Annotated in this window: 58 protein-coding genes (1 of these 58 running past the window's edge); 46 read left to right on the top strand and 12 right to left on the bottom strand. The window is 46.2% G+C overall.

Annotation, left to right across the window (positions count from 1 at the left end):
* Nucleotides 1-584: 584 nt before the first annotated feature.
* A complete protein-coding gene (locus AC58UW_RS26905) occupies nucleotides 585-1,304 on the bottom strand; it encodes a 3-ketoacyl-ACP reductase (RefSeq protein ID WP_497423634.1) in 720 nt (239 codons plus the stop codon).
* A gap of 282 nt (nucleotides 1,305-1,586) precedes the next feature.
* On the opposite strand from AC58UW_RS26905, the gene AC58UW_RS26910 reads away from it, so the two are divergent.
* From AC58UW_RS26910 to AC58UW_RS27040, 27 genes are all read left to right on the top strand, one after another.
* A complete protein-coding gene (locus AC58UW_RS26910; RefSeq protein WP_497423635.1) occupies nucleotides 1,587-2,906 on the top strand; it encodes an extracellular solute-binding protein in 1,320 nt (439 codons plus the stop codon).
* Between the two features lie 50 nt (nucleotides 2,907-2,956).
* Nucleotides 2,957-3,754, top strand: a complete 798-nt coding sequence (locus AC58UW_RS26915) for a sugar phosphate isomerase/epimerase family protein (protein ID WP_497423636.1) — start codon at nucleotides 2,957-2,959, stop codon at nucleotides 3,752-3,754.
* Nucleotides 3,755-3,774: 20 nt separating this feature from the next.
* The gene (locus AC58UW_RS26920) at nucleotides 3,775-4,908 is read left to right on the top strand and encodes a Gfo/Idh/MocA family protein (RefSeq protein WP_497423637.1); all 1,134 of its coding nucleotides are present in this window, start codon (nucleotides 3,775-3,777) and stop codon (nucleotides 4,906-4,908) included.
* A gap of 106 nt (nucleotides 4,909-5,014) precedes the next feature.
* Nucleotides 5,015-5,887, top strand: coding sequence for a carbohydrate ABC transporter permease (locus tag AC58UW_RS26925; RefSeq protein ID WP_497423638.1), 873 nt, complete (start codon nucleotides 5,015-5,017; stop codon nucleotides 5,885-5,887).
* Nucleotides 5,888-5,914: 27 nt separating this feature from the next.
* Nucleotides 5,915-6,742, top strand: a complete 828-nt coding sequence (locus AC58UW_RS26930; protein ID WP_497423639.1) for a carbohydrate ABC transporter permease — start codon at nucleotides 5,915-5,917, stop codon at nucleotides 6,740-6,742.
* Between the two features lie 117 nt (nucleotides 6,743-6,859).
* On the top strand, nucleotides 6,860-8,653 hold the full coding sequence (locus AC58UW_RS26935) for a cache domain-containing sensor histidine kinase (protein ID WP_497423640.1): 1,794 nt from the start codon (nucleotides 6,860-6,862) through the stop codon (nucleotides 8,651-8,653).
* Nucleotides 8,650-10,224, top strand: a complete 1,575-nt coding sequence (locus tag AC58UW_RS26940; protein WP_497423641.1) for a response regulator transcription factor — start codon at nucleotides 8,650-8,652, stop codon at nucleotides 10,222-10,224. Before AC58UW_RS26935 ends, AC58UW_RS26940 begins: the two co-directional genes overlap by 4 nt.
* Nucleotides 10,225-10,251: 27 nt before the next feature.
* Nucleotides 10,252-11,484: an MFS transporter gene (locus tag AC58UW_RS26945; protein ID WP_497423642.1), complete on the top strand. Its 1,233-nt coding sequence runs from the start codon at nucleotides 10,252-10,254 to the stop codon at nucleotides 11,482-11,484.
* A 51-nt stretch (nucleotides 11,485-11,535) separates the two neighbouring features.
* The gene (locus AC58UW_RS26950; RefSeq protein ID WP_497423643.1) at nucleotides 11,536-12,687 is read left to right on the top strand and encodes a serine hydrolase domain-containing protein; all 1,152 of its coding nucleotides are present in this window, start codon (nucleotides 11,536-11,538) and stop codon (nucleotides 12,685-12,687) included.
* Nucleotides 12,688-12,866: 179 nt separating this feature from the next.
* Nucleotides 12,867-13,220, top strand: a complete 354-nt coding sequence (locus AC58UW_RS26955; protein WP_497423644.1) for a DUF3870 domain-containing protein — start codon at nucleotides 12,867-12,869, stop codon at nucleotides 13,218-13,220.
* Between the two features lie 124 nt (nucleotides 13,221-13,344).
* Entirely contained in the window at nucleotides 13,345-14,169 is an 825-nt protein-coding gene (dppA, locus tag AC58UW_RS26960) for a D-aminopeptidase DppA (RefSeq protein WP_497423645.1), read from the top strand.
* Nucleotides 14,170-14,190: 21 nt separating this feature from the next.
* Nucleotides 14,191-15,123: an ABC transporter permease gene (locus AC58UW_RS26965; protein ID WP_497423646.1), complete on the top strand. Its 933-nt coding sequence runs from the start codon at nucleotides 14,191-14,193 to the stop codon at nucleotides 15,121-15,123.
* 32 nt (nucleotides 15,124-15,155) lie between these two features.
* Complete coding sequence (locus AC58UW_RS26970) at nucleotides 15,156-16,043, top strand: ABC transporter permease (RefSeq protein WP_497423726.1); 888 nt, start codon at nucleotides 15,156-15,158, stop codon at nucleotides 16,041-16,043.
* 5 nt (nucleotides 16,044-16,048) lie between these two features.
* Entirely contained in the window at nucleotides 16,049-17,095 is a 1,047-nt protein-coding gene (locus AC58UW_RS26975; RefSeq protein ID WP_497423647.1) for an ABC transporter ATP-binding protein, read from the top strand.
* A gap of 31 nt (nucleotides 17,096-17,126) precedes the next feature.
* A complete protein-coding gene (locus tag AC58UW_RS26980; RefSeq protein ID WP_497423648.1) occupies nucleotides 17,127-18,770 on the top strand; it encodes a peptide ABC transporter substrate-binding protein in 1,644 nt (547 codons plus the stop codon).
* Nucleotides 18,771-18,845: 75 nt separating this feature from the next.
* Nucleotides 18,846-19,778 carry a S66 peptidase family protein gene (locus tag AC58UW_RS26985; protein WP_497423649.1) on the top strand — a complete coding sequence of 311 codons (933 nt, stop codon included), beginning with the start codon at nucleotides 18,846-18,848 and terminating at the stop codon, nucleotides 19,776-19,778.
* Nucleotides 19,779-19,790: 12 nt separating this feature from the next.
* Nucleotides 19,791-20,894: a dipeptide epimerase gene (locus tag AC58UW_RS26990; RefSeq protein ID WP_497423650.1), complete on the top strand. Its 1,104-nt coding sequence runs from the start codon at nucleotides 19,791-19,793 to the stop codon at nucleotides 20,892-20,894.
* A gap of 2 nt (nucleotides 20,895-20,896) precedes the next feature.
* On the top strand, nucleotides 20,897-21,826 hold the full coding sequence (locus AC58UW_RS26995; RefSeq protein WP_497423651.1) for a C40 family peptidase: 930 nt from the start codon (nucleotides 20,897-20,899) through the stop codon (nucleotides 21,824-21,826).
* Between the two features lie 805 nt (nucleotides 21,827-22,631).
* On the top strand, nucleotides 22,632-23,846 hold the full coding sequence (locus tag AC58UW_RS27000) for a branched-chain amino acid ABC transporter substrate-binding protein (RefSeq protein WP_497423652.1): 1,215 nt from the start codon (nucleotides 22,632-22,634) through the stop codon (nucleotides 23,844-23,846).
* A gap of 93 nt (nucleotides 23,847-23,939) precedes the next feature.
* Nucleotides 23,940-24,926 (top strand): branched-chain amino acid ABC transporter permease, encoded by a 987-nt coding sequence (locus AC58UW_RS27005; protein WP_497423653.1) that lies wholly within the window; start codon nucleotides 23,940-23,942, stop codon nucleotides 24,924-24,926.
* Between the two features lie 49 nt (nucleotides 24,927-24,975).
* Nucleotides 24,976-26,223, top strand: coding sequence for a branched-chain amino acid ABC transporter permease (locus AC58UW_RS27010; RefSeq protein WP_497423727.1), 1,248 nt, complete (start codon nucleotides 24,976-24,978; stop codon nucleotides 26,221-26,223).
* Entirely contained in the window at nucleotides 26,220-27,005 is a 786-nt protein-coding gene (locus AC58UW_RS27015) for an ABC transporter ATP-binding protein (RefSeq protein WP_497423654.1), read from the top strand. The genes AC58UW_RS27010 and AC58UW_RS27015 overlap by 4 nt, the downstream gene beginning before the upstream one ends.
* Nucleotides 27,002-27,709, top strand: coding sequence for an ABC transporter ATP-binding protein (locus tag AC58UW_RS27020; protein ID WP_497423655.1), 708 nt, complete (start codon nucleotides 27,002-27,004; stop codon nucleotides 27,707-27,709). The genes AC58UW_RS27015 and AC58UW_RS27020 overlap by 4 nt, the downstream gene beginning before the upstream one ends.
* Nucleotides 27,710-27,883: 174 nt before the next feature.
* Nucleotides 27,884-28,042, top strand: coding sequence for a DUF3934 domain-containing protein (locus AC58UW_RS27025; RefSeq protein WP_497423656.1), 159 nt, complete (start codon nucleotides 27,884-27,886; stop codon nucleotides 28,040-28,042).
* Between the two features lie 122 nt (nucleotides 28,043-28,164).
* Nucleotides 28,165-28,701, top strand: a complete 537-nt coding sequence (locus tag AC58UW_RS27030; RefSeq protein WP_497423657.1) for a hypothetical protein — start codon at nucleotides 28,165-28,167, stop codon at nucleotides 28,699-28,701.
* Between the two features lie 55 nt (nucleotides 28,702-28,756).
* A complete protein-coding gene (locus tag AC58UW_RS27035) occupies nucleotides 28,757-28,966 on the top strand; it encodes an alpha/beta-type small acid-soluble spore protein (protein WP_497423658.1) in 210 nt (69 codons plus the stop codon).
* Nucleotides 28,967-29,142: 176 nt separating this feature from the next.
* Complete coding sequence (locus AC58UW_RS27040) at nucleotides 29,143-29,442, top strand: iron-sulfur cluster assembly accessory protein (protein WP_497423659.1); 300 nt, start codon at nucleotides 29,143-29,145, stop codon at nucleotides 29,440-29,442.
* 19 nt (nucleotides 29,443-29,461) lie between these two features.
* Here the strand turns inward: AC58UW_RS27040 and AC58UW_RS27045 are convergent, their stop codons facing one another.
* Nucleotides 29,462-29,860 carry an S-Ena type endospore appendage gene (locus AC58UW_RS27045; protein WP_497423660.1) on the bottom strand — a complete coding sequence of 133 codons (399 nt, stop codon included), beginning with the start codon at nucleotides 29,858-29,860 and terminating at the stop codon, nucleotides 29,462-29,464.
* A 65-nt stretch (nucleotides 29,861-29,925) separates the two neighbouring features.
* Between AC58UW_RS27045 and AC58UW_RS27050 the strand changes: the two genes are divergently transcribed.
* Entirely contained in the window at nucleotides 29,926-30,120 is a 195-nt protein-coding gene (locus AC58UW_RS27050) for an S-Ena type endospore appendage (protein ID WP_497423661.1), read from the top strand.
* Between the two features lie 65 nt (nucleotides 30,121-30,185).
* Here the strand turns inward: AC58UW_RS27050 and AC58UW_RS27055 are convergent, their stop codons facing one another.
* A complete protein-coding gene (locus AC58UW_RS27055; protein ID WP_497423662.1) occupies nucleotides 30,186-30,899 on the bottom strand; it encodes a GntR family transcriptional regulator in 714 nt (237 codons plus the stop codon).
* Nucleotides 30,900-31,213: 314 nt separating this feature from the next.
* Here AC58UW_RS27055 and AC58UW_RS27060 point away from each other — a divergent pair, with 314 nt between their 5' ends.
* The 8 genes from AC58UW_RS27060 to AC58UW_RS27095 all read left to right on the top strand — a co-directional run bounded on the left by AC58UW_RS27060 (nucleotide 31,214) and on the right by AC58UW_RS27095 (nucleotide 39,712).
* Nucleotides 31,214-32,548, top strand: a complete 1,335-nt coding sequence (locus tag AC58UW_RS27060) for a hypothetical protein (protein ID WP_497423663.1) — start codon at nucleotides 31,214-31,216, stop codon at nucleotides 32,546-32,548.
* Nucleotides 32,549-32,589: 41 nt separating this feature from the next.
* A complete protein-coding gene (locus AC58UW_RS27065; RefSeq protein ID WP_497423664.1) occupies nucleotides 32,590-33,702 on the top strand; it encodes an ABC transporter substrate-binding protein in 1,113 nt (370 codons plus the stop codon).
* Nucleotides 33,703-33,865: 163 nt separating this feature from the next.
* The gene (locus AC58UW_RS27070; protein WP_497423665.1) at nucleotides 33,866-35,437 is read left to right on the top strand and encodes an ABC transporter permease; all 1,572 of its coding nucleotides are present in this window, start codon (nucleotides 33,866-33,868) and stop codon (nucleotides 35,435-35,437) included.
* A 12-nt stretch (nucleotides 35,438-35,449) separates the two neighbouring features.
* Complete coding sequence (locus AC58UW_RS27075; RefSeq protein WP_497423666.1) at nucleotides 35,450-36,547, top strand: ABC transporter ATP-binding protein; 1,098 nt, start codon at nucleotides 35,450-35,452, stop codon at nucleotides 36,545-36,547.
* Nucleotides 36,548-36,566: 19 nt separating this feature from the next.
* On the top strand, nucleotides 36,567-37,508 hold the full coding sequence (locus tag AC58UW_RS27080) for a ComEC/Rec2 family competence protein (protein ID WP_497423667.1): 942 nt from the start codon (nucleotides 36,567-36,569) through the stop codon (nucleotides 37,506-37,508).
* A gap of 18 nt (nucleotides 37,509-37,526) precedes the next feature.
* Entirely contained in the window at nucleotides 37,527-37,970 is a 444-nt protein-coding gene (locus AC58UW_RS27085) for a DMT family transporter (protein WP_497423668.1), read from the top strand.
* 33 nt (nucleotides 37,971-38,003) lie between these two features.
* Complete coding sequence (locus AC58UW_RS27090) at nucleotides 38,004-38,822, top strand: inositol monophosphatase family protein (RefSeq protein WP_497423669.1); 819 nt, start codon at nucleotides 38,004-38,006, stop codon at nucleotides 38,820-38,822.
* Nucleotides 38,823-38,950: 128 nt separating this feature from the next.
* Nucleotides 38,951-39,712 (top strand): arylamine N-acetyltransferase family protein, encoded by a 762-nt coding sequence (locus AC58UW_RS27095; RefSeq protein ID WP_497423670.1) that lies wholly within the window; start codon nucleotides 38,951-38,953, stop codon nucleotides 39,710-39,712.
* 417 nt (nucleotides 39,713-40,129) lie between these two features.
* On the opposite strand, the gene AC58UW_RS27100 is transcribed toward AC58UW_RS27095, so the two are convergent.
* The 8 genes from AC58UW_RS27100 to AC58UW_RS27135 form a co-directional block, all read right to left on the bottom strand.
* A complete protein-coding gene (locus tag AC58UW_RS27100; protein WP_497423671.1) occupies nucleotides 40,130-41,242 on the bottom strand; it encodes an NADH:flavin oxidoreductase in 1,113 nt (370 codons plus the stop codon).
* 104 nt (nucleotides 41,243-41,346) lie between these two features.
* Nucleotides 41,347-41,664 carry an ArsR/SmtB family transcription factor gene (locus AC58UW_RS27105; protein WP_497423728.1) on the bottom strand — a complete coding sequence of 106 codons (318 nt, stop codon included), beginning with the start codon at nucleotides 41,662-41,664 and terminating at the stop codon, nucleotides 41,347-41,349.
* Between the two features lie 179 nt (nucleotides 41,665-41,843).
* Nucleotides 41,844-42,908, bottom strand: a complete 1,065-nt coding sequence (locus AC58UW_RS27110; protein ID WP_497423672.1) for an LLM class flavin-dependent oxidoreductase — start codon at nucleotides 42,906-42,908, stop codon at nucleotides 41,844-41,846.
* Between the two features lie 378 nt (nucleotides 42,909-43,286).
* On the bottom strand, nucleotides 43,287-43,907 hold the full coding sequence (locus AC58UW_RS27115; protein ID WP_497423673.1) for a cysteine hydrolase family protein: 621 nt from the start codon (nucleotides 43,905-43,907) through the stop codon (nucleotides 43,287-43,289).
* Between the two features lie 152 nt (nucleotides 43,908-44,059).
* Nucleotides 44,060-44,845 (bottom strand): class I SAM-dependent methyltransferase, encoded by a 786-nt coding sequence (locus AC58UW_RS27120; RefSeq protein ID WP_497423674.1) that lies wholly within the window; start codon nucleotides 44,843-44,845, stop codon nucleotides 44,060-44,062.
* Between the two features lie 126 nt (nucleotides 44,846-44,971).
* Complete coding sequence (locus tag AC58UW_RS27125; RefSeq protein ID WP_497423675.1) at nucleotides 44,972-46,159, bottom strand: Ger(x)C family spore germination protein; 1,188 nt, start codon at nucleotides 46,157-46,159, stop codon at nucleotides 44,972-44,974.
* Entirely contained in the window at nucleotides 46,152-47,243 is a 1,092-nt protein-coding gene (locus tag AC58UW_RS27130) for a GerAB/ArcD/ProY family transporter (RefSeq protein WP_497423676.1), read from the bottom strand. Before AC58UW_RS27130 ends, AC58UW_RS27125 begins: the two co-directional genes overlap by 8 nt.
* A complete protein-coding gene (locus AC58UW_RS27135) occupies nucleotides 47,227-48,969 on the bottom strand; it encodes a spore germination protein (RefSeq protein WP_497423677.1) in 1,743 nt (580 codons plus the stop codon). Before AC58UW_RS27135 ends, AC58UW_RS27130 begins: the two co-directional genes overlap by 17 nt.
* Before the next feature lie 115 nt (nucleotides 48,970-49,084).
* Here AC58UW_RS27135 and AC58UW_RS27140 point away from each other — a divergent pair, with 115 nt between their 5' ends.
* The 4 genes from AC58UW_RS27140 (at nucleotide 49,085) to AC58UW_RS27155 (ending at nucleotide 51,410) form a co-directional block, all read left to right on the top strand.
* On the top strand, nucleotides 49,085-49,891 hold the full coding sequence (locus AC58UW_RS27140; protein WP_497423678.1) for a uroporphyrinogen-III synthase: 807 nt from the start codon (nucleotides 49,085-49,087) through the stop codon (nucleotides 49,889-49,891).
* A gap of 38 nt (nucleotides 49,892-49,929) precedes the next feature.
* Nucleotides 49,930-50,382 carry a GNAT family N-acetyltransferase gene (locus AC58UW_RS27145; protein ID WP_497423679.1) on the top strand — a complete coding sequence of 151 codons (453 nt, stop codon included), beginning with the start codon at nucleotides 49,930-49,932 and terminating at the stop codon, nucleotides 50,380-50,382.
* 134 nt (nucleotides 50,383-50,516) lie between these two features.
* Nucleotides 50,517-50,843 carry an ArsR/SmtB family transcription factor gene (locus AC58UW_RS27150; RefSeq protein ID WP_497423729.1) on the top strand — a complete coding sequence of 109 codons (327 nt, stop codon included), beginning with the start codon at nucleotides 50,517-50,519 and terminating at the stop codon, nucleotides 50,841-50,843.
* 54 nt (nucleotides 50,844-50,897) lie between these two features.
* Complete coding sequence (locus tag AC58UW_RS27155) at nucleotides 50,898-51,410, top strand: SRPBCC family protein (RefSeq protein ID WP_497423680.1); 513 nt, start codon at nucleotides 50,898-50,900, stop codon at nucleotides 51,408-51,410.
* A gap of 83 nt (nucleotides 51,411-51,493) precedes the next feature.
* Here AC58UW_RS27155 and AC58UW_RS27160 read toward each other — a convergent pair whose 3' ends face one another.
* Nucleotides 51,494-52,264 (bottom strand): SDR family NAD(P)-dependent oxidoreductase, encoded by a 771-nt coding sequence (locus AC58UW_RS27160; protein ID WP_497423681.1) that lies wholly within the window; start codon nucleotides 52,262-52,264, stop codon nucleotides 51,494-51,496.
* Nucleotides 52,265-52,408: 144 nt separating this feature from the next.
* Here AC58UW_RS27160 and AC58UW_RS27165 point away from each other — a divergent pair, with 144 nt between their 5' ends.
* From AC58UW_RS27165 to gucD, 6 genes are all read left to right on the top strand, one after another.
* The gene (locus AC58UW_RS27165; protein ID WP_497423682.1) at nucleotides 52,409-52,990 is read left to right on the top strand and encodes a TetR family transcriptional regulator; all 582 of its coding nucleotides are present in this window, start codon (nucleotides 52,409-52,411) and stop codon (nucleotides 52,988-52,990) included.
* Nucleotides 52,991-53,586: 596 nt separating this feature from the next.
* Entirely contained in the window at nucleotides 53,587-54,216 is a 630-nt protein-coding gene (locus AC58UW_RS27170) for a LysE family translocator (RefSeq protein WP_497423683.1), read from the top strand.
* A 105-nt stretch (nucleotides 54,217-54,321) separates the two neighbouring features.
* Entirely contained in the window at nucleotides 54,322-55,575 is a 1,254-nt protein-coding gene (locus AC58UW_RS27175; protein WP_497423684.1) for an FAD-binding protein, read from the top strand.
* A gap of 82 nt (nucleotides 55,576-55,657) precedes the next feature.
* A complete protein-coding gene (locus AC58UW_RS27180; RefSeq protein WP_497423730.1) occupies nucleotides 55,658-56,422 on the top strand; it encodes an IclR family transcriptional regulator in 765 nt (254 codons plus the stop codon).
* A gap of 86 nt (nucleotides 56,423-56,508) precedes the next feature.
* Nucleotides 56,509-57,390, top strand: a complete 882-nt coding sequence (locus AC58UW_RS27185; protein WP_497423685.1) for a fumarylacetoacetate hydrolase family protein — start codon at nucleotides 56,509-56,511, stop codon at nucleotides 57,388-57,390.
* Between the two features lie 40 nt (nucleotides 57,391-57,430).
* A protein-coding gene (gene gucD / locus AC58UW_RS27190) for an alpha-ketoglutaric semialdehyde dehydrogenase GucD (RefSeq protein ID WP_497423686.1) crosses the window boundary here: on the top strand, nucleotides 57,431-57,671 show its 5' end (the start). Its footprint extends 1,229 nt past the window's final position; the window shows 241 of its 1,470 coding nt (coding positions 1-241); the start codon lies at nucleotides 57,431-57,433; its stop codon lies off the right edge, out of view.

Below are 57,671 nucleotides of genomic sequence, written 5' to 3' on the forward strand. Positions count from 1 at the left end.
TGAATTCTTCATTATAACGTTTCCGTTGTTCACCCATGGGAACACCTCCTGATATATTCATTATCGAATTCTCTTATTGAGGTGTCCACTCTTTATTCTAGCTGCATTTCTACCGATATTTCATTCCCAGCCCCAATTTGGCGCAGATTAACGGTAGTTTTTCCATCTATTCCAGCTGAGGCGAGGTGACGATTGCCTCTAGGAGCTGGACATCGGGATGAGCGGATGCCTCATTAGATGTAACTTTGCAATTAACGCCGATTCCTCCAGCTAATTTCGGCATCTGATCCATTTTTGCCTAATTAACTGGAAATTCTACCGCTATTTTCGCCGGATATAGCAGATCTTGCCCAGCTACTACCGAAATAGATGGAGTTTCTACCGTTATTCCATTCCCTGCCACAATTTGGCGCAGATTAACGGTAGTTTTTCCATCTATTCCAGTTGAGGCGTCGCTCCTGATGGAAACTGGACAACGGGGTTGAGAGCCTGAATGGAATTCCCTAGCTTCCGCCCTACACCCTAGGAAGCGAAAAAAAAGACCGATAAAAGCCCTATTCCACGGGCCTTTATCGGTCTTCTTGCTATTGCGGGTTCGTCGTCCAAATCCCCGCCGTCTTTAGGAATACACGCTGCGGCAATTTCAAGGCTGCCAAGATGAGCTCAGCCACATCCTCCGGCTGCATCATACGGTCCTCGTCGCCTATCGGCAGGCCTGCTTTGACAGACAACTCTGTATTCACGGTGGATGGCGTGAGCGCAGTAACACGGATGTTCGATTTGCGAACCTCTTGCATAAGCGCTTCTGTCATTCCGATGACAGCGAACTTCGAGGCGCAGTAGGCTGAACCGGTGGCAAAGCCTCGCTCCCCTGCGGTTGAAGCAATGTTAATGATGCTTCCGCCATTTTGACTCAGCATGGTTGGAAGGGCTGCGCGAGTCACATGATACGTGCCCATCAGATTGGTTTGAATAATTTGCTCCCATTGATCTGGATCCATATCGACCAACGTGCCGAACTGAGCTGTTCCGGCATTATTGAGCAGGATATCCAGGGAACCCAATTCCCCAATTAGTAAATCCACGGCACGTACCGCCTCTGCTCGCTTGGAAATGTCCGCTGTAGCAATGCTCACTTTGACGCCGTATGTACTTGTCAATTCTTGTTGAAGGGATACGAGGTCGGCACGGCTGCGAGCCAGTAATCCAAGATTAACGCCCTCTTTGGCCAAGGAAATGGCGGCAGCTTTACCGATCCCTTTTCCTGCTCCCGTAATGATGGCCGTTTGATTGTGTAAGGTCATGAGAAATCTCCTTTTTATTCTGTGAATTAGGTATTAATATTATGAAAAGTATGGCCCCATTTTATGCCATTTGGCGGACGGCGTCAATTATAGTGGTTAGCTCATTTTTCTATGCCCAATGAGGTTGGTCATCTTATATGTTAGATTATATTACATTAAAAATTCAGACAATATGATAAATTGGTGGGATACAAACCTGGTAAACGGTATCATATAATAAAGGCGTAAGATGGATGTTAAAAATAATAACATAAAGTGAGGGGTTCATGGATGATTCATGGAGTGATTAGAAAATCGGTGTTAGCTGCTGCTTCAGCTGCTTTACTGACAATTACAGCCTGCAGTAATGGAGCTGAGCCGGCAAAAGAAGTAGGAAAAACTCAAACATCAACGCAGCCCGCCTCGAAACAACAAGTTACACTCACTTTGGAGGAAAACTGGTCCACCCCGAACGTAGATAACCAACTGTACAAAGAAAGAATTCAGAAATTTCAACAGTTGAACCCAGATATTAAGATTGAAATGCAGGATATCCCGTCGGCCCAATATCGGACTAAGCTCCGTACGGAAGCAGCTGGCAACAGCATGCCGGATATGTTCATTCTCTATCCAGGTGTTGATATGGATCCGTTCATCGATGCCGGCGTACTTATGCCGCTAGATGAAATTATGGATACTTGGAAAGATATTTTGCCGCCACAGTCATTAGGTGGATATAAAGTAAACGGTAAGCAATATGCCGTTCCAACGAAGATGACTTTTGTCGATATTATCTACTACCACAAGGATATGTTAGCTAAAGTAGGCTACAATGAATTTCCTAAAACATATGCCGATTTCCTCGATCTGGTGAAAAAGCTCAAAGCTTCAGGGGTTACGCCGATGGGGATTGGCAATAAGAACCGTTGGCCGCTTCAATCCACGGTGATGTCCGCTGTCGAGGATCGTATCGCTGGAACGGATTTCTTAACCAAGGTGAAACAAGGACAAGCTAAATTTACGGATGCTGACTATGTGAAAGCACTTGGCATTTTCGATGAATTGACGAAGCTTGATGCCTTTAATGCTGATTTGAACACCATGGATGAAGTGCAAGTGCAAGATTACTTCTTGCAGAAGAAAGCGGCTATGACCATGACCAGCTCGACCATTGATACGAAATTCCGTGTCAGTAACACAGAGGGCGGCGCTAATATTGGTATCGCATTGTTCCCATCCGTAGACGGTGGTAAAGGAACAGCTGGCAAAAGTGCAGGGGTTATCCAATACGGTATTGGATTAAGCAAGGAATTAACAGGAGCCAAGAAAGAGGCGGCGTTTAAATTCCTGAAATATTTCTACTCCCCTGAGCTGTACCAGAACTTGATGAGTAAAGGGATCGTCGTGCCGGCGAAAGTTGAAATGCCTGCGGACACTAGTAAATATTTGAAAGAAATGCTGGAGTTGACGAAATCGGGCGACGCGCTTGTATTTGACAGTGTGATGCCGGCGGCAGTCAAAGATTCAATCGAGAATGGGCTGCAAGCCATTACGATGAAACAGAAAACGCCAGAACAAATTGCCAAAGAAATGCAAGATGTCATGGATAAAGTGAAAAAATAATCGGCTAGCTAGTGAAAGCTCGAAGCTAACGATTTGAAAGGGTGACGGAGATGAAAGCTTCCATTGGCGCATTTTCCTTCTATCAGCTTTTAAGTCAAAACGAAATGACTATTTACGGCTATCTGGAGACGGTGAAATACCGGTATCGATTGGATGCCGTAGATCTCTGGAACGGCTTTTTCGTAAACCGCGAGGTTCCCATCTGGGAGCTTCCGGATAACGATGAGTTGATGAAGATCAAACGGAACCTGGATGATAGACAATTAACGGTTGCTAATATAGCGGTGGACCGCGCTCACTTATGGGATGCTGATCCGGATACCAGGCAGCAGTTGTACCGGAATGCGCAAGCTCATTTGAAGGCGGCGAGATTGCTTGGCGCTCAGACGGTTCGAATTGATGCCAATCGAGGCCCCGGCGAAGTGACGGAGGAGCAGTTCGAATACACGGTTCGTACTTATCAGGAATTTGCTCAGCAAGCTGCGGATTACGGATTTACAGTAGGGCCAGAGAATCATACAGGTATTTCGCTGGACCCCCATTGGATGAAGCGCTTAGCTGAAGCAGTGGATCATCCAGGATACGGTATTTTACTGCATATCGATCGCTGGATAGAGGGTAATCAAGGCAATGAGATTGTTGCTCCCTGGGTGAATCACGTGCATTTGGACAAACGAGCCATTTGTTCCGAGAATACGGAAGCAACGGTCAAGTTCCTTGGTGAGTTTGGTTATCGAGGGTATTGGGCAATCGAATATAATGCTTTGTCCAATCCTTACATTGAGGTAGAGTGGGCGCTAGCAGCTATGAAACGAATACTTGCAACTGCTTGCCCGAACAATGGATAGGTGATCTGGAGGCGTGCATGATGGAATATGCCAAGATTAGAATTGGTATTATCGGAACAGGAATTATCGGGAAAGCTCACTTGGATCAGTATGCAGAAATAGAGGGCGCCGAGGTCGTGGCTCTGTGTGATATTAATGAACAGGAAGCCCGCCGGGTTGCCGACAAATATGGAGTTGCTCATGTCTATACCGACTATAAGGACCTATTGGCGCGAGAAGATATCGATGCGGTGGATGTATGTCTACATAATAACTTTCATGCGCCACTCACGATTGCTGCTCTGCAGGCGGGTAAACATGTCTACTGCGAGAAACCGATCGCAGGCTCCTATTATGACGGCAAAGCTATGGTTGACGCAGCCAAAGAGTATGGCAAGAAACTTCACATTCAACTTAGCACGCTTTATAAAAAGGAAACAAAGGCTGCCAAAGCGCTGATTGATGGCGGTCAACTGGGCAAATTGTTCCACGCTCGGTCGAATGGCTTCAGGCGGCGCGGTAGACCATTCGTCGATGGATTTGGTACCGCTTATTTCACGAAAAAAGCAAGTGCAGGCGGCGGAGCTTTACTGGATATGGGCGTCTATCATATCGCGCAAATGCTCTACTTGCTTGGTGAAACTGAGGTGGAACGCGTAACTGGGAAGCTCATTCAAGAAATGGAGATGGATGAGGGCAGGCGTGCCGAAAGTGGATTCGATGTGGAAGAGTTGGCGCTTGGATTCGTTACCCTTCGTAATGGACTCTCGCTAGACATCTTTGAAGCATGGGCCGTTAATCTTGGAGGCGTTGAGGGGAGCAGCATTATTGGATCCAAAGGCGGTATTCGGCTCCCATCCTACCATTCCGGAGAGATGACTTCCGATATCAGCTTTCACACGACTGTAGCCGACATCGATCTGGACAGCAAGATTGATCTTAACCGCATGGATGTTCGCTTTCACAGAATGAGAGAGAACGAAGATGCTTATGATTCATCGCAAAATCACTGGATCGCTGCGCTACAGGGACGCGTAGAACTTATGCCGACTGCTGAAATTGCACTTGCGACTATGTTGATTAGCGAAGGTTTATATTTATCCGATTCGCTCGGGCGGGAAACGACGGCTGCCGAGATTGTGGCTGCCTCGCGCTCACTGTCGATTCCTTTGTAAGAGGGGCAACAAGCCGTTCTTCGGCTGCCAAAGTGGCGGAGCCTGCCCAGTCTCCGTCTTCTTGGCATCTCTCAATTTATCATCTAGCGCATAAGGAGGGCCATTTATGCATGTAACGAGGCGGATGGGATTGGCAATTTTTATCGGCATGCTGCCAGCCTTGATCATTTATATCGGGATCGCGATGATTCCGATTCTCATGTCATTCTACTACTCATTTTTCGATTGGAACGGTCTTTCGCACATGTCTTTTGTAGGGTTGGACAACTATATCTCCGTCTTGAAGGACGGGATCTTCTGGAAGGGTGTACAGAACAACCTGTTTATGATGGTTAGCGGGATTGTGGGACAGCTGCCAGTAGGTTTGTTCTTTGCCTTGCTATTGAACCGATCGATTCGCGGGCTTAAAGTTTACCGTTCCGTGCTTTTTCTGCCCGTCATTATCTCAGCGGTTATCGTCTCTCTCATCTGGAATATGGTCTACGGTACGGAATCAGGCCTGATGAACAACATGCTCGGACTCTTCGGTTTGGAGAGCTTGAAACAGAATTGGCTTGGCTCCCCGCGTTGGGGCATGCTGTCGGTAAGCATCACGTATCTTTGGCAGAATTATGGTTTCTATATGGTTGTTTTCTTAGCTGGTTTGCAAAATATATCCGAAGAAGTAAGAGAAGCGGCCGTCATGGACGGCGCTACAGGTTGGAGACGATTCTGGTTCATCACGCTTCCGATGTTGAAAGAAACGATCTGGGTAACGCTGATCTTCTCCATTAGCAACAGCTTCCGGGTTTTCGATTTAATCTATGTGATGACAGCTGGAGGACCAGCTCACAATACAGAAGTGATGACCATCTACATGTACACCCAAGCGTTCAACAACAGTGCCTTCGGACTTGGGAGCGCAGTTTCTATTCTTATTCTGCTTTTCAGCCTATTAGCCATATATGCAGCCAAATTAGTCACTCGAAGAAATGGCTAATTGATGCATGTAGAGAAAGGAGGAGCTATGCAAACATCTTTAGGGAAAAAAACGATCATTCATATTATTCTAGCCGTTCTAAGTGTTATTAATATCATCCCGATTGTATGGATGGTTGTCAGTTCATTTAAGTCAGAGGAAGATTATGCAACGAATCCGCTAGGATTGCCCAAGCTTTGGCAAGTTAGCAATTATACGAGTGCTTGGAAAGTTGCACACTTAGGTACGTACTTCTGGAACAGTGTCATTGTGACCGTTGGTGCAATCGTATTAACGGTGCTGCTTGGTGCGTTGACCTCTTACTTTCTTTCCAGATTTCAGTTTCGGTTACGCGGATGGCTTTACGGTTTGTTCATCATTGGCATGACGATTCCGATTCACGCTACGTTAGTGCCGATTTTTATTATCATGAAAAATGTCGGCCTGTTGAATTCTCACCTTTCGCTGGTGCTTCCTTACACGGCTTTTCATCTCTCGATTACTATCTTCATTCTGGTAGGCTTCATGCAGGCATTCCCTAAAGATATTGAGGAATCTGCGGTTATGGACGGGGCTGGACTCTATCGAATTTTCTGGTCCATTATTCTTCCGATGACTCGTCCTGCGCTAGCGACGGTCATTATTATCAACTTTATTTACAACTGGAATGAGTTTTTATTCGCGCTTGTTTTGATCAATAAAGCAGCTCTAAAAACGCTTCCGCTAGGCTTGGCTAATTTCGCCGGCACAGAAACACGGTTCCAGACGCTGCAAATGGCTGCCTTATCTATGGCGCTTATTCCACTTGTTGGATTTTACTTGGCTATGGAGAAGCAGTTGGTGCAAGGGATGACAGCCGGCGCGGTTAAAGGGTAATGATAGCGGCTCTTTGATCGCTTGAAACTTTCTCAAGGAATTTTACATCCTTTTAGGTAGGTTGACCCCGTTTTATAGTAAAATGAGGAATTATACCGATGAAGGGGATGGAACTTAATGAACCTTAACAGATATCCTTTCATGCACTTTAGTTTAAGAAGAAAGTCGATCGCCATCTTCATTCTTTTGGTGACACTCCCCTCCCTTTTGATCGGAAATGTCATTCTGAGCCGTTATGATGCCATTTTGCGGCAGCAATTTATTGATGCCATGGAAAAGAACTTGAATACAATTGAACTGAATTTGTCCGAAAAAATAAAGGCTATTGAAGATTTATCGGACTATATGATTTATCAAGAGAACTTTAGAAGGTTCATGGAGACACCGACCACACCGGACAATATGGTGCAAATGAACAAGGATCAGACGACAATCGAAGGTTTTATTGCCTTTCAAATCATGTCCAAGAGGTATATTAAATCGATTTCCCTCGAAGGTGTAGGAGGCAATCAACTCCAAATGGGCGAACCTGTCAAAGGGTTGGAACAATCGTGGACAGACCTTGCCCAAGACAGAAGAGGCGGGGTGATATGGACCGATTCCTATCAACTGGAGAGCGGCTGGACGGGAAATAAGCGAGTTGTTTCCATGTTTCGTGTCATCAATTCCTTTGACAATACTTCGCGTCCGGTGGGCAAAGTTATCGTTCGTTTGGATGAGTCGGAGATCACAGACTTGTTAATGTCAGCTGTTCCCAAGGATCAGGGATCTATCTTTATTGTTCGGCCTGGGGGCAGTGTCGTTTTGCATCAAAATCAAAGCCTGATTGGACATCCGTACCCAAGCGATGCGCTTCTAAGTCAATTTAATGGGGGTGTGTCCAAAAAAGTCTCTTCTTTGAAGGAAGCCGGAGCTTCCTACGTTGTTTTCAGTCAACCAATGAAGTCGACCGGCTGGTACATCGTAACCTTGATTAAGGATCAAACCATCGTTCAAAAAACGGAAGCGATTAAAGCCTCGCTCAAATTTTTGATTCTAATTATTCTTATATTTGGATTAATAGCCTTAATCGGTTTCGAGTTCGCCATGATCCGCCCAATGCTGGAGCTGAGCAAACAAACCTCGAGGCTCAAAAAGGGTGATTTCTCGGCGCAAGTCAAAGTCCGATCTCGTGACGAGGTCGGGGAGCTTGGCCGACAGTTCAACAATATGGTGATGACGATCAAGGAGCTGATCGATAAAAAGTATAAACTGGAGATTCGACAGAAGGAATCAGAGCTTAGAATCTTGCAAAGTCAAATGGACCCTCATTTTTTATATAATACGCTGGATATGATCCGTTGGACGGCAAGGCTGGAGAAAGCGGCAGAGACAAGTCAATTGATCGAAACCCTGTCGCGGTTTTTTCGAATGGGGCAGAATAGCGGCAAGCGATACACGACAATGCCTGAGGAACTGGATTTTGTTCGCGCCTACCTGAACTTGCAGCAGAAGCGAATGGGAAGCAAACTTCAATTCACCCTGCATATGGAGGAGGAGTTGAACCATGCCGTTCTCTTGAAGAAGATCATTCAGCCGTTGGTGGAGAACAGCATCAAGCATGGTTTTAAGCGCGGGGGTGGACGCATTGATGTTTGCAGCTATAAGACGGAGCAGGATGTGCTGATTGATGTGATCGATTCCGGCGTTGGTTTTGCCAAAGACAAGCTTGAGGTCATCCGTCAGGTTCTTCAAGATCGAGCCGGCGATGAGGGCATCATGAACCATGCGATCTGCAACATTCATGAGCGTATAACACTTGAATACGGCGTGGGTTATGGCATCGAGCTTCCTTCGGAACCATCGCATGCTGGAGCTTGCGTAAGGATAAGACTTCCATATCAAATGAGTGCACAGGAGGAAAAACGATGACCATCAAGATGCTAATTGTAGATGATGAGCCCATTATTTGCCAAGGATTGCGTCATACCATTTCCTGGGAGTCAATTGGTGTTGAGGTTGTCGGAGAAGCCTATGACGGAATAGAAGCACTTGCATTCTTGGAGCACTGTCCTGTGGACGTCGTGTTGACGGATGTGAACATGGAAGGAATGGACGGACTAGAGCTTGCCAAAGAATTGAAGAAACGCTTCCCTCAGTCACGTGTCATCATTGTTAGCGGATATGATCATTTTGAATACGCCCGGCAGGCTTTGCGACTTGGTATCGAAGATTATTTGCTTAAACCGGTGAATATCGATGAGTTGATGAGCATGGTGCAACGGATTAGCGAAGAAATCACGCAGGAACGGAAGCTTAAGAGTGAGCAAGAAGTAGAACGGACGCGTAAATGGCTGATGGGGCAACTGCAACAAAGAGTAGTCGATCAAAATGACGATTATGTGCCTTTGATGATGACGAACGGCTCGTGTAACTGTTGGATGATCGCAACGCAGCTCTCCGATTATGCGGAGTGGACCCATCGTTCGTCCGAAGAGATGCGCAGAGAGAAGCGGGGGCTCTGGGAAATAAGCGTTGACTCGGCCTTAAGATCATCGGGGCTAGAGACCGTTTCATTGTTCCAACATCAGAATTTGCTGTTGTCGCTAGTTGTGGGCCCGTCATCGATGAAAGAGAAGGATCTTCATAACATTTTAAGCGGAGTACTGAGGTTGTCAGAGGATCTTGATCTGCATGCCAGTATTTCCCGCCCGTTCCAAGGTTCAGAGCAAATCCATGCTAGCTGCATGGAAGCTATTTCCTTATTGCACTATGCCGTGTTATCTTCCCTAGCGCCTATTGTATTTCATGATGAAGAATTGATTTTCAAAAGAAGTCATCGTCTTCCTGAATTGATCGTATTGGAGAAAAATCTGATTCATGCTTTGTTTCAAGAAAATGATGAGGAACTGCGCCAGCAAATTGATGAAATTATGCAGGAATTTCGCGAGAGTGGCAGCTTAATTAAGGAAATATGGCAGGCGTTCCAGGAGCTGGTCATTATTCTTCAAAGGCGGCTTCGAGCGGCTGGGATAGATTTGACGGGGTATCTCAATATCTTTCATTCGCAGGAGATCGATCTCTTGGTGCACAACTCCTACAGAGCGATGGAGTCACTGCTGCGCGCGGAGCTTGCGTCCATGTTCTCATTGATCCATAATTCTCTTACTGGGAAGAATCATTGGCTTGCAGACAGGGTGAAATCGTACATTGAAGCCAGGTACAACAAGGATATTAAGGCATCTGAGATTGCTGCGTGGCTGAAAATAACACCTAATTACTTCAGCATCCTCTTCAAGCAAAAGTTCGGCAAAGGGTTCGCTGAGTATCTGAACGAAGTGCGCATCGAACAGGCGAAAGCCAAGCTATCCGGGACGGATGATCGCGTCTTCGAAATCGCCGAAAGCGTTGGTTACAAAGAATATAAATACTTCTGTTCCATTTTCAAAACATACACAGGAGTTACGCCAACGCAGTATCGGAAACTTGTCCATACGACTTGAGAGCTTAGAAAGGATAGCGTGACACCTATGTCCGTAATCGGAAGACTCAAAGATTCCCCGTTCGGCGTCATCAAAGCGTTTAGCTTTATTTTATATGGCGCCTTCGCTATTTATAGTGCATTTTTCCCGCTGTACTTGAAAGAATTAGGCATTTCTAGCGTTGCGATAGGCTTGCTGCTGGCCGGCGGGCCTATTCTTTCGTTAATCGCCAATCCGTTCTGGGGCTATTGGAGCGACCGTTTGTCTAATGTGAGGCGCATTCTGATCATTCTTCTGATCGGCAGCTTTCTTAGCCTGCAAACGGTCTTTTTTACGAATTCTTACCCGTTCCTTGTTACATGCTTACTTGTTTTTTTCTGTTTTCAGAGCCCTTTGTTTGCCCAATCCAATAGCCTTATCTTGGAAGCGATTGAGCATACGAATCACAAATTTGGCTCTTTCCGGCTCTGGGGTGCGCTTGGTTGGGCGTTAATGGCACTAGCGACAGGTCCTGTGATGGAATGGCTAGGTATTCGGGATTTATGGAAAGTGTGCGGCATCATGATGGGGTTATCCATTGTATTCGCATGGATGCTGCCTCAGGGTGGGAGAAGTCGAGAGCAAGGAAGCCCAATCAAGAGTGGCAAGAAGGGCAATTATCTGCAAATTATGAGTGATAAATGGTTTATGATCTTCATTCTAATGGGTATTCTTATTTCGATTCCTAACGCAATGAATAACACTTTTGTCTCGATTTACATGTCCGAACTAGGAGGGAAAAGTTCCTTAATCGGATGGTCCGCATTTTTTGCCTCTATTTTTGAAATACCTGTGTATTTACTGTTCGACCGTTTTTTGCGAAAAGACCGGAGGAGTATGTTCTTTTGCCTGGCGGCTGTTAGTTTATTGTACGCGCTGCGCTGGTTCCTAATGGCAGCGGCCACATCGCCCTATCACATTCTTTTCATCCAAGCCTTGAATTCCATAACGTTCGCCGGCTATTACTATGTGGGCACTCAGTTGACGGCATATTTGATTCCTCCGGCTTATAGGGCGTCAGGGCAAGCTGTTTATGCCTTGAGCTGGGGCGGCTTGTCCGGCATGGTTGCCGGGATCGCCGGGGGGTTGATATTTCAGGAATTAGGCGCTCATGCCATGTATACGATCAGTGCGATCATGGCGCTAATAGGCGTAGCTGGGTTCACGATTATGTTCGTGATTGCCGCTAAAATGGAAGTGCGCCAAAAAAATGCTACACAGTACGAAAAGACTTTATTATAATGAACCTATAAGAATCAATTCTTTTACAAATCAGGGCGAAGGAGGGTCAGCTTGAATTCTTTGGATGAACAGATTCGGCGTGTGATGGACAAGCATCGGATCGTTGGATTAGCAGCCTCCGTGATGCGTGAAGGGAGACAGATTTGGAACGCGGGATATGGCTGGGCGAATGTAGAAAGACGCATCCCCGTTACGTCTCAAACGATATTTCGCGTCGCTTCTATCTCAAAGACAGTGGTCGCGACAGCGGTTATGCAGCTTGTTGAACAAGGCGTATGCGGAATTGATCAGCATGTAGGCGACATACTCGGATTCCCGGTACGTAGTCCTAAGTATTCTGATACACCGATAACGATCAAGATGTTGATGACCCATACTTCGGGACTGCAAGATGAATATGTTCGTTTTGTCGTTGATTCGCGTAGCGAGAATCCACCTAAGATTCGACTTGCCGATATCCTTCTGCCAGGCGGGACTTATTACACGGACAATCTCTGGGGAGATGGACGGCCGGGGGATCCGGAATACTTCGAATATTCGAATCTGGGTGCCGTCATTCTAGCGACTGTGGTGGAGCGGCTTTCGAATGAACGATTTGACGAATACTGCAAGAAGCATCTGTTCGAACCGCTTCACATGTACGATACGAGTTTTAATATCAGTGACTTGAAGGATTTGGATTCCGTTGCTGTGCTCTATGAATACGCAGAGGCCGATGATCGATTTATGGTCAGCACGGACGATTTTCGTGGGAAGAAGCCGGAAGCCATAGATTACAGTGACTATGTACCAGGCACCAACGGAGCATTATTTAGCCCGCAGGGCGGACTTCGCACAAGCGTCGATAACTTGACTCGTTTTATGGAAGCGCATTCTAACGCCGGTAAATTGAACGATGTTCAAATTCTGAAGTCAGAAACTGTGGATCTCATGCACGCGCCACAATGGTCAGGGCATCGACGAGATGGCTTTTTCCGCAAATGCGGGCTCCAATTTCAGCTGACGGACGATCTGATTCCGGGTCACAGACTTATTGGGCATTCCGGCGATGCGTATGGGCTGCTAAGCGATATGTATTTTCATAAACAAGAAAAATGGGGCTTCATTCTGCTCATCAACGGTCTAATTCAAAGAAAAGAACAAGGCGTTTATTATGAGGCGGAAGAAGAACTTGCACAAGTCTTGCGGGCTGCTTTCCTCTAGTAACTAGGGAGAGAAGGAGGTTCGATATTTACATATTTACAACATGTCAATTCGATGTTAGTATATATTACATCGTTAGTATTCTAGCTTCTGGCGGTCGTAGGGAGACTGAGACTTAATCTCTTCCCACATCCCGCTCAGAAACCGAACAGAATACTAATAAGGAGAGTGGTCGTTCGTTGTACGACAAAGATACGATATACATCATCGGCGACGCGCAAGCTTCTGTGAACAATCCGATTACTCAGCAGTACAATGCATTTTTTATTGGCCTTGTCGTAGATACGTCAAGCCATAAGATTGTTGATGCAGGATGTTCATCCACCATACCGCTCACATCGGATTTTGTCCGCTCGATCTTCATCGGGCACAATATGCTTCTCCTTGATGTGGTGGCGGAGGAAATTCGCCGAAGATACCACGGATCATCCCAAAAGGCTCTGATCGTAGCGTATAAAGACGCGCAAAAAAAATACAAATTAGCACTTAACGGCCGGGAAGAGCTGGGATTCCAATCTTCCGGTACAGTGTAAGCTGCTTTATTTATCCGTATGGCAACATACTCGTAAATAAAACCCAGCAAATGGTTTCTTGGGAGGCATGCTCCTGAGGCTGTTTGCTGGGTTTTTGTTACCTTACATGACTGGAGGCGTACTTATGAAACTTTATATTTCCATAGATATGGAAGGTATAACCGGACTTGTTGATAACACGTTTGTTGATTCCAGACAGTACAACTACACTCGCGGTCAGCACATCATGACGGATGAAGCGAACCATGTCATAAGATCTGCTTTTGATGAAGGCTGCAAGGAAGTCATTGTGAATGATAGTCACTCCAAAATGAACAATCTGTTAATCGAGAAGCTGCATCCCGATACGCAGTTGATTTCAGGCGATGTGAAGCCTTTTTCGATGGTACAAGGATTAGATGCTTCCTTCTCGGGTGCGGCTTTTCTAGGCTATCACACGAGAGCGGCGACCAAAGGTGTCCTTAGCCATACGATGATTTTCGGCGTTCGCAATATGTACATCAATGATAGGGTCATTGGAGAGCTTGGGTTTAATGCGTATGTTGCGGGTCATTATGGTGTGCCTGTTCTACTAGTTGCTGGGGATGATGAAACCGCGATTGAAGCGGAGGAGCTAATTCCAGGGATTACGACAGCGATTGTGAAAAAGCGGATATCGCGAACTTCGGCTATGTGCTTAACCCCTGAGAAGAGCGGACTGCTGCTCCAGGAAAAAACAAAGGAAGCGCTGGCTAACGCGGGCAGGGTGAAGCCGCTTGTGCCGCCGGATCATCCAGTTTTGAAAATTGAATTTGCCAACTATGGTCAAGCGGAGTGGGCTCACCTGATGCCGGGTACGACGATAGATGATAACAGTCCTATTGTGACCTTCCAGGCGAAAGACATTCTTGAGGCGTACCGAGCGATGTTGGTTATGACGGAGTTGGCGATGAGAACGGCATTTTGTTAAAAAGCGGGAGTGGGTGATGGCGTGACGCAATATATTCTACGTAGATTTATCTCCATGATTGTCACACTGTGGCTAATTATTACGGTTACTTTTGCCTTGATGCACGCTGTTCCGGGGTCGCCATTCGAGAAAGAGGGCAAGAGCTCGAATCCGACGGCGGTTCAGAATTTGATGGAATTTTACCACTTGGATGAGCCGATTACGACGCAGTACTTGCTTTATTTAAAATCACTGCTTTCATTGGATCTCGGACCTTCCATCGGCCATTTTCCCGATACCGTCAATTCCATGATCAGCCGGGGATTTCCTGTTTCGTTTAAGCTAGGGACCATATCGATCCTGATTTCAATTGTCACAGGAATTGCGCTTGGCACGGTCGCTGCACTCCGGCAGAACCGTATGATCGATTATCTCGCCATGATCTTTGCGGTTATCGGCATAGCAGTGCCTAACTTCATCGTAGCTACTTTGTTGATTAAATATGTCGCGGTCGAATGGAAGCTCCTTCCAGTAGCTACTTGGGGGACGTGGAAGCATGTCATTCTTCCAGCGCTTGCCTTATCAACGGGACCGCTTGCGATAATTGCCAGGTTGACCAGAGCGAGCATGTTAGAGGTGCTAACCGCCGACTATATCGAAACGGCAAGAGCCAAAGGTCTATCGCCAGCTACGATTGTCATCAAGCATGCGCTTCGAAATGCGGTGCTTCCGGTCATTACTCTGCTCGGGGCTTTGGTAGCCAATGTGCTTACAGGGAGTTTTGTTATTGAAAAGATTTTTGCTATTCCGGGAATGGGTAAATATTTCGTCGATGGCATTAATAATCGTGATTACTCGCTCATTATGGGCACGACCGTATTTTATAGCGCGCTGCTCGTCATTATGATGTTTCTGGTGGATATCGCCTACGGGCTAGTTGACCCCCGCATCAAGCTGCACAGGAAGGAGGGGTGAGCGTGAACGTTCCAGATTCCTTATTTGTCCCTATGGCCAAAAACAAAGGGACAGCGGAAGCCATTGTTCGAATGAGGCTGTCGTTTTGGCAGGAAGCTTGGATTAGACTGCGTGCCAACAAATTGGCCATGGCGGGGCTGATCATTATCGTTATGATGGCGCTGCTCGCGATACTTGGGCCTATCCTTACCGACCAGAGTTATTCAAAGCAGGTGCTGCTGGATGCCAACCAGAAGCCTTCGGCCGCTCACTGGTTCGGCACGGATGAGCTTGGGCGCGATGTATATGCCCGTATCCTGTACGGAGCGCGCATCTCGCTATTTATCGGACTCATGGCAGCCTTAATCGATTTCGTTATCGGCATTATTTATGGCGGCATTGCCGGTTACTTAGGAGGACGAATTGATAACATCATGATGCGATTCGTTGATCTTCTATACGGGATTCCTTATCTGCTCGTTGTCATCTTGTTGATGGTTGTTATGGGGCCTGGGCTGCTAACAATCATTGTAGCTTTAAGCGCAACGGGGTGGATCGGAATGGCGCGAATTGTGCGCGGACAGGTGCTCAGTCTGAAATCATCGGAGTACGTGTTGGCGGCAAGAACATTAGGTGGGGGCGCGGGTTACATCATCCGCAAGCATTTGCTGCCCAATGCCATAGGCGTCATTATCGTGCAGGTGACGTTCTCGGTGCCTTCCGCCATATTCGCGGAAGCGTTCCTAAGCTTTCTGGGCTTGGGTATTCAGCCTCCTTTGGCAAGCTGGGGCGTAATGGCCAATGATGGTCTGTCGACCATTTTGTCGGGGCAATGGTGGCGGTTATTTTATCCGGCATTTTTCATATCGATCACGATGCTTGCTTTTAACTTAGTCGGCGATGGCTTGCAGGACGCTTTTAATCCGAAAAGGAGGAGGTAACCGAGGTGAAAACAACGAACTTGCCCGACATTATATTGGAAGTGGACAATCTTCATGTCTCGTTCACCACGCACGGTGGAGAAGTGAAGGCGGTTCGCGGAGTTAGCTTTTCGTTAGGAAAAGGAGAGACGCTAGCTATCGTAGGCGAATCCGGCTGCGGCAAAAGTGTAACAGCACGCAGTGTGACGCGTCTTCTTCCTGAGCAAAGCTCGAAGATCAGCCAAGGCAGCGTTCGGTATAAGGGAAGAGAACTGACCGCGCTTAGCGAAAAGCAGCTGCGAGAGCTGAGAGGCTCCGAAATTTCAATGATTTTCCAAGACGCTATGACGGCCCTGAATCCCACCATCTCTATTGGTGAGCAGATTATGGAAGGGATCATTCGCCATCAGAAAATATCGCGTGCTGAAGCTCGGAAGCAAGCGACGGAAATGCTGGGGCTCGTTGGCATTTCTAATCCCGAGATGCGTTTGAAGCAATATCTGCATGAATTTAGCGGCGGCATGAGACAACGCATTATGATTGCAATCGCAGCGGTTTGCAAACCTTCGGTGCTTATTGCGGATGAGCCGACTACCGCACTTGATGTCACCATTCAAGCGCAAATCATTGAGCTTTTCAAAATGCTTCAGAAGAAAACCGGTGTGTCCATTATTATCATCACGCATGACCTTGGTGTTGTTGCGAATATGGCAGATCGGGTCAATGTGATGTATGCCGGCAAGGTCGTTGAATCAGGAACTGTGGATGAGTTGTTTCACAATCCGCAGCATCCTTATACCATAGGGCTGCTGGCTTCCATGCCGCGTCTGGACACGGATAAGTCGCTTCCTCTTACGCCAATTGCGGGAACGCCGCCTGATCTGTTCGCTCCGCCTGCAGGCTGCGCCTTTGCGGCGCGCTGCAGTTATGCGATGGAAGTTTGCAGTGTCTATCAGCCGGAGCAGACCACAGTATCGAGCGGCCACTCCGTCGCCTGTTGGCTTCAGGATCCGCGCTCTCAAGTTGTATTCCAGCCGTCGATCAAGAGAAGTGGCATGACGGCTCTAGGATAAATAAGACGATGAACGAAGGGGAGAAGTGCACATGAAAAAAGTGTCAGCATTGCTAATCAGCTCCGTATTGGTAATTAGTACGCTACTAGCTGGGTGCAGCAAAGATCCTGGTTCCGGAACGCAAGCGTCTGGGGCCAGCCAGACAGAAGCAGCCAAAGAAACGAAGTCCAAGGTCCTCCTTTACAACAATTTAAAAGAACCAACTTCCCTCGATCCTCCGAAAGGATTTGACCAAGTTTCTTACGACGTTGTCAATAATGCCTTTGAGGGATTGACCCGTCTTGGCAAAAACCAAACGCCTGAGCCAGCTATGGCGAAAGAGTGGAAAATCACGCCGGATGGGAAGAAATATACCTTTACGCTGCGCGACGGCATCAAATGGTCCAACGGAGATCCAGTGAAAGCTGCCGACTTTGAGTATGCGTGGAAGCGTCTGTTGGATCCGAAAACAGCTTCTGATGCGGCATTCCTTGCCTACCCAATTGAAGGTGCAGAGGCTTTCAACTCCGGCAAGGGGTCTGCGGACAATGTGAAAATCAAGGCGCTGGACGACAAGACGCTGGAGGTTACTTTGACACAGCCTGCTTCTTGGTTAGTGGGCATGGTTTCCAGTCCTGCCTTTTTCCCCGTACATAAGGCTACAGTGGAAGGTAATGCGAAATGGGCAGGTGAGGCGGCTACGATCGTAAGTAACGGACCGTTCAAAATTACGGAATGGAAACACGATAGCGAGCTTAAAATGGTAAAAAACGATCAATACTGGGATGCCGCAAACGTAAAGCTGGCAGGCGTTACTTTTAAAATGATCAATGATACGAACACGGCTTACCAGCTCTTCACTACCGGCGAATTACATACAACGGGTTCCATTCCGGCTGACATGAGCGATAAATTGTTTGCAGACAACAAAGTGAAAGTTGAAGATGCCGCAGGAACGGCGTTCTACCGATTCAATGTGAAAATGGCTCCTTTCGATAACGTCAACATTCGTAAAGCATTTGTTGCGGCTGTAGACAGACAGAAACTTGTAGACTTGGTTTTGAAACAAAAGCAGAAACCGGCTGACGGTTATGTGTCTCCAGGACTAACCGATCCAGCGGGCGGAGATTTCCGTAAAGTTGGCGGCAGCCTGATCAAGTTTGATGCGGGCGAAGCGAAGAAGCTTTTGGACAAAGGGATGCAGGAAAAAGGATACTCGAAGCTGCCTGATGTAACTTTGACGTATAACACCAATGATGTAAGTCAACGAATTGCCCAAACGCTGCAAGCGATGCTCAAAGATAACTTGGGTATTGATGTGAAACTGGCAAACAAAGAAGGTAAAGTGCTGACTACCGAGCAAAAGGATCTACAGCTGCAATTGTCCCGTTCTTCATTCCTTCCTGATTTTGCGGATCCGATCAACTTCCTAGACGGCTTCCAATCAACGAATCCGTTCAGTCGTACAGGGTGGGTAAATCCTGCCTATGATAAATTGATCAAAGATGCCTATGTAGAAACGGATGAGGCTAAGCGATACAAAATGATGCACGATGCGGAGAAGATTCTGATGGACGAAGCTCCGGTTCTCCCGCTTTACTTCTATAATTCCACTTACTTGCAAAGTGATAAATTGGAAGGTGTCGTTCGACATGCTTTCGGTTTCCTAGACTTTAAGTGGGCAGATTTGAAATAAATTCGGATGGCGGAGGAGTGCGCCTTTAAGGGGTGCTTCTCCCTTTTTTTCATACGGGAAAGGAGATTTGTAAACATGGCTGAGCTTATAAAGCCAAGGCGACTAAGCCCTGGCGATACAGTGGGCATTACGGCGCCGGCGTGTTGGATAGACACGGAGCAGGTGAAGGCGGCATCAACCATTTTGGAGAAAATGGGGCTGCGAGTGCGGCTGGGAGATACCTTGTTCAAGAAGCATGGCTACCTGGCGGGAACAGATGAGGAGCGGGCTGGGGAGCTGAACGCTATGTTTGCTGATCCCGCTATCAAAGCTATCATTTGTGCGCGTGGCGGGTACGGTACCGGAAGAATAGCGGATTTGTTGGATTATAACCTTATTCGCGCTAATCCGAAGATTTTCTGGGGATATAGTGATATTACTTTTTTGCATGCTGCTATAAGCAGATTTGCGGGATTGGTTACGTTTCATGGTCCCATGTTGATTGATCTGGGGAAAGACGATTTGCACCCGTTGACGGTTCAGAATTATGAAACGCTCCTTCATCCTTCGGTTCTTCGTTACACAGAAGAAATTTCTCCGCTCCAAACGCTAGTGGAAGGAGAAGCAGCTGGACCTATTGTTGGAGGAAACCTCTCTTTAATCGTGAGTTCGCTAGGAACGCCATATGAGCTGGATACAAAGGGGAAACTTCTCTTTATTGAAGATATCGACGAAGAGCCTTACAGAGTGGATCGGATGTTAAATCAGCTTAAGCACGCTGGGAAATTTGCCGATGCGGCTGGTGTTCTGATTTGTGATTTTCATAATTGTGAGCCGGATAAACGTAAAGTGTCGTTTACGTTAGAGGAGATTTTTGATCATCACATCGTTCCCGCTGGGAAGCCGACACTTTCCGGATTTAAAATTGGTCACTGCTCGCCGAATATTGCGATTCCCATTGGTGTAAGTGCAAGGATGAGCACTTACGAGAAGTCGCTGTCAGGCACGGAACCCGGTGTTGAGGCATAAGGAGGCAATTACATGAGCATTATTCAAAGTGTTGAAGTCATGCGGCAGTCGACTCCGCTTAAGAAGCCGTTTAAAACGGCACTGCGTACCGTGTACAGTACGGAGTCTATCATTGTCCGAATTAAGAGCAATGACGGCAGAGTTGGTTGGGGGGAAGCTCCAGCGACCATTGTCATTACAGGTGACAGCCTAGATAGTATCCATTCGGCTATTGCAAACACATTTACTCCCTTGTTGGTTGGTAAAAGCTTGCTGGCCTATGAACGCATTCTGCAGGAGATTCATCAATCAATGATCGGAAGCAGCAGCGCTAAAGCGGCTGTGGATATGGCGATATATGATTTGGTTGCGCAGAACTGCGGTTTGCCATTATATCAGTTCCTTGGCGGTTATAAGGATCAGATTGAAACGGACTTCACGGTTAGTGTCAATTCCCCTAAGGAGATGGGAGAAGATGCGGTTCGTTATGTGCAAGAAGGCTTCAATGTATTGAAGATTAAATTGGGCAAGGACGACCTCCTGGAGGATATCGAAAGGATCAAGGAAATCCGCAGATGCATCGGTAGTGGCGTGAAAATGCGCATTGATGCGAATCAAGGATGGCAGGTGAAGGATGCTATTCGCACGATTCGGCGCATGGAGGACTTAGGTCTGGACATTGAGCTGGTTGAGCAGCCTGTGAAAGCGGGAGATATCGAGGGGCTCAAAATGGTGACGGATCACGTAGAAACTCCCATTATGGCAGATGAGAGCGTGTTTTCACCCATTCAAGCCTTCGAGGTGCTGAAAAATCGTGCAGCTGATCTGATTAATATCAAATTGATGAAATCCGGCGGCCTATACAAAGCGCAAATTATTAATCATATTGCGGAAGAATTCGGTGTCGAGTGCATGGTTGGCAGCATGATCGAATCCCGCGTGGCAGTAACGGCTGCCGCTCATCTTGCTGCAAGCAAGAAGAATATTACCCGTTGTGATTTCGATGCGCCACTAATGATGCTGCAGGATATTGTGGTTGGCGGTGTGCAGTATAACGGAAGGGTGATGACCTTCCCGAAAGCTGCTGGACTTGGAATCTTGGATGTGGTCCACAGCCAAAGTCCAGTGGTGACATGAGTATGAGTATTAATATGCCGAAACAGATGATGGTCGCTGTTGCTGTTGCAACTGTATGGACAAAGCCGGATTCGCCGCGCCCCATGGATGAGCCAGTACTTAGGTATCCGGTCGAAATGAGAGAATGGCTAGGGCGCATGACGCTGAGAGATAGGCTGGATTTGTGTCTGGCGAACCGGGTTCAGACACAAATCCTTTATGGTTCATCTGTCCTTGTCGCGGAAGAAGGCGATGGGTGGAGTAAGGTGCTTATCCCTCAGCAGGGAACGCGCAAGGAAGTATTGGGCTATCCGGGCTGGGTGCCAAGCTGCCAGTTGGTTGAAGGGTCGGATGCCCCGCTCGGTCCGAAGAGAGCCGAAGTGATTTCCGATAAAGCATGGTTGTATAAGAGTCCGTCCCAACAACTAATTGAGTTGAGTTATCTGACCTCTCTGCCGGTGTTGGAGGAAATGGGGAAGCTGGTGAAAGTGCAGACGCCAGAGGGGACGGGCTATCTGAAAGCGGATGATATCCGCTTAATTGATGGGCCTCTAACTCCTAATGCAGGAGTAGCTCACATAGGGCGAGGGATCGTGGAACAGGCGAAAAGGTTCCTGGATCTGCCTTATCTATGGGGAGGGATGTCCTCCTTCGGCTATGACTGTTCCGGCTTTGCGTATGCCATGCACAGATATTTTGGGATTTTGATTCCTAGGGATGCCTCGGACCAAGCCAAGCAGGGAACTCCTGTTGAGAAGGAGCAGCTGGAAGCGGGGGATTTGCTCTTTTTCGCCCATGAGGAAGGTAAGGGAGCTATTCACCATGTGGGGATTTATGCAGGGGATGATATGATGATTCATTCTCCTGAAACTATCAAGTCGATTGAAATGGTGGATTTGAAAACATTTAAGCTGGCTCAAGAGCATTGTGTGTCTAGGCGGTATTGGAAGTAGGCAGTTTGTAAAAAGCACGTAAGATGCTGATCTTACGTGCTTTTGTTTTATGAAACGTGAGGGAGCTGTGTGGATGGCTTCAATTCCCTGTGTGAAGCCTTAGCGGAATTCTCGTTAAGGTTTTTTGTAATCTGTTATTGGAGGGTGAGGTGGAAGATGGCTGTATGGTAAGTTGCTTGAGTGGAAGGTGGGGGTTGTAAAGTAGCTAACAGTGATGCCTGACGGAGGTTGACCCGGCAGGCTTTTTATTCTGCTGGCGAAAGGGTCGGCATATCTCATGATACGGTACTTTCGGAGGGAACTGTGGTCCGCTATTTGGCCGAAAACAGCTGGTTGAGCAAGTGGAGGGGAACTGTGGTTCGTTATTTCGCCGTTCTGATCGGAGAATCTGTAGATTGAGGTGAAATAAGATCCTGTAGTTCCCCTAGAACCGGAGGTAGCCCGATTTCCTCTGAAATAAGACCCTGTAGTTCCCCGGGTTAGGATATAGAGCCTCTCTGAGCTGCGTTAAGGGGGCTAAACGATAATACTAGTTTCCGAGAGTCTAATGTTCCCAATAAATAGAAGATAAATAACTGTTAATGTCATTAATTATAACAAACAAGGTTCATTTCCTTTATTTTTAGCTAATTTATGTTAGTTTAATTGACATAATCTATGAATTTTAATAATATAAATATGGAAGGTTCATAAGTTGAAAGTGCCGATGGAGTAGTCTTTGTATGAATTTCGTTGATTGAATCGAAGTTCTGAATGCTGCTATATCGGCATTTTTGCGTATCAAACTATCTGAGGAGGATGTTTCATGATTTTGAAAAAGACGGCTCTACTGATCTCAGTATCGGCTCTTGCCATTAGTATGTTGGCAGGATGCGGGAATGAAACAACTTCAAGTTCTGCTACAGGAACAACTACACCCAGCAGCACAGTCACGAAGAGCGTCATCAAAATTGCTACTCAGTCCCCTTTGTCAGGAGGCAGCGCCGTTCAAGGAGAAGCTATTAAGCTAGGCGCTCAGATGTCCCTGGATGACCACAAAGAAGAGTTTGCCAAGCTGGGCTTTGAACTCCAATTGGTCCCTTATGACGACCAGGCAGATCCCAAAAAAGGCGTTGCCAATGCCGAGATCATTAGTGCGGATCCAGCCATTCTCGGAATTGTCGGGCATATGAACTCGGGCGTAGCGATCCCCTCCTCAGTCGTTTACGAGAAGAACAATATCGTCATGGTGTCACCTTCGAACACAGCTACGGAGGTAACTGACCGTAATCTGAAGGTCGTGAACCGAATCGTTGCAAGGGATGATTTCCAAGGCCCTGCAGCAGCGAATTATGCTTTAAAAACAGTGAATGCCAAAAATATTTTCGTCATCCAAGACAAAACAGCCTACGGCCAAGGCTTAGCTGAAGCCTTCAAAGACGCAGCGACGAAGCAAGGGGCAAATATAGTCGGTTATGAGGGAATCACCGTAGGTGAGAAGGATTTCAACGGGGTGCTGAACATTGCGCTTAGCAAGAAACCGGACTTCATATTCTTCGGGGGCCTATATGCCGAGGGCGGTTTGCTGATCAAGCAAGCTCGCGACAAAGGAATTACGGCGCCTTTCATGGGGGCTGACGGCTGGGACACGCAAGGTTTGGTTGATGTAGCCGGAGAAAAAGTAAAAGATGCCTTGTACGCTTCCATCTCAACGGATATTACTAAATCGCCAGATGGATTGAAATGGGCAGATCAATACAAAACCAAATTCGGCAAAGCCCCAGACGGATACTCCGCATACGCCTATGACTGTATGACAATCATTCTTAACAGCATTAAAGCCGCGAGCAGTGCAGACGGTGGGAAAGCGCCTTCCCGTGATAAAGTTCGCGATGCCGTGCGCGCCACCAAAGACTTCCAAGGTGTGGCCACGAAGGTTTCCTTTGATGGCAAAGGTGACAATACATACGCTAAAGTATTTATCTACAAATTTGAGGGTCCGAAATATCCAGGCACCATGATTTCTGAAGTAGGAAAGTAACGAAGTTCAACTCCATTTCTTTTCAAGTAAAGAGGTATGTGCTTCGTTGATATACCTCTTTACGTTGTATTTATCAGCGAAAGGAGAAGCTCCATGATCCTTAACATCCTGCACTCACTTCCCCAAGTATTGATCGACGGGCTTGCTTTAGGAGCTATTTATGCAGTCGTTGCCTTAGGCTATACCATGGTTTACGGTATTCTTGAATTGATCAATTTTGCGCACGGTGAAATTTTTATGACGGGGGCATTCGTTGGAACAGGGGTCTTATTCCTTTTTCAATCGACAGGGTGGCTTGGCGGGATGCCGGGATGGGTGGCATATGTGCTAATTCTCGCTATCGCCATGCTGGTTACGGGATTGCTCGGGGTGGGAATTGAACGAGTTGCTTACAAGCCTCTCCGCAAAGCGCCCAAGCTGATTTCGCTGATCTCCGCGATTGGTGTTTCCTTCGTGGTTCAAGATCTCGTTCGTTTTATTTCTGAATTGCGAACAGGCAACTACATCATTAGCAGTATTACGTTATTCGATAAAAATATGACCATCGGCACCTCATCTCTTGGCTCATGGCTAGGTGACGCTTCTTTGAAAACCAATACGGTCATCATCATCATAGTGGCTGTGCTTTTAATGATCGGTCTTGATTTTTTTATTAACCGTACCAAATGGGGAGTCGCGATGCGAGCGGTCGCGCAAGACCGTGAAACGGCTTCGTTAATGTCGATCAACGTGAATAAAATCATTATCCTGACTTTTTTCATCGGATCTGCTTTGGGTGGTGCTACAGGGGTTTTATTTGCGCAGCAATACGGGACTATCGATCCATTTATCGGCTATATCTTAGGGTTGAAAGCGTTCACGGCTGCTGTTCTTGGTGGTATAGGCAACATTCGGGGAGCCATGTTTGGCGGACTGGTCATTGGGGTTCTAGAGATGTTTGCTTCTTCTAATCTGGGATTACTGACGGGCGGGAGCTTCGGTTCAGAGTATAAAGATGTGTTTGCTTTTATGATCCTAATCCTCGTATTGATATTTAAGCCGGAAGGTCTGTTTGGTAAAGCCGTCAAGGAGAAAGTGTAGGTGACTCATTATGGATAAAATAAAACAGGCATTAGCGCAGAGCTCGAAAATGCAAGCCCTGATCCTTGTTCTTCTCGTCTTGGTATCAGCGCTAACTGTATATATGATGGCTAAGTCCGTCATCGCCTTTTTATTATTGCTGGCATCCTTGCTGCTGCTTCACTACACGTCCTTCACGACTAAGGTCAAATGGATCATCGGCGGTATTCTAGTCATTCTTATCATTCCCTTTGCTTCATCGGGAGGCCCTGCCTATGAATCTTATATGGAAGTTGCTACGCAGAGCGGGATCTATATCGCAATGGCGCTTGGTCTGAATATTGTCGTTGGTTTTGCTGGCCTGCTGGACCTGGGTTTTGTCGCTTTTTTCGCGATTGGAGCTTACACGTACGGCATCTTCTCTACGGTTCAAGCAAACAAGTTCCTATCAGGGGATTTCTTTCCGCTTTCGGGTTCTACGTTTTGGCTGTTCATCTTTATTGGCGGATTTATGGCTGCTCTGTTCGGCATCCTTCTCGGCTTGCCCGTTCTTAGGGTGAAAGGAGATTATCTTGCGATCGTGACTTTGGGCTTCGGCGAAATTGTTCGGATCATCTTCAATAACCTGGAGAAGCCGATTAATATTACGAACGGCGCGAAGGGCATATCATCGATTAAGCCGCCGGATCTGTTCGGACTTGAATTCACGCATCCTCATGAATTTTATTTCATTGTGATTGCGATCTTGGCGTTCGTGATTTTCGGGGTAAAAAGATTCGAACATTCTCGCATGGGACGTTCCTGGAAAGCGGTTCGAGAGAATGAAATTGCCGCTCAATCCATGGGAGTTCCATTAATTCGCACGAAGTTGACAGCGTTTGCTGTAGGAGCCTCATTCTCCGGCATGATGGGGGTCGTTTTTGCGGCCAAACAGACGTTTATTGATCCATCCAGCTTCACTTTGCTTGAATCCATTACGATATTAGTCATGGTGGTATTAGGAGGAATGGGAAGCGTGCCCGGCGTTATACTTGGAGCTGCACTGATTACGATTCTTAACTTGCAGGTACTTACGGAATTTGCGAATTGGCTGAATCAATTGACGCTGCAAGGCGTCGTCCATATTCCTTTTGCCTTATCTCCGGCCAAGATGCAGCGCTTCATATTTGGTGTTATTCTCATTCTATTTGCCGTCTTTAGGCCAAATGGATTGATTTCCGTGAAAAATCGCAGAGTGAACGAAAAGATGATTCAGGAACGAATTTCATCAACGACCGTGAAGCCCATATCCCCTCAAAGCGGAGGGATCGCTCAATGACGGTTTTAAGAGTTAAACATTTAGTCAAACGTTTCGGCGGTCTGATTGCTGTTAATGGTGTTCAATTTGATTTTCAAAAAGGGAAAATATCCGCGGTTATCGGTCCGAACGGTGCCGGGAAAACGACTTTTTTTAATATGATTACCGGTATTTATACGCCTGATGAAGGTGAAATCGAATTGGAAGGCAAGTCGATTGTCAACGTTAAGCCTGATCGAATTACGGAAAAAGGCATTGCCCGTACCTTTCAGAACATACGATTGTTTGGCAATATGACGGTTATTGAGAATGTGATGGTCGGCATGCATATTCATTTGAAAGGCGGAATCATAAGCACTTTACTGGGGTTTACGAAAACTCGGCTTGAGGAACAACAGGCGATGGATCAAGCCTACCGGTTATTGCAATATGTAGGCCTCGCCTCTTATCTCAATGAGAATGCGAACAGCCTTTCTTACGGTGCGCAAAGGCGGCTTGAAATCGCGAGAGCACTCGCGGCAAAACCTAAAGTGCTGTTGCTCGATGAACCCGCAGCGGGAATGAATCCGAGTGAAACCAAAGATTTGACAGAGCTGATTCGAAGCATTCAACGGGAAATGGACATTTCGATCATATTGATTGAGCACGATATGAAACTCGTCATGGAATTATCCGACCACATTCTAGTGCTGGATCATGGTGAAAAGATAGCGGAAGGATCTCCGCATGAGGTTCGAGCGAACCCGCGTGTAATTGAGGCTTATTTAGGTAAAAGTGCCTTAACAGAAGAGGTGAAGTTATGAGCTTATTACAGCTTCAAGAGGTTGAGGCTTACTATGGAGGTATCCAAGCCTTAAAGGGAATCTCACTTCATGTGAATGAGGGAGAAATTGTTACATTGATTGGCTGCAACGGAGCGGGGAAGTCAACGACGCTGAAGTCCATTTGCGGTCAGGTGAAGACGAAAGGCTCTATTCTGTTTAAAAATATAGACATATCGAGTTGGCAGCCGCACCAAGCGGCAATGGAAGGAATCGCACATGTCCCGGAGGGCAGGCGAATATTCCCCAAGCTTACGGTCAAAGAGAATTTGGAGATGGGCGCATTTTCCGTGAAAGATAAGAAAGTGGTCAAAGAGCGTATGGAGCAGTCTTTCGCTTACTTTCCACGCTTGCGTGAACGTTTGAACCAAACTGGAGGCACCATGAGTGGCGGCGAACAACAAATGCTAGCAATCGCCCGTGCGCTCATGATGAAACCCAAGCTGCTGCTGCTTGACGAACCATCGATGGGTTTGGCTCCCGTTATCGTGGATCAAATCTTTGAAATTATTCAGGAAATGAACCGAACGGGGATGACGATTCTACTTGTGGAGCAGAATGCCTATCAAGCTCTGCAAGTTGCGAATCGCGGCTATGTTATACAGACCGGTGAAATTATTTTGGAGGATGACGCCACAACGTTGCTTCTCAACGATCAAGTAAAAGAAGCCTATCTAGCGGGATGAATGCATCATGAACCGGTCCATGGAGCTGTCTGGAGGACATGGGGGATATGTTTTGAGTTATTTTCGGAATGATCATCCATAGTTTACTACCGAATAATAGACGAATAAATTAAGATTAATTCCATTTTCGTGATACAATAGCCTTCTATCCGATTAATGGAACGGAGTGATCACATGAGTAAAGGCAAGGGAACTGGCAGAGGAACGGACAAAAAAGGCTGGAATAGATGGCAAGCTAGTGCTAACAGAGCAAAGAGCGCCCCGAAACCCTATAAAAGCAAAGGTGTTAAAAAAGATACGGATGAAAAAGTAAGCACCAGCAACAAAGGATAGATGCATAGCCAGTTAAAAGAGACCTACATATACGATATGTGGGTCTTTTATGCATGCGCATTGAATAAAATTAATATTACAGGTAACAATCTCTAATAACATATTAAAGAAGGTGAACTAGAATGAAAGATAAAAGACGAGAAGATGCTTGGACAGATAAGCATGATGTAACGTTAGCGCAAACGGTCATTAGTCATATTAAAAATGGGAGTACGCAACTTGCTGCATTCGAAGAATCAGCGAGTAGACTGAATCGCACGGCTGCTGCTTGTGGGTTCCGATGGAATAAAGAATTGAGACATCAATACGAAAGCGAAATCAATGACGCCAAATTATTTAGGATGAAACGCAAACAACAAAAAAGAGACATTCATGCAACTATTTCTGGCATTCCAACACTGGATGATGAACCGATCATGCCCAAATATGAGGATGCTTTTAGACAAATCATTAAGATTGCCAAGGATCAAGCGCAAAAGTTTGAGCAGTTAATTCTTGAAAATTCAAAGCTTAAGCTTGAAATCAATGAATTGAGAAGTCAGAAGGAAAGCGCAAATCTGGTGAAAAGCAATGAAGATGTGGCAACAGAGGATCTTCAAACCTTCCTCAAAATTATGAACAGAGCAAGAAACTTAACTTCTTTGAATTTGAATGTATAAGTCTTCCTTACACTCCACATTATAAGGTTACACCACGAGAAGGAGTGATTTATTTATGGCAAACAATAACACGCTAGTTGTTCCAGAAGCAAAGGCTGCTTTAAATCAATTGAAATTTGAAGTTGCTCAAGAGTTAGGGATTGCTTTGCAGCCCAATGGCTACAATGGCAATCTGGCCACACGTGATGCTGGCTCGATTGGGGGCACCATCACAAAACGTTTAGTGCAAATAGCAGAACAACAATTGCAAGGTTTTAGACGCTAATCACTTTGTATAAGTAATAGTTAAAAAGACTACAATCACTCTTCCTCCTTGGGTGAATGCAGTCTTTTTTATATTGCGGCGAATGTCCCTTTTTTCATTTTACTTGGAATATTTTATGGGCGATTGGGTGAAGTTAGAAAGGCCATAATAATTCGATATAGAGGAGAAAAACCAATATGAAATGCAAAATAAACCGAAACGCAGCTAAAATTTTAAAAGATATGTTAAGTCAGGATGGAGCGGAGGGCAAGATGGTCCGAGTCATTATCACTCAGAATCATGGTGATCATGGTCATTATGATATCATCCTAGATACAGCCACTGAAAATGACGAAATTGTAGAAACAGATAAAGGGATTAATGTCTTACTAGATAAACGAGAGAGCCTCTTAGATGGCGTTTGGATTCAGTATTTTCATGTCCCGCAAGAAGGTTTTTTCATTACGAATCCTTCTACAGGATTTCTCGAGAAGTAATACAATCTTAAATACCAAGTTAATAGGTTAAAATGTAATGTAAGTCTAATTCTAAAGTGCCTGTGCAGTCCGTTTCAGATTGACCTTTACCTACTATTTTTATAGAAATTAGATTGGATACAACGGCCGTAAATGACGAGTTGGGGCCAGCATCAATAACAACTTGTTTGTTATCGGATCTCACAAGGATCATTTGCATGGTACAGTGTTTGCTATTGTTTTTTATAGTAATTGTTCCAGATGGGAAATGGGTTGAGCTTGATAAAAAGGTAAAATAAGTGCGAGAAGTCACGTTGTCACACACTTGTTTAATAGGGGCACATCTGGAGATACAGACTAGTTTTCTTATTGATTTTAATTTTTTCTTCTTGCGATGGCATTTTTTTCTTGGTGGTCTGTCCTTATGACAACTTGACATCTGGCTGCCATCCCCTTCTGATTAGCCCCTCTTTTCCTATAGTATGGATACCTAAGCCATGTACGATGAATGTCATTTTTCTCAATGGTAGTTCGGTTGGTACGGAATTTACAGTTCCGCCTGGCCGTTCGCTCACATACTTCTTTGAAGATTTGGCATCTATTACGATTGCCTGCGTGGATGATGAAACTCCTGAAGCGAACTGTACGGGTAATTTATTGTTAGATTTGCATTATTGCGTTGAATGTTCAAATTATTAGTCTTATTGATTTATGACGTATATTCTTGTCGCAAGTAGGGACAGGAATATACGTCATTTTCATTTCTATTCGCGTTTGATAAAAAATTTAAAGACGCTATTTTTCAAATAGTCCAGTGAATAGAAGACAGGTCTATCCTCTTCATCGAAATGAAGTTGTTTTAATAAGAGGATTTCATTGCCAAGGACATTCACGGCATTCTGATCCATTTCTTCGGAGCTGCTTATCGCGCAAATTTCGGTAATGGCGTAGGCAATGTTGATTCCCATCTTGCTCTTTAAGAAATCAAAGATGGCTCCAGAGAATTCCCCCTCGAAATGACCTGCCACCAAGCTCTGTGGGAAAATATTATAATAAAATGCCACTTTCTTGCCGTTTGCTGTTCGCGAACGCTCCAAAATGACAACCTTTTCATCATCATCGATCTGTAATTGCTTTCTCCAATCTTCCTCTGGCTCTCGTGTATAGATCTTGATGTCTAATTCGCTTTCGATATAACCTTCATTCTTAATCATTTGACCCACACTTTGCAGCCTGCTCAGTGGATTGATAATGAAATCCGGGCGATTGTTGACATAGGTCCCGACGCCGTTTTTGCTAATGAGCACCTTCTCCCGCTGAAGCATCTTGAGCGCTTCACGGAGTGTAGGGCGGCTGACCTCGAATTTCTTTGCGAGCTCGGGCTCAGACGGAAGCTTGTCTCCCGGCTTAAGCTCGCCTTCGTTAATGCTTCTTTCAATCTCTTCTTTGACTCTGAGATAAAGCAACTTTTTCTCCAAATTTCAGCGATTCCTCTCCATAGGTTGATGATAGTATGTTCAACGTTCATTTAATTTCAAGCTGTCTGACAACAATAGTGTACCACATTTTTAAAGATTTGAAATACTAGATAGGCCATATTATTAGCAATATAAAGCGATTTACCTACACAATTATTTAACATTGGATCGATTGACACAAGCGAGATATCTTACCTATAATTTTAGATGTCAGACAGCATGAACTGCAGCGGGAATGAAAGGAGGACTTGCTAAAAGGAGGACGGCATGATGATAAATGGCATATCATTTGATATCACGGAGGGGCATTTTAAATGAGGAAAAAAGTGTTAAGTCTGATGACGATATTAACTTTGGCAGTTCCTTTCTTCACTAGTGCGAGCACCACTCATGCTGCAAGTTATTCAGAGCTGGCTGCCTACTGGGCACCTCAGGTTTACCAGGATGTGAATGCTGATCTTGATGTAAGGGCAGATTTTATTACCAATTTCAACTATGACGGCGATTATTTGGCTCGCAATAACTGGGATAATCTCTCCAATTACAATGAAAATGGATATGTGTACTATAAAGTGTCCGAAACGACAACACATTACTTTATTGAGTATGACTTGTTCCATGCAAGAGACGATGCTTACACCAGACCGCTTGATGCCCATGAGAATGACCTTGAAGGCCTATTCCTTGTGATTAAGAAGGATGGATCCAATTATGGGTCGTTCCAGCTAATGGAAACAATGGCGCATAACCAATGGTACGATTACACCAATGATCCTAACATTACCTCTGGTTCCGATGGTGTTGATGGCGGCGTTCTCTTCAATGGAAGTCATCCCATGGTGTTTTGTCAGGCGAATGGACAGAGTCCTAGCGGCGGGCATGGCGTCAAAGCCTATGACGGATCAAGCGCTCCTGGCGGAGATGGCATCGTCTACGATTACTCAGGTGTAGCGCAGTTTCCAACGAATACATCAGGCAGCTATACGAACCATTACAGCTACGCATTGATGGAGTGGGGAGATCTGTGGAATCGCCGGAACGACCCTAACATTTTCGCTTCTTGGGGGACGATTGCAGGCGACAACCATACAGCTAACTCGGCGAATGCGCCATGGGGATGGGACGATAGCGATGACGGCCCTGCGTTACAGGGGATGAACTGGTCTGATCCGGCTCACCAAGTAGATATCCACTTGAATGGTCTCGGTAATTTTTCGCATACATATGTGTTCAATCCTTACTACTCTCATAAAATAGTTCTCCAGAACGCTCAGAGTCTAGAAGATCGCGATCCGTTCGGCGGTAAAAGCGATATGTTCATCAAAGCCTATGTAAACAGTCAAGGGCAGACGGACGCTAGGTTCTGGAAGAAAAATGATGCTCCAAAAAATCAAGTGTATAACATAGCTTTTGGTGCTAATGATGCTGAATTCGGTCCTAACTTCTCAGAAAACTACAATACCGTCTATGTAGCGAAACCATCAAATAGCAATGTTGAAATCCATGTCTATGATTCAGATGGAACTTCTGGTGATGACGATATGGGATATGTATCTGCGGTTATAGCGCCTGGGAACACCAAATCTTGGACAGATGCGCTGACCAGTAATGGACAGGCCAAGGTTTCAGCTACCGTAACTGCGCAATAAGGTTAAATAATCGAAAGAGAACACATCTAGGAGGATGGGCAATGTTATTGAAACCGAAAGCACGTACTGTAAGTTTGTTATTAGCAGCTTCATTCATGTTAACCACGGTATTAACGGGGTGTGGAGCTGGCGGAAGCAAGACAGCCAGTTCACCTACATCAACGCCAGCGAGCACGACAAGCAGTGAGCCTGCGAAAGCTACGAAAGCACCGGAGTCGAAGAAACTGGTTGTTTACGCAGCGTTAAACGAAGATGATATCGTACAAATTCAAAAGAAGTTCAAAGAAGATACGGGCATTGACATTGAATACTTGCGCTTAAGCGGTGCTGGTGAAGCTAGTACGCGCATTCAAGCTGAAAAGGCTACACCTAAAGCAGATATCTTCGTAGGAGGCTCGGTTGAATTCTATGAGCCGCTTGCTCAGCAAGGTTTGCTTGAAAAGTACACATCCCCTAATGCCAAGGAAATTGAGTCCCGTTTCAATGATCCGAAGGGGTACTGGCAAGGCTGGTATATGGGCGTTCTCGGTATCGTTCTGAACAAAGATAGATTCCAGAAGGAGCTTGCTCCAAAAGGCGTAAAAGAGCCAGCGACATGGGACGACCTTCTTGACCCTAACTATAAAGGCCTATTCCTTACGTCCAATCCTGCGACAGCGGGCGGCGGTTATATCTTCATTGCTGACCAGTTGTTCCGATTGGGAGAAGAAAAGGGTTGGGACTATTTGAAAAAACTTAATGCCAATGTTCATCACTATACACCGGCAGCAGGAGACGGGATTACGCTTACGGCAACAGGCGAGTTCGTAGCTGGCATGTCCTGGGCGCATGATATTGTTAAATCGGCTCAAAAGGGTTATCCCATTAAGGTTATCGTGCCTGAGCAAACGGCTTTTGAAATCGGCGGTGTTGGTGTAGTTAAGGGTGGAGCGAATACCGAAAATGCGAAGAAGTTTGTGGACTGGTTGTTAACCAAGCCTGTTGGGGAAATGAATACGAAGATGTCTAATCGCTACTCAGTAAGAAAAGATGTTGCACCACCAGACGGCATGATCAAAATTGAAGATGTAAAACTGGTCAACTATGACAGAGATAAGGCTGCTCAGATGAAAGCTGATGTTGTGAAGAAATTTACGGAAATGACAGGCAAATAAATGTTGTAAAGGAAAAGCTTGTACACCTCCTCCTGCGGCCAATTGGCGGGGGGAGGTGCATGCTTCTAACCGAAAGGTGTGGAAAGTTTTGATTTCATCTACTGTCAAAGATACCTGGTCGGAAATAAAGAGGTTACGGAAGGATCCTGCCCTAGCTTTGGGGGTGGCAGCGATCATTCTGATCACCTGTTTTTTTGTCATTTTGCCAATCCTGAAGGTGCTTAGCTTCACTCGCCCAGAGGACTATCTTAAACTCTTTACGTTTTCCAGATGGTACCATGCAGCTTGGAATAGTTTGTTCATGACAGTTATCTCAACCGTTTCCTGTACGGTTATTGCTTTTATTTTTGCCTATACGATTACAAGATTGAAAGTTCCTTTCAAAGGGCTCTTTAAATTTATAACGATATTGCCAATTGTTTCACCTCCTTTTATTGTCGCTCTGTCCTATATCCTGCTCTTCGGCAGACAGGGAATCATTTCAAAATATGTGCTGCACGTTAATATAGATGTCTACGGCTGGCATGGGCTTTGGCTAGTTCAAACGATGACCTTTTTCCCCTATGCTTATGCGGTGATTCGTGGTGTATTGAAATCCGCCTCCACCAATCTGGAGTATGCAGCTTATAATCTCGGAGCCTCTCATTGGCAAGTATTTAAGCAAGTATTTCTTCCTCTATGCAGGCCTGGTATTGCTGGGGGAGCATTAATTACAGCCATGAACGTTCTGGCTGACTTTGGGAATCCCATGATTATAGCCGGGAATTTCACTGTTCTTCCAACAGAGGCGTATATGCAAATGTCAGGGATGTTCGATTTGAACTCGGCTGCGGTACTCTCAACCGCGTTGTTAGTTCCTGCACTTGGACTATTTGTATGGAATAGGGCTTGGGTAGGCAAACGCTCCTACGTCTCCGTTACTGGAAAAGAATCTTCCCTAGAGCATTTTCCGCTGCCCTTTACGGTTAAATGGGGGTTATTTGCTTTCTGCATGCTCGTCACGCTCATCGTTCTTTCGGTTTATGGCGTGCTGTTTTATGGGGCTTTCACCAAGACATGGGGATTTGACTGGTCCTTCACGCTGCAAAATTTACTTTATGTGGAGGCGAAGGGAAGAGAAATCTTCAATAGCTTGAAATTCGCTTTACTTGCTTCGTTAGCGGCTGGATTCTTTGCCCTGCCATTAGCTTATATCGTTCAAAGGAAGCGAGTAGGTATCAACCGATTGCTTGATTTCTTGGCGATATTGCCGGGAGCTGTACCGGGAGTATTCTTAGGACTCGGCTTTGCAATGGCCTTTAACGAGAAGCCGCTGCTGCTTTCGGGAACTTCTCTCATCATGGTTCTTGCCCTCATGTTCTGGAATTTACCGACCTGCTACAGCGCTAGTTTGGCCGGTCTTCAGCAGATCAGCGGAGCGCTGGAAGAAGCTTCCCTCAATCTTGGTGCAAACAACTTCGCTACGTTCAGGAAAATTGTGCTTCCCTTGTTGAAAGGACCGTTTATCTCGGGAATTGTCGTGTCTTTTCTACGATCAGTTACTTGTTTGAGCGTTATTATTTTCATTTATTCAGCAAAAACCTCCGTAGGTACGGTGTCCATTCTTGGATTGGTGCAGAACGGAGCCTGGGGGAGCGCATCGGCCTTTACGGTTGTGCTGATTTCCATTGCATTCGTTGTGCTGCTGTTAGCACAGTTTTTCTTGAAGAAGCAGGGCAGATCGATAGAACTATAAGTGGAGGAAACCATGAACACGGAGAAACCGATGATTCAAATTTCTAATGTTTCAAAAAGCTTTGGAGACTTCGATGCCATCAGTCAAGTGTCTCTCGACATTCCCGCAGGCAGTTTCACGACACTCCTCGGGCCAAGCGGTTGCGGCAAAACGACGCTGATGCGGCTGATTGCCGGATTCTACGAACCGGATGCCGGTAGCATTTATATAGAAGGTAAAAGTATGAATGAGCTGCCTGTCTATAAGCGGAATACACCGCTTGTTTTTCAGGAATACGCCCTATTCCCGCATATGACGGTATACGAGAATATATCTTACGGATTAAAGCTGCAGAAGCCAACCCGGCAAGAAGTTAAGGACAAGGTCGATGCCATGCTCAGCATGTTCGGGCTTCAAGGACTGCAAGACAGACTTCCCAGAGAGCTAAGCGGAGGACAACAGCAGCGCGTTGCCTTTGCAAGGGCGCTTGTTATGGGGCAGAAGGTGCTTTTGATGGATGAGCCGCTCAGCAATTTGGACGCCAAAATGAGAGTAGAAGTAAGAGATGAGCTAAGAGAGCTGCAGCAACGATTAGGCATTACAGCTATTTTTGTTACGCATGATCAAGATGAGGCTTTGTCGATCTCGGATCGAATAGCTGTGTTCAACAAGGGGCGTATCGGGCAAGTGGGGACACCTTGGGATATTTACTTTAAACCGGAAAGTAAATTTGTTGCCGATTTCGTCGGAACAGCTAATTTTATAGAGGGTGAAGTAGCTGCTGAAGAGGGCGAAGATTTGATTGTAAAATGCGGAACTGTCGTATTTCGAGTCTATCGAAGCGATTACCCCTTCCGGACAGGTGACAGGGTGACGGTCGTCATCAGACCGGAATGCATCTCCATCGTCGATAAGGAGGCGGAAGGACACAATGTTTGGAGCGGTGTCATTCAGAAAAGCAGCTTCCTGGGGCGCATGATCCGTTATTGGATCAATGCTGCTCCGCTGCAATGGATCGTCGATGACGCAAGTCCAAGTATGCGAGGATACTTGCAGGGTACGGTGCGACTGGCTTTGGATAAGCATAACATTCATTTGCTGCCATCCGAGAAGGAAACAACGACAAATTAACAATAAGGGGGATATTCCTATGCAGCAAGCAAAAGTTCAATTCCTGAATGTCGGGTGGGGAGATGCACACCTGATTAGGCTGCCTTCCGGCGGCGTTTGCTTAATTGACGGAGGGGACGGTACGTTCTCTGAAGATCAGGACCATCCCTTGTCTTGGATGAACCGGAATGGGGTTGATCGACTGGACTGGATGCTTCTTACTCATATTCATGAAGATCATGTCAATGGACTTCTGGATGTGGCCAGAGCTAAGTCGGTCACCAAAGCCGTTCTGCCATATGAACCCTTTGAGCTGCCTCCAGAAGAGCTGGTGCAAGAGCTAAGGGACGATTTTACTTGTAGAGTATACCGCATGCTGGCCACCTATCTGGAGTTAGTTCAGGTCTTAATCGAACAGGGGACGGAGATCACGTGGCGCAGCGCGTATGGATCAAACGAGCAATCCACGATTTGGTCCGAGGAAGGATTCACCCTAACTCAACTGTATCCTTGGGAAGGAGATCCGCTTCCGGCCTACGAGATGCTTATGAAAGCTCTCTCAGATGAAGCTGAGGATAATGGCTTTAGAGAGAATTTACCGCGTTTCTTTGATTTATCAAATCATGATAGCTCGGTATATCGACTCAGCAGCATGGAAGAGCCCCAGTCGACTGTCTTGTTCGGAGGGGATCAATTAGAACCCGGATGGGAACGCCTGGCTCAGCGGACAGATTTAACGTGCAGCATTTGGAAAGTTTCTCATCATGGGATGGATGACGGCCTCAATGCCCGTATTCTATCATGGATTCAGCCTGAACACTGCATCATTCCTGTCAGTATCGGACGCTCGCATGCGCTGAAGGGAGAATGGGAAGAACTCCGTTCGAAGACGGATGCTGCCTTTTATTTAACGGGGGATTATGCCAGAGAAAAGACGTGCCGGATTGTTAATGGATCCATGCCAATTGAAATTGGCTTTTAATTTAAAGGAGATAGGCGAATGTTAGGCAACAAGATTAGCTTTATACTTGCTTTTTCGGCTGGATTATTCGGTGTTACACAAGGGATGATGAATGCGCACATCGGGAAAGTTCAGGGACAATACGGGATGATTATTGGTGTTTCCGCGGTCCAAATCATTTGTGCTTCCTTAATATTATGGCGTATGAAATCCCCTACCCCGCTGCAACTTCATATTGTGCCCTGGATTGTGGTTGCCGGAATTTTGGGTGTAGGCATTATGTTTAGCACATCCTATGCCACAGGGAAAATTGGCACCCTACCCGTATTTATTCTGATCATTGCCGGGCAGATGGTTGCTTCGTCGATTATTGATCATTTTGGGCTTATGGGATTGCCTAAAAATCCGGTTACTTTAGCGAAATTCGGAAGTATCTTACTTATTATGACAGGTATACTTTGCTTCATAAAATCATCTAGATAAATCAAACAGAAAGCTTTAGGAGAAGGAGAGCGTATGAACGAGCAACTAACGCACGATGATGCAATCATGCAGGATGCCATACGGTATGTGAAGGAAGCGGGCACCTTGATTATGGAACACATGAAGCTGCCGCTAAACATACAAGAAAAGAAGAATCAAGCCGATCTTGTGACGGAAGTCGATGTGCAAAGCGAACATTTGCTGCGCAGTCGAATTAACCGTGACTATCCGGATCATTGGATATTATCAGAGGAAACAGATGGCGGCAGGGAAGATTCCCACCATACGCTAAAGCAGCCGCCAGCGGGCTACGGATGGATCATCGACCCTGTGGATGGCACAATTAACTTTATTCACAACATCGCACATTTTGCGATTTCGGTAGGTATTGTGAAAGATGGCGTACCGATTGGCGGAGTCGTATATAATCCTGTAACGGATGAGCTCTACTCAGGTAAAAAGCAGGGCGGGGCTTTTCTGAATGGCCGCCGGCTTCAGGTTGGGCAGGAGCAGGACATTAGTCAAGCCTTGCTGGCAACGGGATTCCGGGCTTTGGACTGGAAACCGAACTCTGTGGTTGTGGAACAAATCGGAAGAATGACTGGTAAAGCCCGGAGTGTGCGCATTATGGGGGCCGCCAGTCTTGATTTATGCTTAGTGGCGTCAGGGCGATTGACCGGTTTTTGGCATGACGGACTATATCCTTGGGATGTCGCTGCCGGAATGGTTATCCTGCAAGAAGCGGGCGGCGTACTAACTGATGCTGCAGGAAAAGCATTTGTCTTAAGTGATGACAGCTTAGTTGCCTCTAATGCGATTGTTCACCAGGAATTGATGTCATTATTAAAATGAGTTAACGGAATGGGGAGGAGCTTGCTTCGCAAGATATTTTGTCATTACGTTGTACCTCATGGTATGATTTTATCATATGACTGTTATCTCTACTCGCAAGTAACTCTCGTAAGGACGGTGTCTAAAGATTGAACAATCAAATTCAGAGCTACTTAGATCGCATTGGGTTTAAAGGTTCGCTTGATGGCAGCGCAAAGACGTTGGCTGCTCTGCAAGAACGACATTTGTACACGGTTCCCTATGAGAATTTGGACATTCTGGAACGTAGAGCTCTATCACTAAATCCGCAGGAGCTATATCACAAGATTGTCGTGCGCCAGCGAGGCGGCTACTGTTTTGAGTTAAATGCCTTATTCGGCTGGCTGCTGCGGGAGCTTGGATACAAGGTTACTGACCTTGTTGCCAGGTTTTGGCGCGATGAGACGGAGCTTCCGCCCAAAAGGCGCCATCACGTCCTGAAGGTAGAAGCCGAGGGCAACGACTATCTGTGCGATGTCGGTGTCGGCGGAGTCGTACCCATCAGACCGATTGCCTTTGTCGAGGGTCTTGTACAGCAGCAAGGCGAGGAGTACTACCGTCTAGAAAGAGATCCTGATTATGGCTGGTTGCTTTGTGAACAGAAAAAGGGGGGATGGCCCCGCATTTACTCTTTCACGGAGGAGCCACAACTACCGATGGATTATCTATTTGCGAGCTTCTGGTGTGAAAATGCTCCTGATTCGATTTTCACCAAGTACCCGATTGTTGCGATTCGGACGCCGGAGGGACGGCATACCGTTGTAGATCGCGAGTTCCGCGTTTTCAACTCTGAGGGTGTACGAACCTTCACCCCGGAGACAGTTGAAGCGTATAAAGAAGCTTTGGTCACCTATTTTGGCATTGTCACATAAATGAGGGCTGTCCCGAAGTCATTTAATGACCGAGAGACAGCCTTTTGTGCGCTTGGAGGCGGCCTCTTCAGAATAACTGGAAATACTACCGCTATTTCGTGGTGTAACACAGCTACAGCATGAATAAATGGAATTTCTCCTGTTAATGCGGAAGATTGAGCTTGGAAACAGGGGTAATGGAGTGAATTAACGGGATTTTTCCAGTTATTAGGTTCATTTGTCAAGGCATTGCTTGGAATAAATGGAGTTTTTCCCGCTATTGGATTCGGCTCCATAAAAAAAGAGGTGATCCCAAGTCATCTAATGACCAAGGGAGCGCCTCTTTTTTGAACTTTTTCGGGATAGCCTCTACGACTCTGGAGTCCTTGCACAGGAATTCACAAGGCAGTCCTCCGTGAGGAGGCACGCAGATTAGAATTAACTCAGCGAACCAAGCGCCTCGCGTGTGAACGGCAATAATTCATCCGTGCGGTTATCGCGGATCTTGGCTGCCCAAGCTGGGTCAGTCAATAGTGCGCGACCGACGGCAACGAGGTCGAATTCTTCGCGATCCAGACGCTCGATCAGGTTATCGAGGCCGGCAGCCTCGCCGCCCTTGCCTTCTTCAAATAGGCTGGTGAAAGCGGAGTCTAAGCCAACGGAACCGACGGTAATAGCCGGCTTCCCCGTAATTTTGCGCGTCCAACCCGCCAGGTTGATATCGGAGCCCTCGAATTCTGGCTCCCAGAAACGACGTGTGGAAGCGTGGAAGATATCAACGCCTGCCGCAGACAACGGTGCTAGGAAGCTTTCCAACTCCTCAGGAGTTGCTGCCAGCTTGGCATCGTAATTAACCGGCTTCCATTGGGAATAACGGAAGATAATCGGGAAGTCAGGGCCAACCGCGGCACGTACCGCCTCAATAACCTCCACCGCGAATCGGGTACGGCCAACTAGATCACCGCCATACTCATCTGTGCGTTTGTTGGTGACATCCCAGAAGAACTGGTCAACGAGATAACCATGAGCGCCATGAATCTCTACCGCATCAAAGCCTAGACGCTTCGCGTCTGCTGCAGCCTGGGCATAAGCCTGAACGAGTCCTTGAATCTCTTCGACCGAAAGTGGCTCGGAGACCTTCTCACCTTTCAGGTTGAGGCCGGAAGGACCGATCGAGTCGACATTGGAATCGGGGAATTTCTTACTATCACGGGCAGTCCCGGTATGCCAGATCTGCGGAGCGATTTTGCCTCCAGCTTCATGCACTTCTCGGACAACACGCGCCCAACCTTCCAGAGCTTCCTCGCCGTAAAAATGCGGCACACCGTGATCTGCAGCCGCAGCCGGATGGTTAATGACCGTTCCTTCGGTAATGATGAGGCCAACGGCGTTCTCCGCTCTTCGGCGGTAATAGCCAGCTACGTTAGGACCTGGGATACCTGCTGGTGAAAAAGTACGGGTCATCGGTGCCATGACAATACGATTATCAAGCTTCAGGTTACCAACTTCGAAAGGTTGGAACAGAGCTGCTGTTGTTTTGGTTGTAGTCATCTTATTTTCTCCTCCTGCATGAAAAGGTTTATTTATATATCTATAAATACAAATATATAGATTAATCGATAAAGATGCAAGTTCTTCGGAGAAAACTTTTGAAACTACTTCTTCATAGCTTGCAGCCCCGTGGCAAAGTTCGCCAAAAAGGCGGCGATTGCTTCTTCATTGCGCCTATAATAGGTCCATTGGCCATAACGGCGAGACTCCAGCAGTCCCGCTTTCTGCAGGGAAGACAGGTAAGAGGAGATGACAGACTGCGCCAGACCGGATTTCTCCTGGATGCTTCCCACGCAGACCCCTCCTGGGAACTCTTCTTTGATTAGGCTCGGTAGATTCTCGTTCAACTTATCCGGCTCCCGCAGCCAGCAAAGGATGTTGAGACGGGTCTCATTGGATAGAGCCTTCAGCACCGCAAGCATTTCATCATGTTTCACTACTCGACACCCATTTCTGGTTGATTTGTTCCCAGTATACCAAAAGTACGGTTAATGAGAAATAGAGGGATATGTAACAAGGATTCAGCGACGGTTGGAGTAAAAAAAATCCGAGCCAAGGTCATGCACCTTGGTTCGGACTGATTGCTTTGGTATAGCCAAGATCACCCTTGAGCTGTCTCGCGGGCAAGCTCTTTGCGAACGATTGGCGCAACCTTCGTGCCGAGTAGTTCGATGGTGCGCAGCAATTCGTTATGAGGCAGCGTACTGACGTCTACGTGCAAAAGGAAGCGCGTTAGACCCAGGTTTTTGTGCAGCAGCACGATTTTCTCTGCAACATACTCGGGATCGCCGACGTAGAGTGCTCCGCGAAGGCTGCGAGCATCATCGAACGATTCGCGGGTGTATGGCGCCCAGCCGCGCTCGCGGCCAATGGTGTTCATTTGGGCAGCTGTCGACGGGTAGAATAAGTCGGCAGCTTTCTCCGTTGTATCGGAGATGAAGCCGTGTGAATGGGTCGCGATCTGCAGCTTGCTTACATCATGTCCCGCTTTCGCGGCTGCTTCTTTATAGAGTTTGACTAAAGGAGCGAATCTCTCCGGCATACCGCCAATGATTGCAAAGACGACCGGCAACCCTAGGATGCCAGCGCGAATCGCGGACTCCGGATTGCCGCCGGTTCCGATCCATACGGGCAGCGGCTCCTGAACAGATCGCGGATAGACGCCAAGGTTGTTGATGGCGGGACGATGACCGCCGCGCCAGCTTACTTTCTCCGTTTCGCGGATCGCGAGTAAAAGCTCAAGCTTTTCCTCGAATAGTTCGTCGTAATGGTTCAAGTCGTATCCGAACAATGGAAAAGATTCGATAAACGAGCCGCGGCCTGCCATAATTTCTGCTCGTCCATTGGATAGGCCGTCTAATGTGGAGAAAGCTTGGTAAACGCGAACCGGATCGTCCGAAGACAACACAGTCACAGCACTTGAGAGCCGGATTCGTTTGGTTGTAGCAGCTGCAGCAGCTAGGATAACGGCTGGTGCTGAGCTCGCGTAATCTGCGCGATGATGTTCGCCGATCGCATAGACGTCCAGGCCGACTTGATCGGCAAGATTAATCTCCTGAACGGCTTGTCGGAGCCGCTCGGCATGCGTGACGCCGCCGGCTCTCGGAGCAGCCTCGAGAAAAGTGCTTATTCCTATTTCGAGTGAAGAAGTCGTAAGATTAGTCATAGTTATTCTCTCCCTTCTGTATAGGAATAATTATACTTTATATTTTAATGTAACTCAACAAAAGTAAGTTAATATCAACTGGCCCCAAGGGATCAGCTTCGTTGGAGGAGCTTCATGGATTGTTGTTACTATTTTAGTATCGTGGATTTCGCTGAAAATTAACCGGAATGAATGATTTTGATTTGTATTTAAATGTAACAGAATTGAAATCTTATTTTCATATGGTTTTAATGAAACAAGCCTATAATAAAAGTCGACCCCCCTTTAAAATATATATCTTAAGACCCGCAGCCCGTTGCTGTGGGTCTCTTTTTATGCTTTTAGGTGCCAGTAAGCTTGTCCAGAAGGATTAGCGGAGAGAAGGTTGCCATTTTTAGACTACAATTGAGAGATTGCCTGCTGAGTTGACCATGTAGCACTGCTGAATGCCTGAAAGTTTGTAACAGCGGCCTGAAAGGCCTGTTCACTTACAGTGGCGGTGGCATCATAAACAACCGCGGTTTGGAAGCCATTTTCGATTAAATCTCGCATATGAGATTCTACACAAATATTGGATAGGACTCCTGCCAAAATAACCTTTTCTTTTCGCTGCTGACGTAGTTGGTAAACTAGATCATTACTCTGCGGACTAGCTATCTTATGGGCTGTAGCAATGACTGTTCGATTAGATAATATGTATGGTTTAAGGGATGGAACCCAGTCGGCTCCTACAGAAGTGTAGTCATTTTGTTTTTGAAAAACGCGTAGCTTTAATAACATATCTTGTTCAGCACCAGTAAATTGCCAATGATAATCATGCGGATAAATATAATGGGGGGATATAAAAAGCTGATACCCTTTGCTCATGGCTGTGTGCATTAGCATTTCCAAGTTACCAAGTGTGTTGTTATGCTCAATATTATTTTTAGTTAAATGGTAGCCCTTACCTCCAGGTGATAGAAAGTCGTTCTGCGGGTCCGTAATGACAATTGCTGTATTAGCGGGATGAGGTGTAAACATATTCTTCCTCCAAGTCACATCATAGTATGAGGATTTGCCTACTGTTCCTCATGAATATATGAATGGGAGCTTGGTCATATTCCGCTAGTTTCTTTAGAAAAAAAGACAGCCGACAAGGAAATCGGCTGCCTCTCTATCCGTATTTATGTGCCCTACAAAGGTTTACTGAGCATAGCCTGCCACTGATCAATTTCGAGGGTTTGAAGCTTACCATTTTCAATATGAACGGAAAAGTATTCTCGAATAGTCGGATCTGCGTGGCTAATGAAGTGCTCAACGGTTTTCGCTTGTTCTTCGTTCTCAGCGGTACGCATGACCCATACAGGGAATTTGTGTTGTTTGCGATTCATTACGGATTGCTCTACTTGCAATCCTTCTTTCTCCGCAAGCGCTTGCCATTCCAGAACAGTTAAACAGCGAACATGGCTGGTATCACGCATAGCTTCAAAAGTATTCATAAATTGATTAAGTGCTTCGCCATAGGGAGCAACATTATCGATAAGAATTAATTTGCCGCCTGGTTTAAGTACACGTGCCGCTTCGTGAAGGAATAGGTGAGGATTAGGAAAGTGATGAGCAGCTATGCGGCAGGTTACGGCATCAAACGAACTATCAAGAAAAGGCAGCTGTTCGGCATCAGCTACAACAAAAAGTACATTATTGCACTGCGCCTGCTTCAAGTGGTCAGCGGCAGCAACCAGCATAGGACGCGTTAGGTCAGTAGCGACAACCTGCTGGACATGAGGAGATAGCTGCTTGGCCACGTGGCCTCCACCCGTCGCAATATCCAGCACGTTCCAAGTATTTTCTACGGGCAGCCAACTCAGAAGCAGTGCGAGATCATCACCTTTTGCATGATTCTCACTTGTCACGTACTTGTTAGCATGTTTGGCGAATTGCTGCTGTACATGCTGTTTGATGGACTTGTCGTTATCCATAAGAACACCTCCGAAATTAAATTTCACTAGATGAAACCTAGTGTCACATTGCGGAACTCACACTTATTTTATCACAATAAATGCAAAGGTGGTATTTCTATGGACTGGTAACCTAATACGTCTGTATTATTTTTTCATGCGTCTCAATCCATAATCGTTTATTTTCAGTTTCACGCTGTACGTAACAGGGATTTTACTGAATTCTTGGTCCCAGTTTTGTTTCACTTTTTGCCAAACTTGAGGGTAATGGATTCTTAATTGCGTACCAAACCCGGCAATCTCAACAAGATACTTGCTTTGCATGGTCTTGAGAATCATGTCGATATGCCGAGCGACTTCTTTTTCTGCGGCTTTTTCCGCTGATTGAAGGTAGCTGTCATCGAAATAGTCGACTTTGTCCCGCCAGTCCTCCGTTAGGCGGCCTATGGAGTCAATTTCCACGTTAAAGGAAATCTTGTCCCCGGATACTTTCGGTTGAATACGGCTCTTTAGCGATTCCAACTCATAGATGATGAACGGATGATTTCCCTCATCCGTTGTTTTCACCACGCCCCCTTTACTCTTTCCAGTTAACCAGGTCAAGCCTTCCAACTCTTCTTCACTCAGAAAGCCGATCAGCTTATTTTCTCCATGCTTGAACACGGCAGCTCCAGCAAATTTCACTTCGCCTTGCGCGGCAACTACGCTCTGGATCAGGAAGCTGGAATGGGTAGCGATCTTTTCCATCACGTTTTGGATCGTCATTGACGGTAAAATCCTCGTAGACCTGTATTGATTTTTGGAAATCCGCACGAGTCGATCCACAGGAATTTCTGGTCCTTCTGACTCTAGCGTATCTTTCGCCAGCCCTCTGGCTACAAGTACAAGACCGCTTTCCCTAACCTCATTATCGCGAAAATGCTGATCAATCAATGTCTGTAAATCTATGCTGCGCACAAGCTTCTCCCCGAAGACGAACATTTTTTGATGCTGGTTGAAAAGCGGCCTGGACTCGAGTGAGACTTCTCGTGCGAATTGGTGAATCATATCTCCAGAAAGGGAGTGATTTTTATAGGGCTTGAGGTCGGCGGCGATACTCCTGGACGCAGCAATCTTGGGAACAACAATTTGCCAGGTTATGGTGATGAGGTCTTGTTTCCGGTAGCCTCCGCCTTTTTCATTCAATTTGTCCTCTTTCGGCGCTTCATCCCCGTAATCGATTGCTTCGCCTACCACAATGGACATTTCCGTAATGTTTTTACTATCCCAGCAGCCGGTCATAACGAGTAGCGACAGTAAGAGCAAATTGGCAGTGATTATTTTAATTTTAAACATAGGATTTTTTCCTTAATAAAGTAATGATAAGAAGGATTGGCGCTAACAGTGCAATGATTCCAAAAAAGCTGCTACCGATCGCGTCTCCAAGTGCTTTGACTTGATTTATGCTTTTGGGATACATAGCTATGATGAAAATCACCGGAAGAACGATGTAAATATAGAGGTTGTAGTTTTTCTTAAACGTATGTGAGAGCCCTAGAGCAACAATGAAATGATATATAACAAATCCGGCAAATACTTGGATTAAGCGAACAACGATGAGCAGTGATTCATACCGTTCAAGAAAAAAACCGGTAATTTCATAGGACCGGACGATGGATATGGCAGGCCATGTCAAAGTGGCGACTTGTTCGAACGGTATGCTCCCAAGGACGACGATGAGGGTGACCAGATAAATGAATACGGAAATACCAACGCCAGCTAGAAGTGCTTTGCCAGCTTTTTCAGGTCTGCTCATATAAGCAGTAACGAATAACATCGTTTCTATGCCAGCAAAGGCTCTCCATGTTTCAGGCAGTCCTTTGAATATAGGACCAATCCCCATACCTAGCACAGGCCGCAAATTTTCAAGTTCAAACAGTCTTACGCTTAACGAGTAACTTATGATAATAATGATGATACTGATGGGCAAAAGTAATTCGAACAGACGGGCGATGGAATTGATTCCTCCGGCGGTAAGGTAAACGCCAACGCACATAAAGACGAGAATGATAAATTCCTTAGGTGTTTTTTCAAGGAATAGATAGTTGATAATCTCTGACATATCACGGATTTCAAATCCGGCAAAAAGAGCGAAATACACGATCAGAACCAGATTAAGCCCCTTTCCCACCCATTTGCCTGTGATGATTTGGCTGTATTCAAAAAAGGTTTTCCCTGGAAAGCGCTGGCTAAGTCTGACCATAATCAACCCGAAACCAAACGCAAGGATACCTCCAAGGAGTACTGTTATCCATCCGTCAGGCGTCTTCATCGTATCTGCGAGAAATCTCGGCAAGGTCAGGATGCCCACACCTAGCAGAATATTCGCTAAGATGACAGCAGCTTGAGGCGTTGTAATACGATCATTCGGACGAATCATCTGACCGTTCCCCTTTCATTGGACGATTTCCTTGCCGTGTTTGATCCTGTGGATTCATCATCTGGGGCCGTTTCTTCATACTCGAAAGAGGAGCACGTATGAATAAGTCTTTCCAATCGCTTGCCCGGTAAGGAGCAAAGGGGCTGGCGTAAGGGATTCCAAAGTTTTTGATTTTGGCAAAATGAATGCTTAGAAAAAGCGTGAACATTACAACACCGTAGATCCCAAGCATCGCGGCCGAAAACATGGCAACAAAACGCAATATGCGTAAAGCAATCCCTGCGTCGTATTGAGGGATAGCAAAGGATGAGATCGCGGTTAACGATACAACGATAACCATTAATGGACTTACGATGCCTGCTTCAACAGCTGCCTGACCGATGACCAGTCCTCCGACAAGTCCGACCGTCTGACCGACAGGCTTAGGCAAACGAAGTCCTGCTTCACGTAAAATTTCAATCACGACCTCCATGATCAAAGCTTCTAAAAATGGGGGGAATGGAACCCCTTCACGGGTTCCGGCCATAGAAATAGCAAGTTTGGTCGGGATCAAACCCTGATGAAACGATAGGAAAGAGATGTAGATGGCCGGTCCTAGGAGTGCAACGAATGCGGCAAAAAAGCGTAATAAACGCACCAAGGAAGAGGGAAGCCAATGAACATAATAATCTTCGGGTGATTGCAGCATCATGCTGAGCGTCACTGGAACTATAGAAGCATAGGAGCTTCCATCTGTCAGAATGGCCACTCTGCCTTCTAGCAATGAGGCAATGACACGATCTGGACGTTCTGTGCTTTGTACCTGCGGAAATGGTGACATGAAGTTATCTTCAATTAACTGATCGATATATCCGGATTCAAGAGGGTCATCGATCTTGATTTTCTCAATTCTACGCTTGACTTCATCCACCAGATTCGAATCTACAATGCCATCTATGTAAGAGATGACCAAGTTTTTCTTGTTCCGCTCGCCAACTTGGAAGCCCAGTATTTGCAAATTAGGATCGGATGCTCTTGAGCGCACCAGAGAGATATTCTCTTCGAGCGAGTTGACAAAGCCGATCTTGGGCCCGCGTACAAGCGATTCCGAAGACGGCTCTTCGAAATTTTGCGGCACAGTGGAACCCGTTCCTAGGATCAAACCACCGGGAATACCATCAATAAGCAAAGCAGTCGACCCCGTTAACACGGTTTCAATAACCTGATAGACATGCTCAGTCTCGGTTATTTTGGAGAGCGGTAAAATATGATTTTTAATGAATGCTTTGAAATCGGTGCTGGCATACAATTCGGTCACATTAGTTTTCCAAAGATCCACCATTAACGGTTTGAGAATATACTCTTGAATCATCGTTGAGTCGGATATTTTGTTCATACTGACGATAGCCGCGCGAATCGTGCTCCCTCCGATATTGAATTCGCGCACCGAATAATCCGAGTTGTTGCCCAGACGCTCGGATAACAGGTTTAAATTCTCTTCTAAACGACTATTCAGCCTATCGGTGGACGGCCAATCTGTCCACGGTTTTGACGCCGAGTTACTTGTGGTCCAGAGGGAGTTGTTAGGAACCATAGGCTCGTTTTCTTCGTTCCAACCGCGATTAATCCGCTCTTTTTGATAAAACCAACCAAATAATCTAGAGCTACCATAAGGAATAAGAAAAGTGAGCGATGCCCACATGAGCAGTTTCCAACTCGGAAGAGCTTCTGCTATCGAACGCCACATTGACAACACCCCCGTATTTATTATGTTTATTTAACAGAATTTTCATGTATGGATTAGAATTTAGCCGCTAACTTCTATATACTTTTCTTAATAAGATAGGGGGCATCATAGAGAGATGGAAAAATTAAACGGCAAAAAAATTGTTATTGCGGGCTCCAGAAAAACAGATGAAATGAGCTTATTAATTCAGAAACAGGGAGGAACCGCAATCGTTCGTCCTTTACAAGGCTTCATTTATTTGGATGAGTCGGCTATAGAGGAAGAATTACACTTTTGTGTAACGAACAAAGTGGACTGGTTTGTGTTCACAACGGGAGTTGGCGCAGACACGCTGCTAAACGCGGCTGAAAAATTAGGTATTTCTTCCATGCTGCTGCAAAAAATGAAGGATGCGAGAGTTGCTGCGCGCGGATACAAGACGATCAACTTGCTTAAGAAGCTAGAAATTAATCCAATCGTTATAGATGAAGATGGGACTATACAAGGACTAATTAATCGTTTAGATAATTGCGACTTTGCGGATCAAACGGTCGTTGTTCAGCTGCATGGAGAACCACAGCCGGCGTTGATTCAATTCTTGGAGGAGCGGGGAGCAGCAATCGTTCAACTTTTGCCTTATCGGCATATTGAACCGGAATCCTCCGTACTTGAAACGCTGTGTCATGAGCTTACTACGGGTTCGATTGATGCGGTATGCTTCACTACTGCCGTGCAAGTGAGATATTTGTTCGAATACACGAGACGACAAGGGATTATGGATACCGTTCGACAAGCTTTTTCCACCGATGTTAAAGCCGTTGCTGTTGGTAAAGTAACAGCTGAAGCATTAAGAGAGGAAGGAGTGAATCAGGTGGTCGTGCCTGAAACGGAGCGAATGGGGGCAATGATTATTGAATTAGTGAAGGATTACAATAAGCTATAATGATAATATTGATAGACTACAAGGACATGGAGGATCTAATGGTTAATTTTAGAAACGCCACAGCCGAAGATGTGATTAAAATTGTGGAAATGCTCGCGGATGACGAACTGGGGAAGACAAGAGAACGTTATGAAATGCCACTTCCCGAAAGCTATTTAAAAGCATTTGAATCTATTGAGCTAGACCCAAATAATGAATTGATTGTTGCCTGCCTAGGTGAAGAGGTTGTTGGTGTTCAACAAATCACGTTTACTCCTTTTCTGACACATCAAGGGAGCTGGAGAGCTACGATTGAAGGGGTTCGTACAGCTTCTTCACATAGGGGACAAGGGATTGGGAGCCAATTAATTCTATGGGCAATTGAACGTGCCAAGCAGCGAGGCTGCAACATGATTCAACTTACGACGGATAAAAAGCGAGTAGATGCGCTGCGTTTTTATGAACGTTTAGGTTTTAAAGGGACTCATGAGGGTTTGAAAATGAAGCTTTAATTTAAAAGGGGTTATTTCTAAATATTCCTTTACAGGAATATTCCTTTCGTGGTATATTCTGTTTAGCAAAAGAAATACAAACCAACACGAATCGAAGGCCCCGTACACTTACAGCAAGAGAACGGATGATGACAATGGATATTAACGTCATGAGTGCCTTAGCAGAACCAACCCGCATGCAAATTGTTGAGCTTTTGCGCGAATGCCCGCTCACCGTAGGGGAAATCGCCGAGCGGCTGCAGCTGCGCCAGCCGCAAGCATCCAAGCATTTGCGTGTGCTCAGCGAGGCTGGCATTGTGGAAGCCGAGGTAGATGCGAATCGCCGAATCTACAGGCTGCGGCCAGATCCTTTTCGAGATCTCGACAAATGGTTGGAGGGCTACCGCGTTATCTGGGAGCAGCGATTCGACCGCCTGGATGACTATTTGCAGAAGCTGCAGGGTAAGGACACCAAGAAGTGAGCGCAACGACAGAGCGAATTTGACCAATTAATAAGATATCAAGGAGGAAGTTAAATGACGAATCAAATGGTATCCAAAGTAGAGGGTAACGTGCTAATTTTGGAACGGGAATTCAAAGCCCCTCGCGAATTGGTATTCCAGGCTTTCACGCAAGCCGAACACTTGAAGCATTGGTGGGGCCCAAGTGGCTGGACGCTTCCTGTCTGCCATGTTGATTTCCGCGTAGGCGGGGTTTGGCATTATTGCATGAAGTGCGAAGATAAGAACCAAGGCGACTTCTATGGCATGGAATCGTGGGGCATAGGTGTGTACCGTGAAATCGTCGTGCCTGAGAAGATTGTGTATGTAGATGGCTTCTCCGATGCAGAAGGCAACGTGGCGGATAATATGCCGCAAACCCTCGTGACACTGGCTTTCATTGAGACGGAGAACGGCACGAAGGTCATTAATCGCGGAGAATATGCGTCGGCTGAAGATTTGCAGAAAGTGATGGACATGGGCATGCTGCAAGGAATCACAGAAACATGGAACAGATTGGTCGAGCACTTGGAGTCAATCCAGGCGTAAGTGAAAAGAAGATAAAAAGAGGGTGTCCCGTAAGTCATATTAATGACTGTGGGACACCCTTGTTTGAGTATTATGGGCAACGTTTAGATCGACATGCCTCCCGAGACCTCGATGCGTTGAGCGTTGACCCAACGGTTGTCTTCGGAAAGCAGTGAAGCGATCATCGGGCCAATGTCGTCAGGTTCACCGGCGCGGCCAAGCGCCGTCATCTCCGCGATACGTTTGTTCAAATCGGGATTGTCTCGTACCATGCCGCCGGAGAAATCGGTTGCGATGGCTCCCGGTGCAACGGTATTGACCGCTATTCCGCGTGCTCCTAACTCTTTCGCTTGGTAACGGGTTAGAGTCTCAATGGCACCCTTCATGGATGCATAAGCTGAACTCCCCGGAGATATGATACGAGTAAGGCCTGTGGAGATGTTCACGATCCGACCGCCATCGCTGATGAGTGGCAGAAGACTTTGAGTGAGGAAAAATACTCCCTTAAAGTGGACGTTATAAAGTTTATCCAGCTCTTCTTCCGTCGTTTGATCGAAACTTTTGTGAAGCGATGTTCCTGCGTTATTGACCAGGAAGTTAAAGCTCTCAGTTCCAAGTTCGTTAAGTGTCTGACGCACGCTCTGTACGAATGGGTTAAATGTGCTGATATTGCTGGTATCGAGCTGCAGAGCAATAGCCTTGCGCCCCATCTCGCGGACGAGGTCTATAACGATTTCAGCTTCAGCTTGATTCGTATTGTAGGTGAAGATCACGTCGACGCCTCGCTTGGCAAGGTTGAGTACTGTGTTACGGCCAAGGCCGCGGCTACCCCCTGTGACAATGCCGATCTTGGTAGGTGTGGTTGGTGTATTCATCTCTATTCCTTCTTTCGTGGATTTTTAGTTTGCGAACAGTTAACTAACTGTTTAGTTATATCATAAAAGCTATCTGATGGTTTGTCAACTCAATAATGCCCATGATATATTGTAGCTAAAATGAGGGTATAAGGAGGAACCGCCATGCGAAACGCCGAAGCAACGCGGGAACGAATATTGGAGGCGGCTTTGGCGGAGTTTTCTGCCTATGGTATCGCAGGAGCGCGGGTCGATCGTATTGCCAAGACAGCCGGTTGCAACAAAAACTTGATCTACATCTATTTCGAGAGTAAAGAGAAGCTGTTCACGACTACTTTGCAAAAACACCTCATGCGTGTCTATGAGGAATTAATCTTCACGCCTGAGGACCTCTCAGGTTACGCGGAGCGCGTATTCGACTTTACCATGTCGAACCCCGATTTGATGCGACTCATGACATGGTCAAGCCTGGAACTAAGAGCAGAAAGTCCAGCTGAGCGCCATGAGGTTCACGGCAAGAAGGTGGAGGCGTTGCAGAAGGCTCAAGCCGATGGCCAGGTGGGAGCGAGCTTCTCGCCGGGGTTTCTTCTGACGGCGATTATGACGCTAGCCACGGCTTGGACGGCGACGAATCCCTTTGGGCCATCGCTCCATCCAGAAGCGGCAAACCATCCTAATGAGCTGAAGGCTGCAATCGCTAGAGCTGTTAGGTTGATAGCGCAAGGGGATCAACTGTCTGGGAAATGATGTAGGAGACAGGGAACTAGAGTCCGCTATATCGCTGAAATGGCACAATTTTCACGAGCAAGGGGAACTACGTTCCGCTATCTAGTCAATTTCGCTTGAAAAAGCGTCATGGAAGCATAATTAAGACCCTGTAGTTCCACTCTGAAAAGCAAATAGCTCACTTGTTCCGAATAGAGGACTCAAGTTCCCTCTATTTGATGGCACGCATACAAATTGGACCGTCAGGAGAATCTTCCTGACGGTTTTTGTTAAGAGATTTGAGTGAGGTTGTGGTACGTTGCCTCATTGGATGAAATCCAATGAAAATGCCAATAGCGCACCTAAAGTGCTCATTCCATTGGACGAAATCCAATGAAAATGCAATTTCAGGCGCTGTAACACCACGATGAACTTGTTCTCATTGGATTTCATCCAATAAGATCGGTAATTGAGCCTTTAAATCACTGTGTTCATTGGATTTCATCCAATGAACCAATACTTTATTTGGCGTGCAACCGCCCTCTCATTTTTGTTCTTATGGGGATTTGATATACATCAAAAAATAATTATGATATTATGTTTTGAATTTATCATTTTTCAATAAGGGGGACACATCTTTGATTAGTCTAGGAACATTGATTGCTTTTGGAATTGTATCGCTTGGGATGGTTTGCTCTCCTGGACCTAATATGATTTACCTCATCTCGCGCTCGATAGCGCAAGGTCGCAAAGCTGGCATTATCTCGCTAATGGGCGTTGTGCTTGGCTTTCTCGTTTATTTGATTGCCTCTATGGTGGGGCTCATCGCTATTTTCAATACCGTGCCGATCATTTACACGGCAATGAAGTGGACGGGAGCGGCCTATCTCCTTTGGCTAGCATGGAAAGCAATTAAACCCGGCTCCGCTTCTACACTTGAACCTATCGCGCTCCCGATTGAGAAGCCTAGAAAGTTGTTTCTGATGGGTTTCATAACCAATTTGCTTAATCCCAAAATCGCAGTGTTGTACATCTCGCTTCTCCCGCAATTCCAGGATCCAAATCAAGGCTCGTTGCTCACACAGAGCGCGATTCTAGGTATGACGCAAATTGCTATCAGCTTTGCGGTGAATCTGCTAATTGTTCTTACTGCAAGTAAAATTGCCGGTTGGTTCGGCAAACGTCCGACATGGCTGAAGGCACAACGATGGGTGATGTCCGGAGTGCTAGCGGGACTTGCCGTTAAGCTGGCAATCCAGCGCCGGTAATGGCGAACTTTCCGTTATTAGATAAATATCGGCATCAAGTCCCCTCCCAAAGCAAGGAATTCAGGAGTGCTATAGCGAATTTTTAACTTGAAGGAGCGTGATCATATGAAAAATATTCGGAACTGGGCTGGCAACTACAGGTATAGCGCCAGCGAACTACATACTCCCGTAAAAGTAGAAGATGTACAAGAATTAGTAGCTAGAAGTAAACAAATTAAGGTGCTTGGCACAAGGCATTCATTTAATGGCATTGCTGATTGTACCGATAGCTTGCTTTCGCTTCAAAACTTGAATCGCGTGGTGGCATTAGACACCGTTCAAAATAGGGTAACGGTTGAAGCGGGAATCCGGTATGGGGAGCTATGTGAATATCTACATAAACACGGTTATGCGATTCACAATTTGGCATCTCTGCCGCACATCACCGTTGCTGGCGCATGCGCTACCGCGTCCCATGGTTCTGGCGATCGGAATGGCAATCTTGCTACCATTGTTGATTCCATAGAGCTGGTTCAAGCAAACGGAGAACTGGCCGTATTTTCCCGGGAACAGCAAAATATTGAAGGTGCAGTCGTTGGCCTAGGAGGACTGGGAGTGCTCACCCAGATGACGCTGGATGTGATCCCAAATTTTCAAATGAGTCAGTATGTCTATGATGATCTTCCCTTCGAGCAACTGGATGAGCACTTTGATGATATTTTTTCCCATGCCTATAGTGTTAGTTTGTTTACCGATTGGAAAAGCGCGAAGGTTAATCAAGTTTGGCTAAAGCAGAAAAGGACAGATCACACCTCAACCCAAGCAGAACCTGAGTTTTTTGGCGCAAAATTGGCAAACTCACCACGGCATCCGGTGCCAGGACATACGGCGGAGAATTGCAGCGAGCAAATGGGGATTCCGGGACCTTCGCATGAAAGATTGGCTCACTTTCGCATGGATTTCACCCCGAGCGCTGGCGAGGAGCTGCAAAGTGAATATTTCGTGCCACGTGAAGCCGCTTATCAGGCATTGCATGCGATTAATGAAATAAGGGAGCAAATTTCGCCTCTGCTATATATTTCTGAAGTTCGTACGATTGCAAAAGATCTTTTGTGGATGAGTCCTAATTATAAACAGGATTCGGTTGCCATTCATTTCACGTGGAAGCCGAATTGGGAAGCGGTCAAGCAAGTCCTGCCGGTGATCGAAAAGCAGCTTGCGCCTTTCCAGGCTCGTCCGCATTGGGCGAAACTATTTACTATGCAGCCTACGGTGTTGAAGTCTTTATACGAGAAACTGCCGGATTTCCAAGAAATGCTCCTACGCAATGATCCGCAGGGGAAGTTTCGAAATGATTTTTTAAACACGTATATTTACTAAGGTAATGAGTTTGCGATCTTAAGTTCATCTTGCTTGAATGGGCGATAAGGATTATTATGGATCTGTAGATAGAGGTGAGACCATGCCTATTATTCAAGCGCTGGACAGAGCATTGAAAATTTTGGATTTATTCGACGAGTATACGACAGAGCTTAAAATTACAGAAATCAGCGCGAGAATGGAGCTTCACAAAAGTACGGTACACTCCTTATTGAAAACGCTTCAGATGCACGGTTACATCAATCAGGATGTGGAAACTGGCAAGTATAAGCTAGGGCTTAAGCTTTTGGAAAAAGGACAGCTGATGCTGCAAAGCTTGGACATCCGTACAGCCGCCCGCAAGCACTTGGTTGCTCTATCGGAACAGACAGGGCAAACAACCCATCTTGTTATTCTTGATGGGAAAGAAGGTGTGTATTTGGATAAAGTCGAAGGGGAAAAAGCTGCGATTCGTTATTCCCGAATAGGGCGCAGAATTTCACTTCATAGCAGTGCGGTAGGTAAGGTCCTGGCAGCTTTTAGAACAAAAGATGAAATCGATTCGCTCCTTCGGAACTACCAATTCTCCAAGATTACAGACGTGACGATTACGGGGAAAGATGTTTTCGTTAACGAGCTGAATCAGGTAAAAGATCAGGGTTATTCCATTGACAACCAAGAGAACGAACCTGGCGTAAGGTGTGCAGCGGCTCCTATTTTCGAGCATAATGGCTCGATTGTAGCAGCAATCAGTATTTCAACATTAGTCTCAACGGTAGATGATTCATTGTTTAAGGCGTATATTGCGCTTCTCCAAAAGGAAGCTGAAGCAATTTCGCTAACCCTGGGGTTTCGGCACGTTAAGTAAAGCATGTCGAGTCCAGGCATTTTTTTCGTCTGTATTATAGAACGTTGTTTTATAATATAAAACAAATTATAAGGAGTGAACAAAAAATGAGAATTATTCGTTTTGAAAAGGAAGGGTCTGCACAGTTAGCTGCTGTTAATGATCAAGATCATATTTTTGCGCTGCCGCAAAGCGATTTTTTAGCACTAATTCATGAAGCTGATCGATTAGAGATTACACCGCTCGAATTGGTTTCCAAAGCGATTGAAGGCATTGAAGCGTTGCATGATCAAATTGATCAGCTTCAGCTTCTGGTTCCCATTGAGGCTCCAGAAGTATGGGCAGCAGGGGTTACCTATGAGCGAAGCCGCGATGCACGCAACTATGAAGCCACGGAAGGCAGGCTGGATGCTTCCACTTTTTACGATAAAGTTTATGATGCTGTACGCCCGGAAATCTTTTTCAAGTCAACAGCGGCGCGGACGGTAGGTCCTGGCGGCGAAGTACAGCTGCGAAGCGATTCCGTGTGGCAGGTGCCAGAACCGGAGTTAGGGCTTGTTCTCAGCGCCGCAGGGAAAATCATCGGATACACCATTGGCAATGATATGAGCTGCCGGGATATTGAAGGTGAGAATCCGCTTTATTTGCCTCAAGCCAAGGTTTGGAAGCGCTCTTGTTCCATAGGACCCGCAATTCGCTTAGCCGAAACGGTTGATAATCCTTATAACTTGCAGATTACAAGCCATATCTATCGTGATGGGGAAAAAGCAGTCGAGGGAACGGCGAATACGAGTCAACTCAAACGCAAACTTGAGGAACTGACGGAATATTTGATGCGGGATAATGAGTTGTTTGAAGGCACTGTATTGCTGACAGGAACGTGTATCGTACCCCCTAACGAATTTACGCTCGCTCATGGTGACAGAATCGAAATTGAGATTACGGGTATGGGGACACTGATTAATCATGTTGTAAGCGCTAGTAGCTAATTTTACCTTATAAAAAACATATCGCTTAGGAGGAATAAACATGACATCCAAATTCGTCGGCGGACAAACGTATTTGAATTATATAAATGGTGAATGGCAGCCAGCTGGCACTGGGCAAACCGTCCCAAGCATAAACCCGGCTAAAAAAAGCGAAATTGTAGGGTACGTGCAGTCGTCGTCATTGGAGGATTTGAACCAAGCGGTGGCGTCCGCCAAATCAGCGCAGCAAGGTTGGAGGAAGCTGGCTGGAGCGGCAAGAGGCGATTATCTGTATAAAGCAG

It is taken from the genome of Paenibacillus sp. J22R160 (assembly GCF_059692135.1).

Bases quoted from the DNA above. Each gene is read 5' to 3' on its own strand.
- AC58UW_RS26905 (WP_497423634.1), bottom strand. From the start codon at position 1,304: ATGACCTTACACAATCAAACGGCCATCATTACGGGAGCAGGAAAAGGG.
- AC58UW_RS26915 (WP_497423636.1), top strand. From the start codon at position 2,957: ATGAAAGCTTCCATTGGCGCATTTTCCTTCTATCAGCTTTTAAGTCAA.
- AC58UW_RS26920 (WP_497423637.1), top strand. From the start codon at position 3,775: ATGGAATATGCCAAGATTAGAATTGGTATTATCGGAACAGGAATTATC.
- AC58UW_RS26925 (WP_497423638.1), top strand. From the start codon at position 5,015: ATGCATGTAACGAGGCGGATGGGATTGGCAATTTTTATCGGCATGCTG.
- AC58UW_RS26930 (WP_497423639.1), top strand. From the start codon at position 5,915: ATGCAAACATCTTTAGGGAAAAAAACGATCATTCATATTATTCTAGCC.
- AC58UW_RS26935 (WP_497423640.1), top strand. From the start codon at position 6,860: ATGAACCTTAACAGATATCCTTTCATGCACTTTAGTTTAAGAAGAAAG.
- AC58UW_RS26940 (WP_497423641.1), top strand. From the start codon at position 8,650: ATGACCATCAAGATGCTAATTGTAGATGATGAGCCCATTATTTGCCAA.
- AC58UW_RS26945 (WP_497423642.1), top strand. From the start codon at position 10,252: ATGTCCGTAATCGGAAGACTCAAAGATTCCCCGTTCGGCGTCATCAAA.
- dppA (WP_497423645.1), top strand. From the start codon at position 13,345: ATGAAACTTTATATTTCCATAGATATGGAAGGTATAACCGGACTTGTT.
- AC58UW_RS26970 (WP_497423726.1), top strand. From the start codon at position 15,156: ATGGCCAAAAACAAAGGGACAGCGGAAGCCATTGTTCGAATGAGGCTG.
- AC58UW_RS26980 (WP_497423648.1), top strand. From the start codon at position 17,127: ATGAAAAAAGTGTCAGCATTGCTAATCAGCTCCGTATTGGTAATTAGT.
- AC58UW_RS26985 (WP_497423649.1), top strand. From the start codon at position 18,846: ATGGCTGAGCTTATAAAGCCAAGGCGACTAAGCCCTGGCGATACAGTG.
- AC58UW_RS26990 (WP_497423650.1), top strand. From the start codon at position 19,791: ATGAGCATTATTCAAAGTGTTGAAGTCATGCGGCAGTCGACTCCGCTT.
- AC58UW_RS26995 (WP_497423651.1), top strand. From the start codon at position 20,897: ATGAGTATTAATATGCCGAAACAGATGATGGTCGCTGTTGCTGTTGCA.
- AC58UW_RS27000 (WP_497423652.1), top strand. From the start codon at position 22,632: ATGATTTTGAAAAAGACGGCTCTACTGATCTCAGTATCGGCTCTTGCC.
- AC58UW_RS27005 (WP_497423653.1), top strand. From the start codon at position 23,940: ATGATCCTTAACATCCTGCACTCACTTCCCCAAGTATTGATCGACGGG.
- AC58UW_RS27010 (WP_497423727.1), top strand. From the start codon at position 24,976: ATGCAAGCCCTGATCCTTGTTCTTCTCGTCTTGGTATCAGCGCTAACT.
- AC58UW_RS27015 (WP_497423654.1), top strand. From the start codon at position 26,220: ATGACGGTTTTAAGAGTTAAACATTTAGTCAAACGTTTCGGCGGTCTG.
- AC58UW_RS27020 (WP_497423655.1), top strand. From the start codon at position 27,002: ATGAGCTTATTACAGCTTCAAGAGGTTGAGGCTTACTATGGAGGTATC.
- AC58UW_RS27025 (WP_497423656.1), top strand. From the start codon at position 27,884: ATGAGTAAAGGCAAGGGAACTGGCAGAGGAACGGACAAAAAAGGCTGG.
- AC58UW_RS27030 (WP_497423657.1), top strand. From the start codon at position 28,165: ATGAAAGATAAAAGACGAGAAGATGCTTGGACAGATAAGCATGATGTA.
- AC58UW_RS27035 (WP_497423658.1), top strand. From the start codon at position 28,757: ATGGCAAACAATAACACGCTAGTTGTTCCAGAAGCAAAGGCTGCTTTA.
- AC58UW_RS27040 (WP_497423659.1), top strand. From the start codon at position 29,143: ATGAAATGCAAAATAAACCGAAACGCAGCTAAAATTTTAAAAGATATG.
- AC58UW_RS27045 (WP_497423660.1), bottom strand. From the start codon at position 29,860: ATGTCAAGTTGTCATAAGGACAGACCACCAAGAAAAAAATGCCATCGC.
- AC58UW_RS27050 (WP_497423661.1), top strand. From the start codon at position 29,926: ATGAATGTCATTTTTCTCAATGGTAGTTCGGTTGGTACGGAATTTACA.
- AC58UW_RS27060 (WP_497423663.1), top strand. From the start codon at position 31,214: ATGAGGAAAAAAGTGTTAAGTCTGATGACGATATTAACTTTGGCAGTT.
- AC58UW_RS27065 (WP_497423664.1), top strand. From the start codon at position 32,590: ATGTTATTGAAACCGAAAGCACGTACTGTAAGTTTGTTATTAGCAGCT.
- AC58UW_RS27075 (WP_497423666.1), top strand. From the start codon at position 35,450: ATGAACACGGAGAAACCGATGATTCAAATTTCTAATGTTTCAAAAAGC.
- AC58UW_RS27080 (WP_497423667.1), top strand. From the start codon at position 36,567: ATGCAGCAAGCAAAAGTTCAATTCCTGAATGTCGGGTGGGGAGATGCA.
- AC58UW_RS27085 (WP_497423668.1), top strand. From the start codon at position 37,527: ATGTTAGGCAACAAGATTAGCTTTATACTTGCTTTTTCGGCTGGATTA.
- AC58UW_RS27090 (WP_497423669.1), top strand. From the start codon at position 38,004: ATGAACGAGCAACTAACGCACGATGATGCAATCATGCAGGATGCCATA.
- AC58UW_RS27100 (WP_497423671.1), bottom strand. From the start codon at position 41,242: ATGACTACAACCAAAACAACAGCAGCTCTGTTCCAACCTTTCGAAGTT.
- AC58UW_RS27105 (WP_497423728.1), bottom strand. From the start codon at position 41,664: ATGCTTGCGGTGCTGAAGGCTCTATCCAATGAGACCCGTCTCAACATC.
- AC58UW_RS27110 (WP_497423672.1), bottom strand. From the start codon at position 42,908: ATGACTAATCTTACGACTTCTTCACTCGAAATAGGAATAAGCACTTTT.
- AC58UW_RS27115 (WP_497423673.1), bottom strand. From the start codon at position 43,907: ATGTTTACACCTCATCCCGCTAATACAGCAATTGTCATTACGGACCCG.
- AC58UW_RS27120 (WP_497423674.1), bottom strand. From the start codon at position 44,845: ATGGATAACGACAAGTCCATCAAACAGCATGTACAGCAGCAATTCGCC.
- AC58UW_RS27125 (WP_497423675.1), bottom strand. From the start codon at position 46,159: ATGTTTAAAATTAAAATAATCACTGCCAATTTGCTCTTACTGTCGCTA.
- AC58UW_RS27130 (WP_497423676.1), bottom strand. From the start codon at position 47,243: ATGATTCGTCCGAATGATCGTATTACAACGCCTCAAGCTGCTGTCATC.
- AC58UW_RS27135 (WP_497423677.1), bottom strand. From the start codon at position 48,969: ATGTGGCGTTCGATAGCAGAAGCTCTTCCGAGTTGGAAACTGCTCATG.
- AC58UW_RS27140 (WP_497423678.1), top strand. From the start codon at position 49,085: ATGGAAAAATTAAACGGCAAAAAAATTGTTATTGCGGGCTCCAGAAAA.
- AC58UW_RS27145 (WP_497423679.1), top strand. From the start codon at position 49,930: ATGGTTAATTTTAGAAACGCCACAGCCGAAGATGTGATTAAAATTGTG.
- AC58UW_RS27150 (WP_497423729.1), top strand. From the start codon at position 50,517: ATGGATATTAACGTCATGAGTGCCTTAGCAGAACCAACCCGCATGCAA.
- AC58UW_RS27155 (WP_497423680.1), top strand. From the start codon at position 50,898: ATGACGAATCAAATGGTATCCAAAGTAGAGGGTAACGTGCTAATTTTG.
- AC58UW_RS27160 (WP_497423681.1), bottom strand. From the start codon at position 52,264: ATGAATACACCAACCACACCTACCAAGATCGGCATTGTCACAGGGGGT.
- AC58UW_RS27165 (WP_497423682.1), top strand. From the start codon at position 52,409: ATGCGAAACGCCGAAGCAACGCGGGAACGAATATTGGAGGCGGCTTTG.
- AC58UW_RS27175 (WP_497423684.1), top strand. From the start codon at position 54,322: ATGAAAAATATTCGGAACTGGGCTGGCAACTACAGGTATAGCGCCAGC.
- AC58UW_RS27180 (WP_497423730.1), top strand. From the start codon at position 55,658: ATGCCTATTATTCAAGCGCTGGACAGAGCATTGAAAATTTTGGATTTA.
- AC58UW_RS27185 (WP_497423685.1), top strand. From the start codon at position 56,509: ATGAGAATTATTCGTTTTGAAAAGGAAGGGTCTGCACAGTTAGCTGCT.